The organism is Paracoccus rhizosphaerae, from assembly GCF_026162645.1.
Taxonomy (GTDB): Bacteria; Pseudomonadota; Alphaproteobacteria; order Rhodobacterales; family Rhodobacteraceae; genus Paracoccus; species Paracoccus rhizosphaerae.
Map to the genome: position 1 here is coordinate 1 of NZ_JAOTBE010000005.1, position 55,609 is coordinate 55,609.

Here is a 55,609-nt window from a genome sequence, read left to right on the forward strand (position 1 = left end):
AACGGTCAGCTCCCGCAATCAGTGCTGAAGGGGCAAACGCCCATCGACGCGCTCAGGGACTGGCAGAAACAAAGACCGGAGATCTTCAAGAAGCGGCCCTGCAATCACGTGGGATGTGACATCTAATATCGCAGTTCATCGTCGTTTTACCCTTGCTTGAGCGGAAGGCCGATGATCCAGCAACTTCGCAATCTCATCAGGGCCGCGCCCCGTCGTAGCTCAGGCCCCGCGAGGATACCTGACCGATGAGCAATTTGTTCTAGCTGAGTGAACCGCAGACGGTGCGCCTTCGCCCTCTTTCCCAACGGCCGCGACTGCCTAAATGTTGGCGACCTGCAAATATTTAGAAAGCGGCGCGCGTTGGCCGCCGTCTTCGCCGGATAGATGCGCACGAAGACCCACCGCGTGGCACGGTCGATGGCGACGAACAGATACCGGCGGCGGTCCTCGTCTGCCATCTGCGGCAGGTATTTCACGTCGACATGGAGGTAGCCCGGCTCGTAGGCCTTGAACGGCTTGTGCGCAGGCCGCGGCACGACGGGCCTGAGTGCGCGCAGGTTACCCGCCTCATGCCGACGCAAGCAGCGGTCGAGCCCGGAGCGCGAGACGTGCGGGTTCAGGAACTCGCGCACCACCGACAGGAGGTCGTCGAGCGGCAGCAGCAGGGTCTTGCGCAGGGACACCGCCACCGCCTCCTGCGCCGGCGTCAGCGTGGTCTGCAACCGATGAGGGGTGTGGCTGCGGCCGTCGACGCGGTCCCGGCTCCGCCACTTCCAGATTGTCTGCTCGGAGATGCCGTAGCGCTCCGCCACCTTCCAGGCGGGTTCTATGCTCGCCTGGATCGCAGCCGGGATCTTCGGCGGCGTCGTCGCCTGCTTGTGAAGAGAGATCAGCATCCTTGCCTCCCGTTCCGAACCTCGCGCAGAACCGATCTTGTTATGAAGAACGAGGTCCGGCGAGGGTCAATGGGATCATCCGGGGAAGGGCAGCTAGGTCGTGTCGACAAATAGGATTTACACAGCGGTCTGATCGTAATTCAAGCTGGTATCCTTGGTGGAGATCAGCTTGACACGAGACCTCATGTCAGACGAGGAACAGGCGTTCCACGAGCGGTTCATCCTGTCGATCCGCGCCCCGAGCGGGCGCAAAGCCCCGAACCATCGCCTTGCTCTGGATGACATCTTCTGGATACCGCGGACGTGATCGCCGTGGCGGGACCTGCCGAAAGAGTTCGGCAAGTGGTCATCCGTCTATCGCCAGTTCCTCTGCTGGACACTTGCCGGTCTGTGGGAGCAGATCCTCGAGGCGCTGAACGAAGGCGGGCTGGTCTCGGACGCGCGTCAGATGATCGACGGCACCGTGGTCCGGGCCCATCATCAGGCAGCGGGCGCTAAAGGGGGACTCCGAGAGAGGGTCTCGGCCGTTCATGAGGTGGCCTCACGCCCAAGATCCACCTCCGCGTCAACGGGGCAGGCGCCCCTATGAAAACTGATATCACGCCGGGGCAGACATCGGACTATGTCGCCTTCGACTTGTTTACGGACGACAACCTGCCCAAGCCTGCCGTCCTGCTTGCAGACCATGGCTATGACCCAGTAAGGTTCGCAGCACGATGGAGGTGCGTAACGTTGTCCCGGAGATCCCGATGCGCAAGTCAAGCAAGCCGCGCGTCGGCGTGTACCGTACCCTCGACCAGCTGCGCAATCTGGTTGAACGGTGCTTCAACAAGCTCAAGAATGCCCGCTGCGTCGCTACCCGCTACGACGAGACCGCCGAAAGCTTCCCGGCCTTCATCGACATCACCTTGATCCGCCTCTGGCTCCGCCATTTGCCAACATGCCCTAAGGCCGGTCGAAATCCCCAACAGGGCCTGTAGCAATGGAAAAAGCCCCGGCGCGAGTGCGTCGGGGCCTTCAAGAGTGGATAGCAATGTCGTCAGTTCAGGCGGCGCGCCACGTCGTCGATGGCATCGTCGATGCCGGCCGAGCGTTGGCCTGCGCGAACCTGTGTGGCGAGGATCTCGGACGCGGCGGCGACGGCCGTCTGGACCGCACGGTCGCGGACGGCGCGAACGGCGTCGTTTTCGGCGCTGGAGATCTGGTCCTGCGCAGCCTGCAGACGACGCTCGATTGAACGATCAAGATCTTGACGGGCCTTGTTGGCCTGGGCCTCGGCCTCGCGCTTGGCGTTGGCGACGATCTGCTCGGCCTGGGTCTTTACCTCGCGCTGGCGACGCTCATAGCTGGCGTAGATCTCCTGCGCATCCTCGCGCAGGCGCCGGGCCTCGTCCAGGTCGTTGCGGATGCCGTCGGCGCGCTTGTCCAGCGAGCCACCCAGCATGGCCGGAACGCGGTAATAGACCAGGATTGCAATGAAGGCGATGAAGGCCAGCAGCACGATGAAGTTCGTGTTGCGCAGCGAGAAGAACGGGCCGGTCGCCGCGGCGGCAGGTCCTGCCGCCAGCAGGGTCGCGGCGGCCATTGCGGTCATGCGGTTCATTGCAAAGCCCCCTTCATCCGGCCATCGACGGCCGCACCGACGGCGGCATCGTCAGCCTTGCCGCCGAAAGCGGCAACTAGTTCGGCCGTCACGTCGCGCGCCACCTGCCGCGCGTCGGTTTCCGCCGAGGCGCGGATTTCGCGGATGCGCGTTTCGGACTCGGCCGTGCGGGCGGCGATCTCGGCGTCGGCTTTGGCGATGGCCGCGTCCAGCTGCGCCTGGATCTCGGCGCGGTTCTGGTTGACGATGGCCTGCGCCTCGTGGCGGGCATCCGCCAGCGCCTTGTCATAGGCGGCTTCGGCTTCGCGCGCCTTGTGCTTGAATTCTTCTGCGGCCATCAGATCGCCGGTGACGGCGCCCTGGCGGTCCGACAACACGGCCGCGATCCGCGGCAGAGCGACCCGGGACAGGACCAGATACAGCACGACCAGCGTGACGACCAGCCAAAAGATCTGGTTGCCGAAGGTGGCGATATCCAGCTGCGGAAGGCCCGCGGCTTCTTCGGCATGTCCGACAAGCTCGACCCCAGGGGTCGGCACGTGGGCGCCGGCGGCATGGGTCTCGTCGACGACGACGGCCACGCCTTCAGTGGTTTCGACCGCGGTGGTGGCGGCCTCTTGCAACAGGCTGAACATATCCTACCCCATGGCCTTTGAACGAACGATGGGGTGGGGGTCAGGCCCCCACCCCGCCGCAAGGATGGCGAGGGATCAGACCGCGAACATCAGCAGAAGCGCGACGAGGAACGAGAAGATCCCCAGGGCTTCCGCAAAGGCCATGCCGATGAACAGCGTGGCGGTCTGGCCGGCAGCGGCGGACGGGTTGCGCAGGGCGCCCGACAGGAAGTTGCCGGCCACGTTGCCCACGCCGAGGGCGGCGAAGCCCATGCCGAACGCGGTCAGGCCGACGCCGATGTACTGGCCCAGTTCTCCGATATTGCCTTCCATGGTATTTCTCCTTGCGGTTGGAAGATTGGCGATCTTGATGACGCGGTCCCGACTGGGGACCGCCCGGGGCGCTGGCCTTGCCGTCAGTGCGACGGGTGCAGCGCGTCCTTGAGGTAGACGCAGGTCAGGATGGTGAAGACATAGGCCTGCACGAAGGCGACCAGCACCTCGAAGGCATACATCCCGACAACCGCGATGATGGCGACAGGGGCGACGGCGGCGATGGCCGCAAAGCCCGCGAAGACCTTGATGACGGCGTGGCCCGCGATCATGTTGCCGGCCAGTCGGATGGACAGGCTCAGCGGGCGCACGAAGTAGCTGATGACCTCGATCACGGCCAGGATCGGACGCACGGCCAGCGGCGCCGAGCGGACCCAGAAGAGGTCAAGGAAATGCGCGCCGTTCTTGACGAAGCCGATGATCGTGACGCCGAAGAACACGGCCAGCGCCAGGATGCCGGTCACCGCGATGTGCGAGGTTACGGTGAAGGCCATCGGAATGAGGCCCAGAAGGTTCGCGAAGACCACGAACATGAACAGCGTCAGGATATACGGGAAATATTGCAGGCCATCCTTGCCGGCAATGTCCTCGATCATCTTGTGGACGAGGCCATAGGCCATTTCGGCCATGGACTGCGCGCGGTTCGGGACGATGGCGCGGCCACGGGTGCCCAGCACCAGCAGCGCGATCGAAGCCAGCGCCGTCAGCGCCAGCCACAGGGTGACGTTGGTCGGCGTATACCAGTGCACCTCTCCGGCGCCGAACAGCGGCGAGACCACGAACTGGTCCATCGGGTGGAATTCAAGGCCGCCGCCAGTCGCTTCCGTCGCCACGATCAATCCCTCTCGTCACTTCCCGGCGTGTCGCCGGATTTCCTGTCAAGCTCGGACGCGGTGCGCATCAAGGTCTTGATGCCGGCCGCGAGGCCGAGGAAAATGAACAGGACCATCAGGATGGGCGTCGTGCCCAGCAGATAGTCCAGCCCGTAACCGATCGCGAAGCCCAGCCCCAGCCCGGCCACCAGTTCGATCACCATGCGCCAGGCAAGGTTCGCCTGTTCGTACTTGCCCATCGGGTTCGGACCCTTGGGCTTGGGCGCCTTCTCGGCCAGTCTCGCCTCCAGCGCGCGCAGTCGGGCGTCATCCGCTGCCCTGTCCGCGTCGTCCTGGGGCCCACCGGCCATTTTCACGCCCCCGTCATCGTTGGGCGCTGTCTAGGGGCAACCGCCGGTCAAGTCAAGCAAGCGGCATCATCTTATAACCAACTGATGATAATATGATTTTTAAAACCCAGACCGAAAAGCTTGCGGGTTGCATTCGCCCTTCCCGTTCGTCATCATTCAACCGCCCGGTTGATCATCCCACCGCATGAAGGCGCTCCGATGACCCCTCCCCCCCTGTCAGTTCGGCTGGATCTGATCTTCGCGGCGCTGGCCGATCCAACCCGCCGCAGGGTCCTGACGATGCTGCTGGAAGACGACATGGCGGTCAGTGATGTCGCGCAGCCTTTTGACGTCAGCCTGGCCGCCATCTCGAAACACCTGGCGGTGCTTGCGGCCGCCGGCCTGATCCGGCAAGAGCGGCGCGGCCGGATCACCTGGTGCAAGCTCGACCCTGACGGGATGCGCGCGGCCTCGGTCTGGATGCAGGGTTTCGGGCAGTTCGACCCGGTGGACCTTGACGATTTCGAACGGTTCCTGCGGACCGAACTGAGGGAAAGCGATGACCAGGACGCCTGACGTGCTCTGTATCGGGGCAATGCTGTGGGACGTGATCGGCCGCGCGCCGCGTCGCATGGCGCCGGGGGCCGACGTGCCCGGCCGCATCAGGCACCTGCCCGGCGGGGTGGCCCTGAACGTGGCCGTCGCGCTGGCGCGTTGGGGCCTGGCGCCAGCGGTCCTGTCGGCGGTCGGTCGCGACCCCGAGGGCGAGGCCCTGGTCGCCGAGGCCAATCGCCTGGGCGTCCTGACCGATCGCCTGACGCGCGATGCGGGCCTGCCGACCGACTGCTATATGGGCATCGAGGACAGCGAGGGACTGATCGCGGCCATCGCCGATGCGCACAGCCTGGAGCAGGCCGGCGCCGCCATCCTGTCCCCGCTGGACGTGCTCGACTGGACCGGCCCGGTCGTCCTCGACGGCAACCTGACGCAGGACCTGCTGGACGCGATCGCCCGCGACCGCCGCCTGGCGCGCGCCGACCTGCGAGTCGTGCCCGCCAGCCCCGGCAAGGCCGAGCGGCTGGAGCCGCTGATCGCCGCCCGTCGCGGCTGCTTCTACCTCAACCGCCTCGAGGCCGAGATCCTGGCCGGCCGCGCCTGTCCCGACGCAGCCTCGGCCGCCGAGGCTGTCGTCGCGCGCGGTGCTGCCCGTGTCCTCGTGACCGACGGGCCGAATCCTGCGGCCGAAGCCATGGCCGGCGGCGTTACCCTGACCCACTGCCCGCCTTCTGTCACCGTCGCGCGCGTGACCGGCGCGGGCGACTGCTTCCTGGCTGCACATCTGTCGGCCGAACTCAACAACTTGCCGCGCGATGCGGCCCTGACCCGCGCCGTCGAGGCGTCGGCCGCCCATGTCTCCGGAAAGGACGTCCCTTGACCCACAGCGCCCCCCTTGCCTTTGCCCCCGAAGTCGCCGACGCACTGGACCGCGGCCTGCCCGTCGTCGCGCTGGAATCGACGATCATCACCCACGGGATGCCCTGGCCGCAAAACCTCGAGATGGCCGAGAAGGTTGAGGCCGTGATCCGCGACAACGGCGCGGTCCCGGCAACCATCGCCGTGATGGACGGGCTGATCCACATCGGCCTGACCCGTGACGCGCTGCGCAAGCTGGCGCAGACCCCCCCGGCCGAGGCCATGAAGCTGAGCCGCGCCGACCTGGCCGTGTGCCTGGCCAATGGGCGCACCGGGGCCACGACCGTCGCAGCGACGATGATCTGCGCACACCTGGCCGGGATCCGCGTCTTCGCGACGGGCGGCATCGGCGGCGTGCATCGCGGGGCCGAAACCACGTTCGACCTGTCCGCCGACCTTCAGGAACTGGCGCAGACCCCGGTAACGGTGGTGGCCGCCGGCGCCAAGGCGATCCTTGATCTGCCGAAAACGTGGGAGGTGCTGGAAACCCTGGGCGTCCCGGTCATCGCTTTCGGCCAGGACGAGCTTCCGGCCTTCTGGTCGCGAAGCTCTGGCATTAAGGCGCCGCTGCGGATGGACCGCCCCGAGGAGATCGCCGCCGCCGCCGACATGCGCGCCCGGCTTGGCCTGCGCGGCGGCCAACTGATCGCCAACCCGATCCCAGAGGCCGCCGAGATCCCGCAGGGCCAAATCACCCCGGTCATCGAACAGGCGCTGGCGGAGGCAGAGGCGCAGCGCATCGCCGCCAAGGAAGTCACGCCTTTCCTTCTGTCGCGCATCTTCGAGCTGACCGAAGGCCGCTCGCTCGAGTCGAACATCGAACTGGTCCTGAACAACGCCCGGCTGGCCGCGAATATCGCCGCAGCCATGACGCACTAGGTCGGCCGCATCGCCGGGAACAGCGCCGTCAGGTCAAAACTGTCGGCGGTGTTCAGCTTGTCGGCGTGATCCTCGATGAAGCGGTCGGCAGCCACCTGCCCTGCCGCCTTCATCGACGCCAGCAGCCCCGGCCCCGGCATCAGCTTGGACCGCGCCGTCAAGTCCGTCATCAACGCATCGTCGTCGATCAGGTGGACCAGCACGTTCTTCATGGTGCCGTCGTCCAGCTTGCCCTGCGCGAACAACCGCTTGACGAAGTTGATGGCGCGAAGCTGGCTCATGAGCGAGCTGTTGAAGCTGACCTCGTTCACGCGGTCCGCAATCTCGACCGGGCTGCGCGGCAGCGTCTCGCGCATCAGCGGGTTGATCGCGATGATCAGGATGTCGCGCGGCAGGCTGGAGCGATAGAGCGGGAACAGCGCCGGGTTGCCCGTGAAGCCGCCGTCCCAGAAGGCCTCGATCCTGCCGGTGTCAGGGTCGAAGATCTCGACCGCGCGGAACAGCGTCGGAAGACAGGCCGAGGCCATGATGGCCTCGGGTGTGGCCCCCGTGCCGGAAAAGACCTTGATCCGCCCGGTGCGGACATTGGTGGCGGCCACATAGAGGCTGGGGCCGGTGGCGCAGGCGAAGTCGGGGTAAGGCAATCCGCGCAGCAGCCCGTCCAGCGGGTTCACGTAGAACGGGCCATAGTCATAGGGGCTGAAGAGCCGCGTGAGGTTGTCCAGCCAGGCCGCCGGGGACAGCATCTCGGTCCAGCGGTGCAGCCCGCGCGGCATAGGCACCAGCGAATGCAGCCAGCGCACGACGCGATTGTCGCTCATCTGCCCGACCTGAGACCACATGAAGTTCAGGTTTTCCCGAGCGGCCCGGCGCCCGGCAGCACCTTTATGCGCCCCCAGCCCGGCCTTCAGCGCCGCGCCGTTCAGCGCCCCGGCCGATGTGCCGCTGATCGCCGCCAGATCCAGCCACTGTTCGTCAAGAAGCCTGTCCAGAACGCCCCAGGTAAAGGCGCCATGCGCGCCACCACCCTGCAGCGCGACGTTGATGCTCTTGTGCTTCATGGTCAGGCCCCGCGCATGATGCAGTTGCAGCATGATACGAGGTTCCGACACTAGAACAACCCCCTGCCTGTCGCTGCATCGCAGCATTAGAAGGCCTGGTCAGTCCTCGGCGGTAGCCTCCGCGCGGCTCTTGCCGGCGACGTCCAGCGCCAGCGTGGCCGCCATAAAGCGGTCGAGGTCGCCATCCAGCACGCCCTGGGTGTCGCTCGTTTCCTCGCTGGTGCGCAGGTCCTTCACCATCTGATAGGGGTGCAGGACATAGGAGCGGATCTGATTGCCCCAGCCGGCATCGCCCTTGGCAGCGTGCTGGGCATTGATCTCGGCGTTCCGGCGGTCCAATTCCATCTGGTAAAGCCGCGCTTTCAGCGCCGCCATGGCGTTGGCGCGGTTCTGGTGCTGGGACTTTTCGGAACTGGTCACGACAATGTTCGTCGGCAGGTGGGTGATCCGCACCGCCGAGTCCGTCGTGTTGACGTGCTGGCCGCCCGCCCCCGAGGACCGATAGGTGTCGATGCGGATGTCGCGGTCGGGGATGTCGATCTCGATGTTCTCGTCCACCACCGGATAGACCCAGACGCTGCTGAAAGACGTATGCCGCCGGGCGGCGCTGTCATAAGGGCTGATCCGGACCAGCCGGTGCACACCCGATTCCGACTTTAGCCAGCCATAGGCGTTATGGCCGGTGATCTTGTAGGCGGCGCTGCGGATCCCCGCCTCGTCGCCGCCGGTCTCGGACAGCAGTTCGACCTCGTAGCCCTTCTTCTCGGCCCACCGAACATACATCCGCGCCAGCATGGCAGCCCAGTCGCAGCTTTCCGTCCCGCCGGCCCCGGCGTTGATCTCGAGAAACGTATCGTTGGCGTCGGCCTCGCCGTTCAGCAGCGCCTCAAGCTCCTTCTGCGCGGCAAGATCGGCCAGCGCCTTCAGGTTGGCCTCGGCCTCTGCGACCAATTCGGCGTCGCCCTCCTCCTCGGCCAACTCGACCATCTCGGCATTGGCGGCCAGGTCGCCCTCGATCCGGCGATAGGTGTCGATCGCGTCGGACAGCGACTGCCGCTCGCGCATCAGCTTCTGCGCGCGCGCGGGATCGGACCAAAGATCACCGTCCTCGATCATCGCGTTCATCTCTTCCAGCCGGTGGGGCGCCGTCGTCCAGTCCAGCCGCTGCCCCAGCAGCGACAGCGAGCGGCGGATGGCCTCGATGGCAGAGAGCGTCTCGGCGCGCATGGACAGGCTCCTTCGGTCTGGCGTCAGGTCCGGTGTGATAACGCGCCCCGCCACCTTGGGCAAGGGCGGCGCGGTCGCAACCGGCGGGCGCCGTGCCGCGTTCCCCCCAGAAACGGAGTTACCATGCCAGAGCTTGTGTCCCAGACTTTCGAGTCCCTCAATTCGATGAGCCTGTCAGTCGCCACCACCCGGATGGTCCTTGCGCTGATCCTTGGCGCGCTGATCGGCTGGGAACGGGAAAGTTCGGATCACGAGGCGGGGCTGCGGACGCACATGATGATCTCGATGGCGGCGGCGCTTTTCACCATCATCGCGATGGAGCTGACGCATATGCGCGCCGACAACGACGCCGAGCTGCAGATCGATCCGCTGCGCCTGATCGAAGCCGTTACCTCGGGTGTGGCCTTCCTGGCGGCGGGATCAATCATCATCACCAGGGGGTCGGTGCGGGGCCTGACGACCGGGGCATCGATGTGGCTGGCCGGCGCCATCGGGCTGTCCTGCGGCACTGGCAAGGGGATGCTCGCCATCATTGCCGCTGCGTTCGGCCTGCTGGTCCTGCGCCTGCTGCGCCACGTCGCGCGGCAAAAGGAGACGCGGTCGAAGCATGGCGGCTGACAGCCGGACCAGAGCACCCTGCGGGGGGTGCGGGGGGCAGCAAGCCCCCCGCCGTCGCGGGACGCAACCCGCGTCAGTAGAGGCCGCCGGACGACATCGTGCCGAAGTCCGTCCGTTTCGGGATCACCCGCCTTTCACCCGTCGAAGTCGTGATCGCCTGGGCCGCGCTCTCGCCAGCCTCCCAAGGCAGGATGACCGTCTCGTCGCCAAAGCCCGACACGACATAGGGCGCCAGCCAGTTGGGGTCCGTTCCGTCGCGGAAATATTCGCGGATGACGTTCGGCCCGGTCGCGTCGTCGGGCAGGCGCTGGCCCGTGATCCGGTCGATCTTCACCCAATAGCCGCCTTCGGGCACCTTGAACTCGGTGCCGCCGAACTTGGCCACGGCCTCGCGCATGAAGTCGTTGAAGACCGGCACGCACAGCGTCCCGCCATAGGCGCGCGCCCCCAGCGACCGCGGCTGATCATAGCCGAGATAGCAGCCCGCCACGATGTTGCTGGAGTAGCCGATGAACCACACGTCCTTGGCGTCGTTCGTCGTGCCCGTCTTGCCGGCGATCGGCACCGGCAGGTCGACGCCGGACCCGGACCCGCGCTCGACCGCCCCCTCCAGCATCGAGGTCAGCTGATAGGCCGTCACCGCATCCATCACCCGCTCGCGGTTGGTGTCGATGACGGGCGCCTGTCCCGCCGGCATCGCCTGCAGGGCGCAGGTCTCGCAGACGCGCTGATCGTGACGATAGATCGTGCGACCGCGCCGGTCCTGGACACGGTCGACCAGCGTCGGCTCGACCCTCTCGCCGCCATTGGCGAACATCGCATAGGCGGCGACCATCTTGAACAGCGTCGTCTCCTGTGCGCCCAGGGCGTTGGCCAGGAACGGCTTCAGGTCGTCATAGACGCCGAAATCCTCGGCGTAACGCGCCACCTGGTCCATGCCGATGTCATCGGCGATCCGGATCGTCATCAGGTTCCGGGACTGCTCGATCCCCGTGCGCAGCGGCGTCGGCCCGTAATGGCGGCCTGAGGAATTTTTCGGCTCCCACAGGCCTTGGGGCGTGTTGATGCGGATCGGTTCATCCACCACGATCGTCGCGGGGGTATAGTTGTTGTCCAGCGCCGCGGCATAAACGAACGGCTTGAAGCTGGACCCCGGCTGGCGCTGTGCTTGCGTCGCCCGGTTGAAGACCGAGCTTTCATAGGAAAATCCGCCCTGCATCGCCAGAACGCGGCCAGTGTTGACGTCCATCGCCATGAAGCCGCCCTGCACCTGCGGCACCTGCCGCAGCGTCCAGCGGATGAAGCTGCCGTCGCTGTCGCTGGTCATCGCGCGCACCAGCACCACGTCGCCCACGTCCAGAAGGTCGTCGGCCACCTGCGCCTGCGCCCCCACCTGGCCCGTGTCGCGGTCCAGCGGCCGGGCCCATTGCACGTCGGCGGCGGGGATCCAGTGGCCGTCAGCGTCCTCTTCGATTCCCTCAATTCCAATGCGGGCGTCGCTTTCGCCCATCTCCAGCACGACGGCGGGATGCCAACCCGGGATGTCGCGCGGCAGGCGCAGGTCCCACAGCGCGCCGCGCCAGGCGGCTTCGTTGTCCAACGCCTCGGCCGGGACCGTCTCTCCGGTGCCGCGCCAGACGCCCTGGTTGCGGTCGTAATCCTCAAGCGCCTTCTGCAGCGCAGTTGCGGCCTCGGACTGCAGCTCGGGGTCGACGGTCGCGCGGATCGTCAGGCCGCCGCCGAAGAACTCCTCCTGCCCAAACTCGCGGCTCAGCTGGCGGCGGATCTCGTCGGTGAAATAGTCCCGCGGCGGCAGGGCGCGCTGGAACGACGGGAAATCGCCGTTCTGCACGGACTTGAGCGGCAGCTTGGCCTCGGCCTCGTAGGTGGCCTCGCTGATATAGCCGTTCTGCCACATCTCACGCAGGACATAATTGCGGCGTTCGGTCACCCGCTCCTTGGCGCGGACGGGGTGATAGCGGCCGGGTGCCTGCGGCATGGCGGCCAGCATCGCCGCCTCGTGCGGCTCCAGTTCGGCCAGGGACTGGTTGAAATAGGTCTGGGCGGCGGCGGCCACCCCGAAGCTGTTCTGGCCCAGGAAGATCTCGTTCAGGTACAGTTCCAGGATCTGGTCCTTGGTCAATGTGCGTTCCAGCCGCGACGCCAGAATCAGCTCCTTCACCTTGCGTTCAACGCTGCGGTCGCTGGACAGAAGGAAGTTCTTCATCACCTGCTGCGTGATCGTAGACGCGCCGCGCACATTCGATCCGCGCGAGGCCAGCGCCTGCCACGCCGCGCCGAAGATCCCGCGCAGGTCATAGCCTGGATGGCTGTAGAAGTTCTTGTCCTCGGCGCTGATGAAGGCCTGCTTGACCAGGTCCGGGATCTCGTCGATGGGCACGAACAGGCGGCGTTCCTCGGCGAATTCGTCGATCAACTGGCCTTCCGCCGAATAGATGCGGCTGATGGTCTTGGGAGAGTACTGCGCCAGGGTCTCGTGACTTGGCAGGTCGCGCGAATAGATCCAGAAGATCCCGCCGATGGTCAGCGCGGCGAAGAACGCCGCCGTCACGACCCAGGAAAAGATCGCACCGAAGAATGAGAGTATGATCCGCAGCACGGGGATTTGCCTTTCCAAGCCTTGCGCCGTCTATAGCGGCAGCGGCCTTCCCGGTCAAAGCAACTGTCGGTGTCAGCGCCGCAGCAGTGCCGCCCGCGCCTGTTCGTCGCGCCACCAGCCGGTGACGGCCTCGGCCACCGCCGTCGCCATGCGGGCGCGCCAGTCGGGATCCGTCAGGTTGAAAAGATCCGCCTCGTCGGTGATGAAGCCCAGCTCTAGCAGGACCGAGGCGATGTCGGGCGACTTCAGGACCGAGAACGCCGCCCCCTGCACCGGCCGGCCGTGCAACCCGATTCCCCGCAGCGCCATGCGCGAGGTCAGGTGTCGCGCGAATGCCTCGGATCGGGGCTGGGTGTCGGTGCGGGCAAAATCCATCAGCGCAACCGCAAGGCCGTCGTCCTGTCCCGTCAGGTCCTGACCCAGCAGCAGGTCGTCACGCTGGTGGCGCATCACCAGCTGCCGGCTGGCGCGTTCGTCCGCGGACGAGGACCAGACATAGATCGTGGCCCCCGCCGCCTGCCCCTGCGGCAGCGCATCGGCATGCAGCGACATCAATAGATGCGCCCCCGCTTGCCGGGCCGTGGTCATCCGCGCCTCGAGAGGGACATACACGTCATCGTCGCGGGTCATCGCCACGGTGACGCCCCGCGCCTCCAGCTCGGCTCGCAATTCCTGCGCGAACCTCAGCACAAGATCGGCTTCGGTCTCCCCTCCGGCCTGCGCGCCGGGATCGAACCCGCCGTGGCCCGGATCCAGCGCGACCACCAGCCCCTCGGCCAACGGTGGCGCCGGCACGTCGGCAGGGTCGGGCAGGTTGCGAAGCGCCGCCGCGGCCGAGGGCCGGGGCGCGAACTCGCCCTCCCGCACGGGGTCCAGCGCGATGCGCAATGTCGCATCAAGCCCCCCGGTCGACATGCCCGCGCTGGCGACGCGGAACGGGCGCGGAAGCTCCATCACGATCCGGCTCCAGCCTTGGCGGAAGCTGCCCCATCGGATCGCGGGCATCAGGTCCTGCCCGAACAGCTGCGAAGGGTTGCGCCCCGACAGGTCCGTGTCCTTCAGGTCGATGACCAGCCGCGCAGGCTCTCCGACAAGAAAGGCGCGCCAGGGGACCGGTCGGTCCAAGGTCAGGCGCACCTCCAGCGGCATTGGCCCGAAGATCGACTGCCACCACCCGGTCGCAGCCTCGGTCACCGAGGACGCGCCAAGACGCAGTCTGGCAGGGTCCTGCGCCAGCGCCTGCAAGGGCAGCAGCAGCGCAAGGACCAGGACGACCGCCCTCATCTGGACGCCATGAACGCGGTCAGCCGCCTCAGGCCCTCGGCAATGTCGGCGGTGGCGCGGGCATAGGAAAAGCGCAGCGTCCCGCGGCCCCGCTCGGGGTCGAAGTCCAGCCCCGGTGTAACCGCCACGCCCGCGTTTTCAAGGATTTCCGCCGCGAACTTCACCGAATCGTCGGTGATGTGCGACACGTCGGCATAGATGTAGAACGCGCCTTCGGGCGGCGCGATGCGGTCGAAGCCGGCACGCGGCAGACCCTCCAGCATCAGGCGGCGGTTCTCGGCATAGACGGCCAGATTGGCCTCGGCCTCGGGAATGCAATCCAGCGCGGCCAGGGCAGCCACCTGGCTGGCATGGGGCGGGCAAATGAACAGGTTCTGGGCCAGCCGCTCGATCGTGCGGACCATGTCGGGAGGCACCACCATCCAGCCGACACGCCAGCCCGTCATCGAGAAATACTTGCTGAACGAATTGATGACGACGACCTCATCCGTCACCTCCAGCGCGGAATGGCAGCGGTCGCCATAGCCCAGGCCGTGATAGATCTCGTCCGAGATGACGGCCATGCCCCGCGCCCGCGCCGCATCGGTCAGCGCCCGCAGTTCCGGCACCGTCAGCACAGTTCCCGAGGGGTTGCCGGGCGATGCCAGGATCAGCCCCGCCGCATCCGGCAGATCATTGGGCCGCGGCTGATAGCGATCCTCGGGGCGCGTCGGAATGCCTACGGCTTCCAGCGACATGGCACGCAGGATCTGGCGATAGCTGGGATAGCCCGGAAACCCCATCGCCACCCGATCGCCCGCGTCGAACAGCGCCGAGAACGCCAGAATGAACGCGCCGCTGCTGCCAGACGTCACCACGACCCGCGCGGGGTCCAGGTCGACCCCGTACCAGCGGCGGTACAGATCGGCGATGCCCTGCCGCAGTGCCGGCAGACCGAGGGCGACGGTATAGCCCAAGGGCTGCGCCAGCGCCTCGGCCAGCGCACGCCGCGCGCCTTCGGGAGCGGGCGTACCGGGCTGGCCCACCTCCATGTGGATAATATGGCGCCCTGCCGCCTCGGCGCGGCTGGCAGCTTCCATCACGTCCATCACGATGAACGGGTCAACCTGTCCGCGCAGGGAAGATCGCATGGCTCGGCCTCTTGTTTTTTGGCATGGTGATAACGCGGGACGCGCGGCTGCTCCAGTCATTTGGACGGACAACTTGATCGATCGCGGTCACGCGCCTGTGTCGCCCGTCTTCTTGCCATCGCAGGCGCCACAGTCCAAGCTGCCGCGCGACATGAACCGAGAGGGTCCCTTGCCATGAACCGCCTGTCCGCCGCGCTGCTGATCAGTGCCGCACTCGCCTCACCTGCGACGGCTTTCGACATCAAGGCCATGTCCGAGGAAGAAAAGGCCGCATTCGGCGCGGCCGTGCGCGAATACCTGATGGAAAATCCGCAGGTTCTGATCGAATCCATCAACGTGCTGGAAACCCGGCAGGCCGAGCAGAGCGCGCAGAACGATCTGGAACTGGTCGCGGCAAACAGCGAGGCGATCTTCAACGACGGCCACAGCTGGGTCGGCGGCAATCCCGACGGCGACCTGACGATGGTCGAATTCCTCGACTATCGCTGCGGCGTCTGCCGCCAGTTCAACCAGGAGATCTTTGACGCCGTCAAGGAAGATGGAAATATCCGGCTGATCTTGAAGGAATTTCCTATTCTGGGCGAAGAGAGTGAGCTGTCCAGCCGCTTTGCCATTTCGGTCCATCAGATCGCGGGGGACGAGGCCTACAAGGCGGCACATGACGCGCTGATCACCCTGCGTGGTCCCGCCACCATCGAATCCCTTCGCAAGATCGCTGACGACATCGAGGTCGACGCGGACAGCATCGTCCAGCACATGAATACCAAGGCCGTGACCAAGGTGCTGCGCGACAACCGCCAGCTGGCCGAGGTCATGGCGATCCAGGGCACCCCGACCTTTGTCATCGGCGACCAGCTGCTGCGCGGCGTCCCACGCGTGGGGGTGGCCGAGACCATCGCCCAGATCCGCGAGACGATGTAGCGCCCTTTTTACCGCCAGCACCCGCGTTGCAATAACCCGGCTCCGCCACCCGGCGGTTCGGGTCTGACCGCCTCCGTCGAGGAACTGAACCCCAGCCAGGCGGAAGAATTTCCGCAAGGCATGCGCCCGCGCAGATGTGGGTTCCTGAAGCACGCCGCGCCCCGTGTGGGGCGGCGGTCAGGATCGGTCTTCAGTCGGCGGAACTGCGGGAATAGACATCCTCATAGCGGATGATGTCGTCTTCACCCAGATAGCTGCCGGTCTGTACCTCGATCAGGACCATCGGAACCTTACCCGGATTTTCCATCCGGTGAACCGCGCCCAGTGGCACATAGATTGACTGGTTCTCGGTCACCAGGGTGACGCGATCATCGACGGTGACCCGCGCGGTGCCCGACACGACGACCCAATGCTCCGACCGGTGGACATGGCTTTGCAGCGACAGGGCCGCACCCGGCTTGACGACGATGCGCTTCACCTGGAAGCGGTCGGCCAGGGCCAGCGTCTCGAACCAGCCCCAGGGGCGGTGGTCGCGCGGGAAGCTTTCTGCCTGCTTCGCGCGCTTGGCCTTCAGCGCGCTGACCGCCTGACGGACGTCCTGGGCACGCGAACGGTCGGCGACAAGGACGGCGTCGGCGGTGGCCACGACCATCAGGTCCGACAGGCCGATGCCGACGACCTCCAGATCCTCGCTGTCGGACCTCAGCAGCACGTCGTGGCAGTCGATCGCCGTCGACCGCGCGTCCGTCACCACGCCGGTATCCGAGGGCGCCTGTCCCAGCGCCTCTCTCCACACCGCGTCCCAACCGCCAAGGTCAGACCACCGCCCCGAGAACCGCACGACCGAAAGATTGTCGGCCTTCTCCATCACCGCATAGTCGATCGAGTTGTCCTCGGCTTCGGCCCAAGGCTCTCGCGCAAGGCGGAGGAAACCGAGGTCGGTCTTCGCCTCGTCCAGCGCCGCCTGGACCGGCTGCAGATAGGCGGGTGCGTGAGTGCGGAAGGCATCGATCATCGTCCGGGCGCTGAAGAGAAAGATCCCCGCGTTCCAGAGGAAGTTGCCGGCGGCCACCATGTCAGCTGCCGTCGCCGCATCGGGTTTTTCGACGAAGCGACCCAGGGGCTGCGGCCCCCCTCCAGTCGAGGCCAGCTGCAAATAGCCATAGCCGGTCTCGGGCCGATCGGGCGTGATCCCGAAGGTGACGATGCGCCCCTGCGCTGCGGCACCGGCCCCCTCGGCCACGGCGGCGGCAAAAGCCTCCGCATCGGGAATGACGTGATCCGAGGGCGCGACCAGCACCAGCCGGTCGAGGTCCTCCGCCGCGACCATCAGGGCGGCGGCCAGGATCGCGGGAGCGGTGTTGCGCCCGGCAGGCTCGATGACAATGGCGCCGGGGGCGATGCCCGCCTGCTCCAGCTGCTCGGCCACAATGAAGCGGAAGTCGGAATTGGTCATCACGACGGGCGCGCCAAAGAGCGGCCCCGACAGCCGCCGGGCCGAGGCCTGGAACAGCGTCTCGTCACCGACAAGTGCCGCGAATTGCTTGGGAAAGCTTTTGCGAGAAACGGGCCACAGCCGCGTCCCTGATCCGCCAGCCATCAGAACCGGGGTTATTTTTCCCATCGCCACACCTTTCACGCATTGGCTGTCTACCGTGCCGGCACAAGCCGGACCGACGCCGCCACTCAAGGGCCTGGGCGCCTGCCCGTCAACTGCTGCCGATCGCTGCCGGCCCAATAGCGCAGTTTTATGCGCAGGCTGTTGCGGACAGAAGACGGGGCCGGATCGTGCAAGGCTGTCAGCACTGGCCCCTGCAGGAGCCAGTGCTCAATTTCGCCTATTGGCGCAGGAATTGCTGCCAGAGGCCTCAGCGCTTGCTTTCAGGCGTGGTGCTGACGGGCTTCCAGGTCAAGTTCGGTTTTGGGCCTTGGCGGCATCGGCCTGTTGTCAGGCTCGGTCGTGAAGTTCAGCCGTCGTCCCCCCGCGGACCCTCCTCTTGGAAGATGCCGCCGTGACTGCCGGAAGACTGACGGGGTTTTTTTTTCCACCCATAGTGGCATTCCTTCTCTTATCCACGAGCTGGCCCGATTGTCAGGGATAAGTTTGTGAAAAGTCAGCTATTGGACCTGCGACTGTGAACTGGTGCCGTATACCGGCCACAAATGGTCGGCGGGTATACCTCGAAAGCGCCTTATCCCATGCATGGCAGCCGGGGCGCGAAACTGGGCCTTTCGCGCCCCAACCCAATCTCTCAGCTGCAGCCGCTGGTGCCGCCGCAGGTGTTGCACTTCATGCAGGTGCCGTTCCGGACCAGCGTATAATTACCGCATTCGCCGCAGGGATCGCCTTCATATCCCTGCATCCGGGCCTGGGTGCGCAAATCGAGACCGACCTCTGCCATGCCGGTGGCCACGGCGGCGGTCGCGGTGCCCGCCTGTAGCACCATCAGGTCATGCGGCAGGCGCTTGCGCAGATAGCCGGCGCTGCTGATCTGCTTCAGCATCGTCAGGGACTTCAACTCGGACTGCTCGGTCACAGGCGCATGGCGGCCTTCACCTTCGCCGCCCCCCATTTCGTCAAAACGCGCGCCTTCGGGTGCCACATGCGCCAGATCGGTGCGGTCCAGATAGCTGACAGCAAGTTCGCGGAACACATAGTCGATGATCGAGGTCGCGTTCTTGATGCTGTCGTTGCCCTGCACCATCCCCGCCGGCTCGAACCGGGTGAAGGTGAAGGCGTCCACGAACTCCTCCAGCGGCACGCCGTATTGCAGGCCGACCGATACGGCGATGGCAAAGTTGTTCATCATCGCCCGGAAGCCCGCGCCTTCCTTGTGCATGTCGATGAAGATCTCGCCCAGCTTGCCGTCGTCGTATTCGCCGGTGCGCAGATAGACCTTGTGACCGCCGACGATGGCCTTCTGGGTATAACCCTTGCGCCGCTGCGGCAGCTTTTCGCGGTTCGACCGAACGATCTCCTTGACGATCACGCGCTCGACGATCTTCTCGGCCAGGACGGCGGCCTTGGCGTGCTGGGTGCCGGTGGCCAGGATCTCCTCGGCTTCGTCGTCATCCTCGACCAGGGCGCTGGCCAGCGGCTGCGACAGCTTCGATCCGTCCCGATAAAGCGCGTTGGCTTTGATGCCCAGGCTGTGCGACAGCTCGTACGCCGCCAGCGCGTCTTCGATCGTGGCGCTGTTGGGCATGTTGATCGTCTTGCTGATCGCGCCCGAGATGAAGCTCTGCGCCGCGGCCATGATGCGGATGTGGCTTTCGACAGAAAGATAGCGTTTGCCGGTCTTGCCGCAGGCATTGGCGCAGTCGAAGACCGGCAGATGTTCGGCCCGCAGGTGCGGCGCACCCTCCAGCGTCATCGTCCCGCAGACATGGTCGTTCGCGGCTTCGATCTGCGCGCGGCTGAAGCCCAGGTGGCGCAGCAAGTCGAAGGTCGGGTCGGCCAGCTTGTCGGCCGGGATGCCCAGCGTACCGCGGCAGAAATCCTCGCCTAGGGTCCATTGGTTGAAGACGAAGCGGATGTCGAAGGCACTGCCCAGGGCGGCCTCGATTTTGGCGATTTCGGCCGCGCCGAAGCCGTGTCCGGCCAGCGAGGCGTGGTTGATCGCCGGGCAGTTGCCAAGCGTCGCGTGCCCCACGGCGTGGCCGACGATCTCCTCGATCTGGACGCTGGAGTAGCCCAGCACCTCCAGCGCGGCCGGAACCGACTGGTTGATGATCTTGAAATAGCCGCCGCCGGCCAGCTTCTTGAACTTGACTAACGCGAAATCGGGCTCGATCCCAGTGGTGTCGCAGTCCATGACAAGACCGATGGTGCCGGTGGGCGCGATGACGGTGGTCTGGGCGTTGCGGAAGCCGTGCGCCTCGCCCAGGGCCAGCGCCTCGTCCCAGGCCGCCCGCGCCAGCCCAGCCAGCGACGGGTCGGGGCAGTTCGCCGCGTCCAGCGCGACGGGGGCAACGTTAACGCCTTCGCAGTCCGTCCCGTGCGCGGCGGCACGATGATTGCGGATCACCCGCAGCATGTGGTCGCGGTTTCGGGCATAGCCGGGGAAGGCGCCCAGCTCGGCCGCCATCTCGGCGCTGGTGGCATAGGCGACGCCGGTCATGATCGCCGTCAGGGCACCGCACAGCGCGCGTCCGGCCTCGCTGTCATAGCCCAGCCCCATGTTCATCAGCAGACCGCCGATATTCGCATAACCCAAACCAAGGGTGCGGAAGTCGAAGCTGCGCTGCGCGATTTCGCGGCTGGGGAATTGTGCCATCAGCACGCTGATCTCCAGCGTCAGGGTCCAGAGCCGGGTGGCGTGGACATAGCCATCCGCATCGAAGCGCCCGTCATGCCAGAAGGTCAGCAGGTTCATCGACGCCAGGTTGCAGGCGGTGTCGTCCAGGAACATGTATTCGCTGCACGGGTTCGACCCGCGGATCGGCCCGTCCTCGGGGCAGGTGTGCCAGGCGTTGACGGTGTCGTGGAACTGGATGCCCGGATCGGCGCAGGCCCAGGCCGCGTGGCCGACCTGATCCCACAGTTCGCGGGCGCTGACGACCTTGGCAGGCCTGCCGTCGGTGCGGCGGATCAGCTCCCACGGTTGGTCGTCGCGCACCGCCCGCAGGAAGGCATCCGTCACCCGGACCGAGTTGTTCGAGTTCTGGCCCGAAACGCTGACATAGGCCTCGGAGTCCCAGTCCGTGTCATAGGTCGGAAACTCGATGCTGTCGAAGCCCTGGCGCGCGTATTGCAGCACCCGGTTCACATAGGTCTCGGGGATCATCGCGCGTTTGGCGGATCTAATGGCTGACTTCAGCGCATCGTTGCGGGCCGGATCGGTCTCTCCCCCACCGGCGCGGATTGCGGCAAAGATCGCGTTCAGTTCGCGCTCGTGGATCTTCGATCCGGCGACCAGGCTGGCGACCTTCTGCTCCTCGATGACCTTCCAGTTGATGAAGGCCTCGATGTCGGGGTGGTCCATGTCGCAGATGACCATCTTGGCCGCCCGCCGAGTGGTGCCACCCGACTTGATCGCGCCCGCCGCCCGGTCGCCGATCTTCAAAAAACCCATCAGGCCGCTGGACTTGCCGCCGCCGGACAGCTTCTCGCCCTCGCCGCGCAGGCTGCTGAAATTGGTGCCCGTGCCGCTGCCGTACTTGAAGAGCCGCGCCTCCCGGACCCAAAGGTCCATGATGCCGCCGTCGTTCACCAGATCGTCGCTGACCGACTGGATGAAGCAGGCATGCGGCTGCGGATGCTCATAGGCGCTGGTCGAGGCGGTCAACCTGCCGGTCTTGTGGTCGACATAAAAATGCCCCTGCCCCGGTCCGTCGATGCCATAGGCCCAATGCAGGCCAGTATTGAACCATTGGGGGCTGTTCGGCGCCGCCATCTGGCGGGCCAGCATGTGCCGCATCTCGTCCAGATAAGCGCGCGCGTCTTCTTCTTTTGAAAAATACCCACCTTTCCAACCCCAGTAGGTCCAGGCCCCGGCCAGCCGGTCGAAGACCTGCGCGGCGCTCGTTTCGCCCACGAAGCGCTGGTCCGCGGGCAGTTCGGTCAAGGCGGCCTCGTCTGCGGTGCTGCGCCACAGGAACTCGGGCACGCCCTTCTCGCGCACGCGCTTCAGGCGGGCGGGGACGCCGGCCTTGCGGAAGTACTTCTGGGCAATGACGTCGCTTGCGACCTGGCTCCAGCCCTGGGGGACCTCGACCCGGTCGTTTCGGAACACGACCGAGCCGTCCGGGTTGCGGATCTCGCTGACGGTGGTGGTGAACCCGATCCCGCCATAGGCTCCGCCGGTTTCCGTGGTGAATCGCCGTTCGATCTGCATGCCAACCCCCTGTTGCTGTCCGACGCAGCCACAGCACCCGCGGTCACAGGATCCCCGCCTCCGGCAACCGCCAAAGGGCTTTAACGGGGCAGGCCCCGCCGCAAGGATCGGTTCGGATCGCGCTTGTATCAGAACCGTCAGGTTCCACTACATCTGGTGCCATTCTGGCCTCTTGCCACAAGGTGACGGTGTCTTGGCAACAGTTCAACAGGTATTTTTACTCTCGCGCAGGCGCTTCCTCGTTGACATCAGGCTATGCCGCAGCGCCGCAGATTCGCGCACAGACCGCCACGCGGTTTTCATGCCAGACCCAGCTGCAACGGCATTTCTTCTGCGAATGCAGGCCGATGCATCAGCCAGTTCAGCGACTTTCCACAGGCTTATCCCGCCCTCATCCGCAGGTTGCGCACAGCGGTTGCAAATCCGCCACATTCCTGCGTCTTCAGCGAAATTCTCGCACCCCGCGGTCCGTCACGATCATGTCCAGCGGCTGATCGAACGGCTCTGCCGGAATCATGGGCAGTTCCTGGCAGGCATAGGCCAGGCCGATGGCCGCCGCCGGTCCTGATTCGCGCAGCACCTCCAGCGTTCGGTCATAGAAGCCGCCGCCATATCCCAGCCGGTTGCCATCTGCGTCGAAGCCCGCCAGCGGCACGATCAGCACGTCGGGGCGCATCTGCGGCGCGTCTTCAGGCGGGTGAGAGGTGCCGAAGGATCCGGGCACCAGATCGCGCCCGTCCCACAGCCTGAACAGCAGCGGCTGCGCGTGGCCCGGCACGACCGGAAGGACCACGGGACCTTCATGCGCCCGCATGGCAGGGCGGGGGTCCGCCTCGCCGCGCATCGGCCAGTATCCGGCCAGCACCATGCCGGCAAATGGTGCCAGCGCCGCCTGCAGGTGGCGGTCCAGCGCCGCATCGTCGCCGCCCTGCGCGCGCGCGACCAACGCCTGCGCGCGCAACTCCTGCTTCGTCGTCGTCATAGCAGCACCGCCGTCGCAAGACCCAGAAATGCCAGAAAGCCGATCACGTCGGTCATCATCGTCACGAACGTCCCTGACGCCAGCGCCGGGTCTGCCCCAAGCTTGTTCAGCGCCAGCGGGATGAGGATCCCGGCCAGCGCCGCCACCAACAGGTTCACGATCATCGCCAGGCCGATGACCGTCGCCAGACCCGGATCCCCGAACCAGAGCATGGTGATTCCGGCCATCACCACGCCGAAGATCGCCCCGTTGATCAGCCCGACTGTCACCTCGCGGCGCACGACGCGGACGGCGTTCGACCGCGACAGGTCACGGGTCGCCAAGCCCCGCACCGCCACCGTCAGCGTTTGCGTCCCGGCATTGCCACCCATCGAGGCGACGATCGGCATCAGGACGGCCAGGGCGACCAGTTGGGCGATCGCACTTTCGAAGATCGCTATGACGCTGGCGGCCGCCAGGGCGGTCACGATGTTGGCGCCCAGCCAGGGCACGCGCTGCCCGACAGTCTGCAGCACGGTGTCGTTGATCGTGGATTCGTCGCCGACGCCCGCCAGCCTCAGGATGTCCTCCTCGTGCTCTTCGTCCAGGATCGCCATGGCGTCGTCGATGGTGATCACGCCGACCAGACGGTCGTGACGGTCCACCACCGGGGCCGAGATGAGGTGATACTGGTTGAAGACATAGGCGACGTCGCCTTCCTCGGCATAGGCGCTGATGGTGCGGAAGCTGTCCTCGGCCAGGTCGCGCAGCATCGTGTCATGGCGCGACGCCAGCAGCCGCCCCAAGGTCACATAGCCTGTGGCGTGGCGGCGCGGGTCCACCAGGATCACGTGATAGAACTGCTCGGGCAGCCATTCCTCGGACTGCAGGAACCTGATCGTCTGGCCGACGGTCCAATGCTCTGGCGCCGTCACCACCTCGGATTGCATCAGCCGGCCGGCGGAGTATTCGGGATAGGCCAGCGACTGCTGGACCGCCGCCCGGTCGCCCGCATCCAGCGCGGCCAAGATTTGGTCACGGTCCGACTGATCCAGGTCCTCGACCAGGTCGACGACGTCGTCGCTGTCCATCTCTCGGACCGCTTCGGCCAGGACCTCTCGCGGCATCTGCTCGATCACGTCCTCGCGGATCGACTCGTCGATCTCGGACAGGATCTCGCCGTCGATCTGCCGGGCATAAAGCTCCAGGAACGTTCGCCGACGCGGCGCCGCCAGCCGCTCGATCAGGTCGGCGATGTCGGCCGCATGCATCGGCTCCAGCGAGGCGTTCAGCGCGTCACTGTCACCGGCGTCGATGGCCGCATCGATCTGGGCCAGCAACTCTGCGTTGGGGCCGAAATCATCCTCGTCCTGTTCGAACTGAGCTTCGTTGCGCTGGCTGTCGTCGGCCATCATGCCCCCGTCGCTTGAATTTCAGACATCGGGCCTAGCCCGCCAGAAGCGCCAGCGCCTGTTCGTGCAGGTGCGCCGAGGCGGCGGCGACCACCTGGCCACCCTCGGCCGCGGGCCCGCCCTGCCAATTGGTGACGATGCCGCCGGCCGCTTCGACCACGGCCAGGGGACCAGCGATGTCGTAGGGCTGCAGCCCGGCCTCGATCACAAGATCGATCTGCCCCAAGGCCAGCAGCGCATAGGCATAGCAGTCCAGCCCGTAACGCGTCAGCCGCACGCGGTCGGCGACGCGCCGGAAGGCGGCATGTTCGGCCGCATCGCCGACTTCGGGGAACGTCGTCATCAGGACCGCGGCGTCCAGCCCGACACCACCCCGCACCCTCAGATCGCGGTCACCCATCGGAGCAGTCATCCGCGCGCGCCCAAGCCCGCCTTCGAAGCGCTCGCCCGTATAGGGCTGGTCGATCATGCCGTATCTGATGGCCTGCCCGTCCGACAGGCCGATCAGGACGCCCCAGCTGGGCGCACCGCACAGGAAGGCCCGCGTACCGTCGATGGGGTCAAGGATCCATGTCAGCCCGGTGGTGCCGGTGCTGCCCCCGAATTCCTCGCCCAGAATGGCATCGTCGGGGCGCTGACGGGCCAGCACGTCGCGCATTGCCGTCTCGGCAGCGCGGTCGGCCTGCGTCACCGGGTCGAAATCCGCGGGACGCTTGTTGTTGGTGATCAGGTCAGCGCTGCGGAACAGCGGCAGGATGGCGGCACGGGCTGCATCGGCCATGTCGTGGGCGGTGCGGATGATCTGTGCTGCGTCCTTCATGCTGGCCCCCTGACGTTTCAGACGGGGTGTAACCCGTCACGCCAGCGGGGGCCAGCAGGCTTTCGAAATTGTCGTCCGACGGTCACGCATCGCCGGACGACTGCGCGGTCACCCGCCTTCTGGCGGTTCCGGCCTCTATGCCGCGACCGAAAGGACGCGCGCCAGCTCGAAGATCTGGCGGCGCTGCGCCTCGGGCATGGTATAGTAGGCGCGGACCAGCTGCAGCGCCTCCTTGTCGGCGAAGATATCGCCTTCGACCATGCCGGGCACGTCGCCCTCGTGCAGCCCTTCGAAGAAGAAGCTGACCGGAACGTCGACCGCCTGCGCGATATCCCACAGACGCGAGGCCGAAACCCGGTTCATGCCGGTTTCGTACTTCTGGATCTGCTGGAACTTGATGCCAACCTTGTCGGCCAGCTGTTGTTGGGTCATTCCAATCATCCAACGGCGATGGCGGATACGCTTACCAACATGAACATCTACACTGTGCTTCATTGCCGCAACCCCTTGCAATCTAAAAGAGCGGTAGCGCAGGGTCGCACACTTATCGAGTGTCAACATAGTTAATCACCTCCATTCTGCCCAAAAGGACAGGTCCAAGCCGGGCCTTTGGCGCAATCCGGGCGCGGCGTTTGACTTCATCGGCCAACTGACCAAGCTTCGGTGGCGGCCTTTCGGAGGGAATATGACAGAAATGATTCGGGTGGCGCGGGTCGAAGCGTTGGGAACCGACCCGGTCGTGGTCCGGGGGGAACCGCCCGCTGCGGGCAGTGACCGGGTGCTGGTCAGGATGGCTGCGGCGGCGCTGAATTTCGCGGATCTGCTGAAAGCCCAGGGGCAATACCAAGAAGCGGCCGATCCTCCGTTCATTCCCGGCCTGGAAGGTGCGGGCACCGTCCTCAGTGCCCCCGGGGACAGCGGGCTGGCCCAAGGCACCCGCGTGGCCGTCTCCGCCCCTGGCACCTTGGCCGAGGTCGTGGCCGTGCCCGCCAGCGCCGTCCAGCCGATCCCGGACGGGATGAGCTTCGAACAGGCGGCGGGTTTCCAGGTGGCTTATGGGACAAGTCATCTGGCGCTGGTCGGCCGCGGCGATCTGCAACCCGGCCAGACGCTTGTCGTGACGGGTGCCGCCGGAGGCGTGGGCCTGACCGCGGTCGAGATCGGGCATGCCATCGGCGCCCGTGTCATCGGCATCGCGCGCGGTGCCGACAGGTTGCGCACCGTGGCAAAGGCCGGCGCGGACGAGGTCATCGACAGCGCTGACTGCCCCGACCTGCGGGCCGCCTTGCGCGAACTGGGCGGGGCCGATGTCGTCTATGACGCCGTGGGCGACACGACAGGAGAGGCGGCTTTCCGCGCGCTGCGCCCCGGCGGGCGCTTCCTGGTCATCGGTTTTGCCGGCGGCAGGCCACCGGCCCTGCCCCTGAACCACGCGCTGGTCAAGAATATCGCGATCCACGGCTTCTACTGGGGCGGATACAGCAGGCTGGACCCGGACGCCCTGCGGCGCAGCATGTCAGAGCTGTTCGGCATGTTCGACCAGGGGCACCTGAACCCCGTCGCCGGCGCCGTCCTGCCGCTTGGACGGCTGGCCGAGGGCTACGCCCTCCTGCGAGAGCGCAAGAGCGTCGGAAAAGTTGTCATCACCTTGTGATAATGGACGATTTGACGCAGCCGAGGCATTGAATTGGCGTCTTATTGGTCCAATATTCTGCTCAGGCCGGGCGGGAACCGGCGTGCCTTTCAGGGGAGAGTTCGATGGCAGATTACAACACTTACCGCACCGCGCAGGGCGTCGGCGCCCGCAGGGCGGTCGTCGACGAGGGCCTGCGGGCCTACATGAACAAGGTTTATGGGCTGATGGCGGTCGGGATGGGTGTGACCGCCGTCGCAGCTTATGGCATCGCAGCCGGCGCGGTGACACCGGAAGGACAGCTGACCGCACTGGGCGCTGCAATCTATACGTCGCCGCTCCGCTGGGTGATCATGTTCGCCCCGCTGCTGATGGTCTTCGCCTTCGGCGCCGCGCTGAACCGCCTGTCGGTCTCGGCCGCCACCTTCATGTTCTATGGCTTCGCCGCGCTGATGGGCCTGTCGATCAGCTCGATCTTCCTGGTCTATACCGGCGTGTCGATCGTCCAGACCTTCCTGGTGACCGCGATTGCCTTCGCGGGCCTGTCGCTCTGGGGCTATACGACCAAGAAGGATATTTCGGGTTGGGGCAGCTTCCTGATCATGGGCCTGATCGGCCTGATCGTGGCGTCGATCGTGAACATCTTCATGCAGTCGCCAGCGATGCAGTTCGCGATCTCGGTCATCGGCGTGCTGATCTTCGCCGGCCTGACCGCCTATGATACGCAGAACATCAAGAACACCTACCTCCAGATGGCAAGTTCGGATTCCGACTTCATCGGCAAGAGCGCGATCATGGGCGCCCTTCGCCTGTACCTCGACTTCCTGAACCTGTTCATGTTCCTGCTGCAGTTCATGGGCAACCGCGAGTAACCCCCCGGGCAGAGCAGATCTTCCAAACCCGCCAGCCTCAGCTGGCGGGTTTTTGTTTGGCCGTCCGATGCGTTGTGGCACCTGTGGTCACTGCCATGGAAAGCGCCCGAGAACCCGAGCTGAGCGTGCCACCCGACGAAACAGAAGATGCCCTTGGCACCCGGCGAGACGGGCGTCCGGATCACGTTGCCGGGTCGGGGCGGGCGCGGGACATCTGGCGGATCGTGGCGAAGATCACGTCGATGCCGCGGGCGAGTTGAGCGAAATCCGTCCACTCCTCGGGCGCATGAGAGATGCCGCCTCGGCTGGGGACGAAGACCAACCCGGTGGGGGCGAAGCGCGCCATGATCATGGCATCATGCCCCGCACCGCTGACCATCTCGCGCTGCGACAGCCCCAGAGCTTCGGCCTGCGCGGACAGCGCGGCATGGATCTGTGCCGACATCGGCGTCGGCGGGGCATACAGCTGCTGCTCCACGTCGCAGGTCAGGCCGTTCCCGGCTGCCCGTGCGGCGGCTGCGCGCGTCATCTCGATCAGGCGCATGACATCGTCCTCCTGCGGGGCGCGCAGATCGACGGTGAAGCTGACCAGATCCGGGATCACGTTGGCGCCGCCCGGCAGCACCTCCAGCTTGCCGACCGTCAGGACGGAGCCGCGACCCACCTGCCGCGCCAGATCGGGCAGCTGCGACAGGATCGCCACCGCGCCGGTCAGCGCGTCCTGCCGTGCATCCATGGGCGTTGTGCCGGCGTGACCGGCCTTGCCGCGGACCGTCACCTTCAGCTGGGCCAGCCCGACGATCCGGTCGACGATGGCGACGTCCTTGCGCTCGGCCTCGAGCACGGGACCCTGCTCGATATGCAGTTCCAAGAAGGCGTGGACCGAGCCGGGCTGAAGCACCGCCTGCCCCGCCTGCAACGGGTCGAGGCCGAAGGCAGTCATCGCCTCGGCCGCCGAAACGCCATCGTCGTCGCGCAGGTCGTGAAGGCTGGCTGCGTCAAGCTGGCCGGTCAGCAGCCGCGACCCCATCAGGCCGCCACCGAAACGGGAGCCCTCCTCCTCGATCAGGGCGATCACCTCGATAGGACGTTCCGGAACAAGACCCAGGTCGCGGAACAGGAACGCGGTCTCCAGCCCCGCGACGACGCCTGCGGGGCCGTCGAAGCGCCCCCCGTTCGGAACCGAATCCAGGTGCGAGCCGACAAGGATCGGCGCCAAGTCGGGCTGCGACCCCTCGATCCGGCCGAAGACATTGCCGACCGCATCCTGGCGCACCGAGAGGCCCCCCTGCAGCATCTGGTCGATGACGTAATCACGCGCGCCCGCATATTCCGGGCTATAGGTCAGGCGCGTCGTGCCCTGCCCCGGCGTCGCGTTGAACTGGTCGATCCCCTGGATCATCGCCTCGACGCGCGCGACATCTGCATAACCGGTCATGCGATCAACCCCACGAAGATACCCGCCAGGACGACCGAGACCATCGTCACGGTCACGAAACCCGCCACCAGCATCGGTGGCAGCAGATGCGCGGTCAACACCTCGCGCTCGGACGCGTCGTCGGTCAGCGTGTCGATCACGTCCTTGGTGATGATGTAGTCCGCCGGAAACCCGTAAAGCGCGGTCAGCGAACAGGCAAAGGCCATCGCCGGCGTCGCACCCAGGATCCGCCCCACGATGAACGAGGCGACATACATGCCGACCAGACCGATGCCGATGATTGCGACCAGCGGGACGGCCAGGTCCAGCAGCATCTCGGGGGTAGCGCGCTTCAAGCCGTCGAAGATGAAGACCATCAGGATCAGGATGGTGAAGCCGAAGGCGTTGGACTTGCGCAGCGGCTCACGCTCGAGCAGCCCGACCGACGTGGCGATGACGCCGAAGATCAGACACAGCACGAAGGGGCTGACCGCGAAGGCGGGCTTGACCAGTTCCGACACACCCCAGGCAGCCAAGGCGACGGCACCGAGGCGCAGCAGCTTGAAATAGACGGTGTCATAGGCCACCGGCATGGCGCCGAACAGGCGCGGCGGGCGCGGGACTTCGGTCGTTTCGGCCTGCGGTGCCTTGGCGCTCCAGCGGCCTTCGCGGTGCAGCGACAGGACGCGCCGCCCCTCTCGCTTGAGCATGATGGCTGTCAGCGGATAGCCTGCGAAGCCCTGCATGACATAGATCAGGATGGCCAGCACCGACAGCGCCTGCAGCCCCGCATCGGCGGCCGCCTGCGACATGATCAGCGACGCGACGACCCCGCCCACCAGCGGCGGCGTGCCCACGACGACGGTCTGCCAGTCCAGCACCAGAAGCCCGGCCGTGAACAGCAGCGCCACGATCCCGGCGATGCCCGACAGCGCGATGACCACCGTCCGCCACTGCCGCCCCAGTTCCTTCACCGACAGCAGCGTGCCCATGTTGGTGATCAGCAGGTACATCGCCAGGAAGACGATCGGCGTCTGGAAGCCGGCGGTCTGAACAATGTCCTCGGGGAAGAAGGTCCAGTAGCCTGCGAGGAACAGGATCGCGCAGACGAAGACCGACGGAAGCCATGACCGGGTCCGGGTCGAGACGACGTCGCCGATCCACAGGATCAGCGAAAGAAGCGAGAAGGCCAGCAATTGCGGCATGGGTCCAAGCCTTTCGGGTCAGATTATTTCAAGACGCGCGGCGGCAGGACGCCATGAAGCGTGGCTGCGCCAGCCGTCGTGGCAACATTGATCCATCTGGATATAGTTCGCAATGCGCAATTGTGACGCCCTGCCGAAAGCGCCAGAGTGGGGCCGTGCAAGGGGACGACGATGCCTGACAGGATGCTTGACGAACTGCTGGGATCTGACCTGCAGGAACTGATGTCGGTCAGCTATATCGTGCTGGCGAACAACCAGGTCACGAACCGGCACATCGAACGGCGCTATCGGATGCCCGTGCAGTGCTGGTCGGCGCTCTATGTAATCGACCGGTTTCCGGGACTTCTGGCGCGGGACGTGCAGCGGTTGCTGCCGCGCCCGCAGAATACCATCAGCCGCGCGGTGTCGCTGCTGCAGTCGCGCGAACTGATCCGGATCGAGGACGACCCCCATGACGGGCGCGCCAAGCGCCTCCACCCGACCGCCGAGGGCACCGCGCTGCTGGCGGAGATCCTGGCCACGGCGCGGGCCCGCCAGGCCGAGGTCTTCGGTGTCCTGACGGAGGATGAGCGGCGCCAGTTCGTGGCGCTTTGCCACAAGATCGCCGCCGGGCCGCTTCTGACGCGGTCCGAAGCGATGCCGGATTAGGCAAGACGCACCGGGATGCCCTTGGACGCGGGCGTCTTCGACAGCAGGTCGTGGCGGGACAGCGGCGACAGCGGGTTCAGTTCGGGGAAATACCCGGCGATGCAGCCTCGCGGCAGGTCGTAGGCCACGATCCGCAGCCCGTCCACGCGGCGCGGCACCCCGTCATCGGCGGCTCCCGTCAGGGCGATGCGCTGGCCCGGCCGCAGGCCCTCGGCCTCGATGTCGTCGGGCGACATCATCACCAGCATGCGGTCGCCCTCGATCCCGCGCAGGCGATCCGACATGCCATAGATCGTCGTGTTGAACTGGTCGTTCGACCGCAGCGTCATCAGCCGGTACACGCCGTCGCCGTCAGCCAGGCCGGTAGCGTCCAGATCGGCGGGCACGGTGAACTGCGCCTTGCCGGTCTCGGTCTTCCAGACTCGCTCGCGCGCGGGGTTGCCGCGATAGAAGCCGCCGGGCTGGTTCATCCGGGCCTCGAAATCGTGGAATTCGTCAGGATAGGTCGCCTCGATCAGCGACCGGACCTGGACGTAATCCCCCGACCAGTCGTCCCAGGCCAGCCGCGGGTTCGCCTGGACGGTCGCGGCGGCCAGCCCTGCAACGATCGCGACCTCTGACTTCAGATGCGGGCTGGCGGGCTCGCGCTTGCCGATCGAGCCATAGATGTGGCTGAAGCTGTCTTCCATGGTGATCTGCTGGCTGGTGCCGTTCTGAAGGTCCTCCTCGGACCGTACGAGGCAGGGCAGCAGCCATGCGGACCGGCCCGGCATCAGGTGCGTCCGGTTCAGGCGCGTGGCGATGTGGACGGTCAGCGGCATTCGGCCCCAGACCTCGGTCACCCGGTCCTGATCGGGCACCGCCCGCGCCAAGTTGCCGCCCAAGCCAACATAGCCCTGCGCCTGGCCCGCCAGCAGCGCCTCGACGAATTCGACGGTATTCCAGCCGGGCTCCTCGGGCGGCTCGATCCCGAACATCTCGCGCAGCTTGTCGTTCGGGACAAGCTTGGGCTTTTCAGTGATGCCGACAGTGCGCTGACCCTGGACGTTGGAATGACCGCGCACCGGCGAACATCCCGCGCCTTTCCGCCCGATGTTCCCGCGCAGCAGCAGCAGGTTCACCAGCGCGCCGATCGCGTCCGAGCCGTGGACATGCTGCGTGACGCCCATGCCATAGATGCCGATGACGGCCTTGGAGCGGGCATAGAGGGTGCCGACGCCTTCCATCTCGGCACGTGAAAGGCCGCTGACGGCCTCCAGCCGACCCCAGGGCGTCGCGCGGACCCAGTCCATCCACTCGTCCAGCCCGGCGCAATGTTCGGCCAGGAAGGCGTGGTCTAGGACGCCACCATCGGTATCCTCCAGCGCAAGAACGTGCTTGGCGATGCCGGTCAGGGCCGCGATATCCCCGCCCGTCCGCACCTGCAGGTAGCGGTCCGAAATCTCGGTCGGCGCTCCCAGGCTCATCTGCCAGGGGTTCTGCGGGTTCGCGAACTCCAGCAGCCCCTTCTCGCGCAGCGGGTTGATCGCGACGATGTGGCATCCCCGCTCGGCCGCCTTCTGGAACGGGTGCAGGATGCGGGGGCTGTTGGTGCCGGGATTCTGGCCAACATGGATGATCATGTCGCAATGTTCCAGATCGTCCAGCACACAGGTCCCGACGGGCGATCCAATCACCTTCTTCAGCCCGACCGAGGTGGTCTCGTGGCACATGTTCGAACTGTCGGGCAGGTTCGTGTGCCCGTAGGCGCGGGCGAACAGCCCATAGAGATAGGACGCCTCGAGCCCCGCCTTGCCCGAGACGTAGAACGTCACCTTCTTGGGGTCCAGCCGCCGCAACTCGGCGCCGATGGCGGCGAAAGCCTCGTCCCAGCTCGTTTCGACATAGCGGTCGCTGGCGGCGTCATAGCGCATGGGATGCGTCAGGCGGCCCTGACGCTCCAGGTCGTGCTCCTCCCATGTGACCAGGTCGGACACCTTGTGATCGCGGAAGAAGTCCGGCCCGCAGCGGGCGGTTGTCAGGTCCCACAGCGTGGCCTTCGCACCGTTCTCGCAGAACTCGGCCACGTGCGGGTTTGGCGGCTTGGCCCATGCGCAAGAGCAGCACATGTAGCCGCCGGGCTTGTTCTGCCTCTTCAGCGTCTGAAGCGCGCCGGGGCTGCTGCGCGCCGTCTTGGCGACCTTCGCCATGCCCTCGGCCGAACCCCAGCCGCCCACCGGCCCGTCATAACCTGCGACGGGAATGTCGGCGGCTGCATCTTCCTCGGATAGGTCCTTGGCCATCGGGGTCACCTTCGGCTGTGGGCAAGCGGGTTGCCGTTTCAGGTCGGGCCGGCGAAGGGATCGGGCAGATCCGCCAGCAGCTTGTCGGGGGTCATCGGAAAGTCCCGCAGCCGGACGCCACAGGCGTTGTAGATGGCATTGGCCACCGCGCCTGCCGCGCCGCAAATGCCCAGCTCTCCCACACCCTTGGCCTGCAGGGGCGAGGCCGCGGCATCGCGTTCCTCGATCAGCAGGACCTCCATTTCGGGTATGTCGCGGTGGACGGGGACGTGATATTCGGCCAGGTCGTGGTTGGTCAGGTGGCCGTCGCGGTGGTCGAATTGCAACTCCTCGGTCAGGGCCATGCCGATACCCCAGACCATGCCGCCCAGGCACTGCGACCGGGCGGTCTTGGCGTTCAGCACGCGGCCGAAGCCGAAGGCGCCGGTCATGCGGCGGACCCGCGTCTCTCCGGTGAAGGCATTGACCGCGACCTCGCAGAAGAAGGCGCCATAGGTGGCCTGCTTGACCTTCTCCATCAGCTCACCGGGCTCGATCCGCCCGATCCTGGCGATGTCGCCGTCCATCAAGTCGGTCACAGGACGCGGCTCGGTTCCCTCGACCCAGGCCATGCCGTCGCGCAACTGCAGGTCGTCCGGCGCACAGTTCAGGCCGCGGGCCAGTTCCGCCCGGATCGCCTCGCAGGCCCGGAAGACGGCGGACCCGGTCGAGCTTGCGGCCCAGCTGCCGCCGGACCCGGCGCCCTGCGGGAACAGGCTGTCGCCCAAATGGACGCTCGTGCGCTCGATGGGCTGGCCCAGCATCTCGGCCGCGATCTGGCCAAGGATGGCATAGCTGCCGGTGCCGATGTCAGTCTGGTCGGTCTCCACCAGAACCGTGCCGTCGCCGCGAAGGGTCACGCGCGCCTCGGCCTTCGCCAGGATGTTGACGCGGGCGGCCGAGGCCATGCCCATGCCGATCCACCATTCGCCTTCGCGCTGCTGGCACGGCAAAGGCCTGCGACGGTCCCACCCGAAGGCGCGGGCGCCGGCGTCCAGCGCCTCGACAAGCTTGCGCGAAGAATAGGGGGTGCCCTCGCCCGGCACCTGATCCGGCACATTGCGCTTGCGCAGCTCGACCGGGTCCAGATGAAGCGCGACGGCCAGCTCGTCCATGGCGGATTCCAGTGCCGGCATGCCCACGGCTTCACCCGGTGCCCGCACCGATCCGGCGGTCAGCCGGTTGATGCGCGAGATGTTCAGTGTCAGCCGCCTGTTTTCTCCGCCATAGAGGAACTGCGTCGCCTGCAAAACGGGCTCCGAAAACGACTCCTCGGGCAGGTTCGACACGAAGGCCTCGTGGCCCAAGGCGGTCAGGCGACCGTCGGAGTCAGCGCCAAGGCGGATGCGCTGCACGGTCTCGGACCGCCGCATGACCGCCTGGAAGACCTGCTGACGGGTCATCACGACCCGTACCGGGCGGCCCAGCTGCCGCGACGCGATGGTCGCCGCCACCGCCTCGTGAGAGATGCCAAGTTTCGACCCGAACCCCCCGCCGACATAGGCCGACACGATCCGCACCCTGTCTGACGGGATGCCGACGCTGTCGGCCAGTTCGTCGACGTTGTACTTGACCATCTGCAGGCTGCCATGCAGCGTCAGGCTGTCGCCGTCCCACTCCGCGATGGCGGCATGCGGCTCCATCGCGGCGCTGGCGTGGCCGGGCGTGGTGTAAGTCACGTCCACCACATGGGCCGCATCCTTCAGCGCCCCCTCCAGATCGCCGTTCTCGGTCGGGTCCTTGGCCGGTTCGGCCCGGCCGGGCGAGGGCACCAGGACCGCCTTCGACGACTGGTCGTCATATTCGACGACAAGGGCCTTCGCAGCATGGGTCGCCTGTTCGAACGTCTCGGCCACCACCAGCGCGATGGGCTGCAGCGGGAACTCCACCTGCCGCACGTCCTGCATGGGCGCCTCTCCGGCGCCGCCCTGCGCGGCACGGCGCAGCATCTCGGGGGCCGAAAACACCGCCAGAACGCCCGGCATGCCCAGAACTGCGTCACGGTTGATCGCCTTCACGCGGCCCTTGGTGATTGTCGCGCCGACAAGGACGCCTTCGGCGCAATCGGGGCGGTCGTATTCAGCGGCATAGGGCGCCTGCCCGGCCACCTTCAGGCGCCCTTCTGGACGGTCCAGCGGCTGTCCGATCACACCCTGACGGGTCTGATCCAGCAGGTTGCGATCGTCGGGGCTGTCATAGCTGTCCTTCATGGTCACTCCGCAGTGGCTTCGGCCAGCACGGCAGCCAAGGTGCGGCGCGCCAGCGGGATCTTGAAGTCGTTGCCGCCCTGACCCTCTGCGCCTTCCAGCAGCAGGTCGGCGGCCTTGTCGAACAGCGCCTTCGAGGGTGTCTCGCCCACCAGCAGGCTGTCGACGCGCGGGTCGATCCAGGGCTTGTGCGCGACGCCGCCGAAGGCCAGCTTCGCCTGCGCGATGGCACCGTCCTGCATGCGCAGGACCGCCGCCACGGACACCAGCGCGAAGGCATAGGATGCCCTGTCCCGGACCTTGCGGTAGATCTGCCGCGCCTCGACCGGCGCCGGCAGCAGGACGGCAGTGATGACCTCTCCGACCTCCAGCACGTTGTCGCGTGAGGGATCTTCGCCGGGCAGGCGGTGGAAGTCGGCTACCGGAATGTGGCGGGTGCCGCCCGGACCTTCGATCTCGACCTGGGCGCCGAGGGCGGCCAGCGCCACGGCCATGTCGCCGGGATAGGTGGCGATGCAGGCGTCCGACGTACCCAGGATCGCATGGTTGCGGTTGATCCCGCCGATGGCCGCGCACCCGGACCCCGGCTGCCGCTTGTTACAGGCAGAGCGGTTGTCCATGAAATAGCTGCACCGTGTGCGCTGGCAGAGGTTCCCCGCCGTAGTGGCTTTGTTGCGCAATTGCGGGCTGGCTCCCGCCAGAATCGCCCGTGACAAGAGCGGCCAGCCGCGCCGCACGGCAGGATCGGCGGCACAGGCGGCATTGGTGACCAGCGCTCCGATGCGCAGGCCGTCGCCTTCGGGTACAATCTCGTTCAGGCCGATCCGCGTGATGTCCACCAATGCCGAAGGCGTCTCGACCTCCAGCTTCATCAGGTCCAGCAGGTTCGTCCCGCCGGCAATAAGGCAGCCCGATGCGCCTATGGCATCCGACAGGTCGGTGGCGCGGGCATAGTCGAAGGCCTTCATGGCTTGGCCCCGCTTTCCATGACTTCCTTGATCGCGGTCAGGATGTTGGCATAGGCCCCGCAGCGGCAGAGGTTGCCGCTCATCCGTTCGCGGATCTCCTCGTCGTCCAGATGCACCCTGCCCGCCACATCTTCCGAAGCAAAGCTGGGCCAGCCCTCGCGGATCTCCTCCATCATGGCGGCGGCGGAACAGATCTGGCCGGGGGTGCAATAGCCGCACTGGAAGCCGTCGTGCGACACGAAGGCCTTTTGCAGCGCCGACAGATTGTCCGCCGCGCCCAGGCCCTCGATGGTGGTGACCTCGTCTCCGTCATGCATCACGGCGAGGCTAAGGCAGGAATTGATCCGGCGTCCGTTCACCATCACGGTGCAGGCGCCGCATTGGCCGTGGTCGCAGCCCTTCTTGGTGCCAGTCAGGCCAAGGTCGCGGCGCAGGAAGTCCAGAAGGCTGCGCCGGACATCGCCGTCGAATTCATAGGTGACGCCGTTGACGGCAATCCTGGCTGCGGGGCTTTGCGCCATCGGCTGCTCCATGGTCCGCTTGCTGGGTACCCGAAGCAACGTGTCGCAAAGGAGGGCGGTTCCATCCGCCTCCGTTCACGATACCAGCGCCTCGCCCTCAGCCCGCCGGGCGCTGTGCTGGGCGATCATCGCGCAGATCAGCAGCTGCGCCATGTGGAAGATCAGCACCGGCAGCACCGTGGCCCCCACTGTCGCCGCCGGAAACAGCGCCGAGGCGATGGGCAGGCCGGACGCAAGGCTCTTGGTCGAACCGCAGAAGAACAGCACGGTCCGGTCCTCGGCCGGCATCCGCGACAGGCGGCCGATCAGCGCAATGGCGCCGAAGACCGCTGCCAGCATGATGAGCGCGACCGCGATCAGCGCGACCAGGCTGGCGGGCGGGATCTGCGACCAGAGGCCCGACACCGTGCCCGCGCTGAAGGCGGAATAGACGATCAGCAGGATCGCGCCCCGGTCCACGACCAGGGTCAGCATGCGGTGCCGTTTCACGAAACCTCCGACCCAGGGACGCAGGATCTGGCCGATCACGAAGGGCAGCAGGATCTGCGTCCCCACGCGTATCACCGCGTCCAGATCGACACCGCCGTCGCCCGCTTGCAGCAGCAGCGCCACCAGCATTGGGGTCAGCACGACGCCCACGAGGTTCGACAGCGAGGCCGCGCAGATTGCCGCCGGGACATTGCCGCCGGCGATCGACACGAAAGCGATCGAGCTTTGGATCGTCGAGGGCAGAACGCCCAGGAACAAGAGCCCTAGCGTCACCTGCGGGCCCAGAAGGCCGCCGAACACCGCCGCAAAGCCGACCGCAAGAACCGGGAACAGCAGGTAGGTAGACGCGAAGGTCAGCCCCTGCAGCCGCCAGTTCAGCATGCCCGCCTTGACCGAGGCCGGGTCCAGCTTGGCGCCATAGAGAAAGAACAGCAGCGCCACCGCGGCATAGGTCACCTGCCCCAGAGCCTCGGCCGCGATGCCCCGCGCCGGCAGGGCCAAGCCCAGAAGCACCGTGCCCAGCAGCATCAGCATATAGGTGTCGATCCCGATCCGTTTGAGGAAACTCATCCGTCTGCTCCTTCAGAACCCAAGGGCCATGCCGTCCTTGCGGCTGTCCGACCCGCCCTCCAGCAACCCAGTCGTCGCGTCGATGCGGATCGCCTGGGCGCCGCCCATCGGGCCGGTCAGCCGCTTGATCTGGTGGCCGCGCGCCGCCAGATCGGCGCAGATGTCCTCGGGCAGCGTCGATTCGACCTGCAGGACGCCGTCGGTGGCGAAGGTGCGCGGCTCGTCCATGGCCTGCTGCAGGCCCAGCCCCCGGTCGATCACCGCCGAGAGGAAGGCGGCGTGGCCCGCCGCCTGATACTGACCGCCCATCACGCCGAAGGGCATGACGGTGCGCCCCGCCTGCGTCACCATGCCCGGAATGATCGTGTGCATCGGGCGCTTGCGCGGCCCGATCGCGTTGGGGTGCCCCGGGATCAGCCGGAAGGACGCCCCGCGGCTTTGGAAAAGGACGCCAGTCGCGGGGTCCAGCCGGCACGACCCGAACCCGTGGAAGATCGAGTTGATGAACGAGATCGCGTTCCCCTGCGCGTCCACGACGCACAGATAGATGGTGTCACGATGTTCGGGCTCATCCCACAACGCGGGCGGCATCGCGCGGTCCATGTCGATGCGGGCGCGCAGCGCCGCGACGGCTCGATCCGAAAGCAGCGTCTGGTCCAAGTCTCGGCAATGGTCGGGATCGCCCAGCAGCGCATCGCGGTGGTGATAGGCCAGCTTCGACGCCTCGGCCTGCACATGCAGGCGGTCCGCTGCGGACAGCGCAGCCATGTCGAAGCCTTCGATGATCTTCAAGATCAGCAGCGCCGCAAGCCCCTGCCCGTTCGGTGGGCATTCGTGGATCTCGAACCCGCGATAGCTGGCGCTGATCGGCGCGACCCACTCGGCCCCGTCGGTCGCCTCGGCAAAGTCCTCGGTCGTGTGCAGCCCGCCCAGCCCACGCAGATAGGCGATCATGCTGTCCGCCGTGGCGCCCCGGTAGAATGCGGCCGCCCCTCCGGCCGCAATCTCCTCGAACCTCTCGGCCAGTTTGGGCTGTGCGTGGCGCACCCCGGCCATGGGCACAGGCAGAAAAACCTCGGCGGCGTGCGGATCGGCGCCGATGTCGGCCGCAGCCTCGGCCCAGTCCCGCGCCACGCGCGGCGTGACCGGATAGCCTTCGCGGGCATAGCGGATCGCGTCACGGAACAGGCGTTCCAGCGGCAGCGACCCAACGTCGGCGTGCAGCCGACACCAAGCAGAGACCGCGCCCGGCACCGTCACCGCATGCGGGCTGGTCTGCGGGATCTCGGTCGTCAGGCCGGCGGCCTGCAACGCCTCGACAGTGGCTGCGGCGGGCGCGCGCCCCGACCCGTTCAGCGCCCGCACGCCCCCCCCGGCGGGCGCATAGAGCGCGAAGCAGTCACCGCCGATCCCCGTCATCAGCGGATCGGCCACCGCCTGCACCGCACTGGCGGCAATGGCGGCGTCCACGGCGTTTCCACCCTCGGCCAAAATCGTCAGTGCCGTCGCCGTCGCCAGCGGATGCGACGTCGCCACCATCGCCCGCCCCGCCAGGGTCGACGGGCGACGGCCCGACAGGAAATCGAATGCGGTCATGGCGTCCCCCTTGCCGTGAATCACTTGGCGATGACTGTGCGATATGTATACATGTTGTGTTGAAGAGAATACAATCATCGGATCTCTGCCATGACTGCCCCGCGTTCCGCCGAACAGGTTCACGCCGCACTGGCCGCGCAGATCGTTCAGGGTCGGCTGGCCCCCGGCGCGCCTCTGGCCGAAACCGCGCTGGCCGAGCAGTTCGGCCTGTCGCGCACCCCGGTGCGCGAGGCGCTGCAGAAGCTGGCCGGAGAGGGGCTGGTCGAACGCGGCCCGCGCCGCGCCTTCGTGGTGCGCCGCATGTCAGCAGACGCGCTGCGTCACCTGTTCGAGGCTTTGGGGGAACTGGAGGCGCTCTGCGCTGGAATGGCGGCGCGGCGCATGAGCGCGGCCGAAATCGCGATGCTGAACCGCATCCTGCACGGCGACGGGCCGGGGGTCGACTATGCCGATGTGAACATCCGCTTTCACGATGCGCTGCGGCAGGGGGCGCAGAACCAGGTGCTGGCCGGTCTGCTGGAGGATCTGAACCGCCGCAGCCTGCCCTGGCGCAACGCGCAGTTCACGCAGCGCGCCGAACGGATCGACACGTCGCGCGCTGAACACCGCGCCATCCTGGAGGCGGTCACCGCCCGCGACGCCGACCGCGCTGCGGCGCTGATGCGCGCGCATATGGGCGCGGCGCTCGGCACCGTGCTGGAGTTGATCGCGACGCGGTGAACGTCACTCGGCTGGCTGCGCCTCGGGGCGGGGCTGCCGGCGCAGGTTCTCGATCAGGACATAGATCACCGGCGTCAGGAACAGCGTCAGCACGAAGGCCAGTGACAGACCGCCCACGATCACCGCGCCGATTGCCCGGCGGCTTTCGGCCCCCGCCCCCGTCGCCGTGGCCAGCGGCACCGCCCCCAGGACCGTCGCGATCGTGGTCATCATTACCGGCCGCAGCCGCGTCACCGCCCCTTCCCGCGCCGCCGACACCAGATCGCGCCCCTCGTCGCGCAGCTGGTTGGCGAACTCGACGATCAGGATGCCGTTCTTGGCCATGATTCCGATCAGCAGGATCATTCCGACCTGCGAGAAGATGTTGACCGATGCGCCGGTGAACATCAGCGTCGCCACCGCCCCCGAAAGGCCAAGCGGCACCGTCAACATGATCGTCATGGGCGTGCGAAAGCTTTCGAACTGCGCGGCCAGGACCAGGAAGACGATGGCCAGCGCCATGACGAAGACGGTCGCGACACCGCCCTGGTTCTCCTGAAAATCCTCGGCCTGGCCCCGCCATGCCAGTAGCGCGCCTGCGGGAAGGTCGGCGGCGGCGGATTCCACCACGGCCATGGCGCGGGCGAGGTCGGTGCCCTCCACCAGGTCGGCCTCGGTCTCGACCGAGATCAGGCGGTCATAGCGGTCGATTTCCGGAACCGTGGCGCCGGTGGCGATGTCGGCAAAGGCCGACAGCGGGATCAGGTCGCCGCGCTGGTTGCGGATCATCACCGACAGCATGTCCTGCACGCTGTCGCGATCCTCTGGCAGCGCCTGCAGGATCACCGGATACTGCCGCCCGTCATCGGCATATTCACCGACCGTGCGCGACGCGAACAGCACCTGCAGCGTCTGCGCCACCGTTTCGCTGTCCAGCCCCAGGTCCTGCGCCCGCGTCCGGTCGATGGAGAGCGACGCGCCGGGCTGGTTGGCGGCATAGTCGACCTCGACCCCCGCCAGCCCCGGGGCGCCCTGCAGTTCCGCCGCCAGATCATTCGCCCAGGTCGCCGCGCGCGCCAGATCCGGCCCGCCGATCATCCAGCGGATGCTGCCGCTGCCGCTGCCGATCCCCAGCCCGCCAGAGGGCTGCAGCCAAGACGAAACCTCGGTCAGCGCCGAGATCTGCGGCCGCAGTTCCGAAATGACCTCGTCCACGGTGACCTCTCGCTGTTCCCAAGGCACCAGGTTCACGAAGACCCAGGCGCGCCGGGGCTCACCCCAGATGCCAACGACGGTAGTCAGGTTCTCGACGACGCCCTGCTCGCGCAGCGGCGCGATGATCGCCTCGACCTTGCGGGCGGCGGCGTCGGTATAGGCCAGGTTCGACCCCTGCGGCGCCGTCAGCATGATGCGGAAGGCGCCGCGGTCCTCGTCCGGGGTCAGCTGGCGGGGCAGCGCCTGATAGACTGACACCGAGGCCGCGACCAGGAACGCCGTTCCCGCCAGAATCGCCACCGGCCGCGCGATCAGACGGGCCAGGACGGCATCATAGCCGCGTTCCAACCAGCCGATGGCGCGGTTGACGCTGCGGGTCAGCCAGTTCGGCCTGTCCTCTCGCGGCATCACGCGGGCGGCCAGCACCGGCGACAGCGTCAACGCGACGAAGCCGGACACCGCCACGGCAATTGCCATGACGATGCCAAATTCCGCGAACAGCTGCCCCAGTTCGCCCTCCATGAAGCTGACCGGCAGGAAGACCGAGATCAGGACGGCGGTCGTCGCGATCACGGCGAAGCTGACCTGCCCCGCACCACGGCGCGCGGCCTCAGCGCGGCTGGCGCCCATGGCGCGGTGTCGCTGGATGTTCTCAAGCACCACAATGGCGTCGTCCACGACCAGGCCGATGGCCAGGATCAGCGCGAAGAGCGTCAGGATGTTGATCGAGAACCCCAAGGCCAGCATCCCCAGCCCCGCCCCCAGGGCCGAGATGGGGATCGTCACCACCGGCACCAGCGACAGCCGCATCGAGCCAAGGAACAGGAAGATCACCGCCGTCACCAGCGCCACCGCCTCGGCAAAGACCTTCAGGACCTGCGCCAGAGAGCTTTCGATGAACACCGCCTCGTCCGAGGTCACGCGCAGCGACATCCCCTCCGGCAGGGTCGGGCGGATGCGCTCGATCTCGGCCCGGATGGCGTTCGAGATGGCAACCGTGTTCGACTGCGCTTGCGGCAGAACGCCCATGCCAAGCGCCACCACGCCGTTCGAGCGGAACAGCGTCTCGGTCTCTTCGGCGCCCTGTTCGATCCGGGCGATGTCGCCAAGGCGCAGGGGCCGCGTACCGTCGTCGCGCAGGACCACCTGGCGGAAGGCATCGGCCGAGGCGAAGCGCGTTTCGGCCAGCACCTGAAGCTGCCTCGCATCGGTCTCGATCTCGCCCGCCGGCAGCTCGACGTTGTTCGCCTGCAGCGCGGTGATGACGTCGCCGGTGGTCAGGCCGTATCCGGCCATCCGCGACTGGTCCAGCCAGATGCGCATCGACGGCGCGCGTTCGCCATAGATCGAAGTGTTGGCCACGTCCGGCAGCCGCGCCAGACGGTCGATGATGAAGCGGTCGGCATAGTCGGAGAGCTGCAGCGGCGACATCGACGGGCTGGACAGCGACAGCCGCATGACCGGATCGCCCTCGTCGTCGTTCTTCTCCACCCGCGGCGTGCCCGCCCCTTCCGGCAGGTCGTTCAGCACCCGGTCCACGGCCGCGCGAACGTCGTTGGCGGCGCTGTCGATGTCGCGCGATGGATCGAAGGTCAGGACGCTGCGCATGCCGCCCCGGTCCGAATTCGTGCGCATGGCCGTCACACCGCTGACGCCCGCCAGCGCGCCTTCGATGACCGTGGCCAGCTGGTTGTCGACAACCTCAGGACTGGCGCCGGTGTAATCGACACGGACGCTGACTTCGGCGACGTCGACCTGCGGCAATTCCCTGACCGGCAGCCGCGTCATCGCGACGGCGCCGATCAGCACGATCAGCAGGTTCATCACGGTCGCCAGCACAGGGCGGCGCAGGGCGAGGTCAGGCAGGCTCATCCCCCGGCCTCGGCGCTGGCCGACTGCGTCCGCGGCGTGGCGCTGATGGCGGTGCCGGGGCTGACGCGGTGCAGGTTCGATACGATGATCGGCGTGCCGGCGCCCAAGCCTGCCAGAACCTCGACGAGGCCGTCGATCTGCTGGCCGACCTCGATCTCGGCGTGCTGTGCCTTCCCGTCGAGCGCGATCAGGACAAGGTGGCGGTCGCCGTCCACGGTCAGCGCGGTTTCAGGGACCGCCGGCGCCTGGCGTTCGTCCAGCACCAGTTCGGCCTGCAGGAACATGCCGCCCGTCAGCGCGCGGTCGGCGTTGTCCATCTGGGCGCGCAGCGCGATGGAGCGGGTGGCCGGATCGACCCGCGTGTCGATCCGCGCGATCTGGGCGGGAAAGACGCGGCCTGGCCATGCGGCCGAGCGCAGCTGCACCGCCTGCCCCACGGCCAGCCGCGGCAGAAGCGTCTCCGACACGGCGAAATCGACTTCGATCGCCGAGAGGTCGTCCAGCGTCGTGATCGGCGTCGCGCTGTCCAGAAGCTGCCCCTCGACCAGGTCGGTCAGGCCGGTCACGCCGTCGAAGGGCGCCGTCACGCGCCGATCCTCCAGCGCCAGCTGGGCGCGGTCGCGTTCGGCCTCAGCCCGCAGCAGCGCCGCCCGCGCGGTCTGGAACGCCGCATCCGAGGCGCTGCCGCTGCGGTTCAACTGCTCTTGCCGGGCGAAGGCGGCCTGGGTTTCGGCCAGCGTCGCCTCGGCTGCCATCAGGTCGGCCTGTTCCGCCCGGTCGTCCAGCGCCAGAAGCAGGTCGCCCTGCGCGACCTCGGCGCCGGGGGTAAAGGCGATGCGCATGATGCGACCGCTGGCCTCGGCCGTGACCTCGACCGCGCGACGGGCGCGGGCGGTGCCGACGGCGCGGACGCTGTCGGTGAAGCGGGCGGTCATGACCGGCACGGTCTCCACCGGCACGGCCTCTGGTACGGCCCGCGCCTGAACCTGCGGGTCGGGCGCCGCCAGAAGCCGGTCCGACAGGTGCAGCCCGGCAGCCGCCGCCCCCGCGACAACCACCGTGCCGATTATCGCCCTGAGGATCCGCATCGTCAGCCTTTCATTCGCGCGCAGCGGCAGAGTGCCCCATCCGGTCCCCGCCGCAAACCAAATCATGTGTGATCTTCCGGGGCGGCGTTGACAGCCGCTGCCCCGGCGGGCATCCGCAGGGCAACCGAGACAGAAGGGCCTACGCCATGAGCACCATCGACGACCTGACGCTGGCCTGCAACGCAGCCCGGGCCGCCGGTGCCTTCCTCCGCGACCAATGGGCCGCGCGGGATCAACTGACGATCACCGCGAAGGGGGCCGGCGACTATGTGTCGCAGGCCGATCACGGGGCCGAGTCGCTGCTGCGGCGCCACCTTCTGGATGCCCACCCCGGCGACGGCTGGCTGGGCGAAGAGACCGGGGACCTGCCCGGCCGCCGCCGCTGGATCGTCGATCCGCTGGACGGCACGACGAACTTCCTGCGCGGGATCGCCCACTGGGCCGTGTCGGTCGCTTTGGAAGAGGATGGCCGGCTGGTGCTGGGCGTCGTTCACGACCCTCTGAAGGACGAGACCTTCAGCGCCCGCATCGGCGACGGGCTGCGGCTGAACGACGCGGCCCTGACGCCCGCCGCGCCGCCGGGTTTCGATGCGGCCCTGTTCGGCACGGGACTGCCGTTCGGCGACATGCCGGCAATTCCCGACCATGCCGCCGACCTGATCCGCGTGCTGCCGCATTCGGCGGGGGTGCGGCGGATGGGGGCGGCCTCGCTGGATCTGGCTTATGTCGCGGCGGGACGGCTGGACGGATTCTGGGAACGCCGCCTGCGCCCCTGGGACATCGCCGCGGGACTGGTGCTGCTGCGCGAGGCCGGCTGCCGCGTCGAGGGTTGGAGCCCCGAAGACCGCCCCGAGGACAGCGGCAACGTGATCGCCGCCCCTGCGGCGATCTTTGATCGCTTCGCCGCCACCATCCGCCAGCCCGCCTAGACCGCCCGCGCATAAAGGTCGCCGGACCGCCCATCGCGCGGCAGGCCGCGCAGCCAGGACCGCGCCGCGTCCGCATCGCGCCAGTCCGGCCACAGGAAGCGGGCATCTTCTCCGGCCACGGGGTTGAAGCAGTAGTTACCCAGTTCTTCCAGCCGGTCAATGACCGCCAAGGTCCGGTCGGGCAGGCCCGGCAGGTATTCCACCGACACCAGCGGCAGGGGCTGGCTCAGCCCGGCCAGGACGTCCAGCTCAAACCCCTCGACGTCGATCTTGACCAGATCGGGCATCCCGTGATCGGCGATCAGGCGGTCCAGCGTCGTGACCTGCACCTGCTGGCGGCGGTCCCACCGCACATGGCCGAAACCCGGTGCCTCGGCCGCATCGGCCGCGAAGCTCGCGCTGAGCGAGGACACCGTCGGGTGCAGCGACGAGACCGACATCTGCGCCATCGTCTCGGTCGGGCCGACGGCCTTGCGGACCAGGACGATGTCGCTCGGCAGGCTGCGCTGCAGGAAGCTTACGAAGGGTTCCTGCGGTTCGCAGGCGACGACGCGGGCGCCTGCACGACGCATCGCCCGCGCACGGCTGCCGACATGGGCGCCGATGTCGAAGGCCAGCTGCCCCGGCGACAAAAGGTCCCTATAGAAGCGTACCAGCTGTCGCTGCCGCACGGGATTGTAGTAGATCGCAAGCGAACGGATCAATCCAATCCAGGTGCGCAGCTGCATCGTATCCCCCAATGAAAGCCTCAGCCTAGGGCGGTGCGCCGGGCGCGTCCAGAAAGTGCGCTGCCGCCCTGGATGTTCCCTGAAATCGCCGGTCCTGCCCGCGACATTCCGCCACGCAGTGAAACCAGCTCCGGAACCTCTACGTGTATCAGGCTGTTAGATTGAAACATCTTCTTGTTCCCAAGGGCTGAAGGTCGATCCATGCGCGTCTCTCCTCTGCTTCCCGGTGCCGCCACGCCTGTCGATCCCTTCGCCCCGGGACATGCCGAACGCGTCGCGCGCATGGTGGCCGACCTGCGCCTGGGCCTGCCGGTCGCGCTGCTGAGCACGTCCGAAGCCGCGCTGGTCCTGCCGGTCGAGACCCTGTCTGCCGAAAGGTTCGCGGCCATTGATGCGCCGCATCAACTGGTCGTCACCTCACGGCGGGCCGAGGCGCTGCGGCATCGCCCACATGAAGGCGAGGTTGCCCTTCTGCCCGTCCCTGCAGATGCGCGGCTGGACTGGGTACGGTCGCTTGCCGACCCGTCGCGTCGGATGCCTGCCTCTGACGCGGTGCCGCAGGCGCCGCAGCAGCAGCCGACCGCCCTGCACCGCGCCGCCATCCGTCTGGTCAAGGCGGCCGAGCTTCTGCCCGCCGCGCTGGTGGTTACCGGTCCCGATGTCATGCAGACCGCGATGCGCAACGGATTGGGCATCCTCGGCGCGGACGAGGTGCTGGCGCAACTGCTGGCGCCGCGCGATCCGCGTCCGGTCTCGGATGCGCGGGTGCCGATGCTGGCGGCGCGCAACGGGCGCCTGCATGTCTTTCGTGCCAGCGACGGCGGTGCCGAGCATTACGCGGTTGAAGTCGGTCAGCCGGATCGGTCGAAGCCGGTCCTTGTGCGCCTTCATTCGGCCTGCTTCACCGGCGATGTGCTTGGCAGCCTGAAATGCGACTGCGGCTCGCAGCTCCGCGCCGCGCTGGCGGCGATGGAGGCCGAGGGGTCCGGCGTGCTTCTCTATCTCAACCAGGAGGGACGCGGCATCGGGCTGGCCAACAAGATGCGTGCCTATGCGCTGCAGGACCAGGGCCTGGATACGGTCGAGGCGAATCACCGCCTAGGGTTCGAGGATGACGAGCGCGACTTCCGAACCGGCGCGGCGCTCTTGCGCCAGATGGGGATCGGACGTGTGCGGTTGATGACGAACAACCCTGCAAAGATCGCGCGGCTGGACGGCGAAGGCATCCAGGTGGTCGAACGCGTGGCCCTGCAGGTCGGTCGCGGTCCCGACAACACCAGCTATCTTGACACCAAGGCACGCAAGTCCGGGCACCTGCTGGCATGACCGCCCAGGCGCTATGGTGCGTGGGCGAAGGTCGGGCCGAGATCCGCGACGGTGCGTTAGGTCAGGGTGTTCTTGTCCAGACAATGTTCACGGGCATCAGCCGCGGCACGGAACGGCTGGTCCTGTCCGGCGGCGTCCCTCCGTCCGAGCAGGACCGCATGCGCGCGCCCTTTCAGGAGGGGGATTTTCCCTTTCCGGTCAAATACGGCTATGCCGCCGTCGGCCGCGCGGCCGAGGGGGATATGGCCGGACGCACCGTCTTCGCCCTCTTTCCCCACCAGTCGCAGTTCCGTCTGCCGTCAGATGCGCTGATCCCGGTGCCGGACGCGGTGCCGCCGGAACGTACGGTCCTGGCCGCCAACATGGAAACCGCGCTGAACATCCTGTGGGACAGTCAGGCAGGTGCCGGCGACCGGGTCGCGGTGGTGGGCGGCGGGTTGGTCGGGCTGCTTGTGGCGTCACTCGCCGCGCGCCTGCCGGGGGCCGAGGTCACGGTCATCGACCCGCTGGCCGCCCGCGAACCGCTGGCCCGTGGGCTTGGCTGCGACTTCGCGGCGTCAGGCGGCGGCCTGCCGGACCAGGACGTGGTGATCCACGCCAGCGCCACCCAGGCCGGGCTGGTGGCGGCGCTGGATCTGGCTGGACCCCAAGGCACCGTGGTCGAGGCCAGTTGGCATGGTCAGTCGCAAGTCGCACTGCCGCTTGGCGGCGCGTTCCACAGCCGCCGCCTGCGGATCGTCAGCTCTCAGGTCGGGGCCATCCCGCCCGACCGCGCGCCGCGCTGGACCTATCGCCGACGCCTGACCAAGGCGCTGGCGCTGCTGGCAGACGCTCGGTTGGACGCGCTGATCTCTGGTCAGACAGACTTCGCTGACCTGCCCGCCGCCTATCCGGGGATCCTGTCAGACCCCGGCACGTTATGTCATCGCGTCAAATTCTGACCACTTGCAGGAGCGCAAATGTTCGCAGTCGAAGTCCGGGACCATATCATGATCGCCCATTCCCTGCCGTCGCCCACCTTCGGGCCCGCACAGGGGATGCACGGCGCGACCTTCACCGTCGACGCCGCCTTCTTCGCCGAGGAGATGGATGACGAAAGCCTGGTTGTCGACATGGGCCTGGCAACCGAGGCGCTGTCGGATGCCCTTGCGCCGCTGCGCTACAAGAACCTGGACGAGATCGAGGCCTTCGGCGGCAAGTTCACCACGACCGAGTTCCTCTGCAAGCACATCTTCGACCAGTTGGCCGACAAGGCGCGGACGGGCGATCTGGGCGATCCGGCGCGGCTGAAGCGGCTGCGCGTGACGCTGCAGGAAAGCCACATGGCGCGCGCCTGGTTCGAGGGGGATCTCTGATCATGGGGTTCTCGGCACAGTGGCTGGCGCTGCGCGAACCCGCCGACCAAAAGGCGCGGGACCCGGCCCTGCTGACCCGTGCCGTCGCGGCCGCAGGACCAGCACCGGTGATCCTGGACTTGGGCTGCGGCACGGGATCGACCGTCCGGGCCCTGGCGCCGCACCTGCCCGAGACCGCCCGCTGGCATCTGGTCGACAACGATCCGCTGCTGCTGGACCAGGCCAGCGCCGAGGCCCCCGGTCGCGTGCAGGTGCATGAACTGGATTTGGCGCAACTGGACGCCCTGCCGCTGGAGGGGGTGACGCTGGTCACCGCCTCGGCCCTCCTGGACCTGATGCCGGCCGCCTGGATCGAGGATCTGGCCGCCATACTGGCGGCGGCGGGGCTGCCCTTCTATGCCGCACTGTCCTATGATGGCATCATGTCGTGGGAGCCAGCCCTGCCCAAGGACCACGACGTGACCCGCGCCTTCAACGACCACCAGCGCAGCGACAAGGGCTTGGGGCCGGCCCTGGGACCCGATGCTGGAACCGTGGCCGCGACCATCTTCCGCGCCGCGGGATTCAACGTGCAGCAGGCGATCAGCCCGTGGCGGATCGCGGCAGAGGCCGTACCCCTGCACCGGGCGCTGGTGGAGGGAATTGCGGACGCGGCCGGCCAGGCGGGCCAGCCGATGGCCGCCGAATGGGGCCGGGCCCGCGCCGGAATGGCCTCTGAGAGTCGCTGCCTGATCGGTCATCTGGACCTTCTGGCGCTGCCGCCCCGCACTGCCTGACCCTTATCCGAAGGAGACGAACACCATGCAGGCCGTCGACGTCACCCCCCGGGTCTGGGACCGCATCCTGGCGGTGCGCAGCGGCCAGGCATGTGCCTGCTGCGGCCGTTTTTCCGCCGGAGAACGGGCGGCGCTGGACCTTTACGGCCCCGTGGCGCGACGCGACCTGGGGCCGGTCACGGTGGCGCAGATCGGACAGTCGCTGGACGGGCGCATCGCCACGATGTCTGGCGACGCGCGCGACGTCTCTGGACCCGACGGGCTGGCGCATCTTCACCGCCTGCGGGCGCTGGTCGACGGTGTGGTGATCGGGGTGGGAACCGCGCTGCACGACCATCCGCGCCTGACGGTGCGGCTGTGCAGCGGCCACGACCCGGCCCGCATCGTCATTGACCCGCGCGGGCGCCTGCCCGATGATGCACCGATGCTGGCCGCGACCGGTGCGCGGCGCATCGTCGTGCAGGGCGTCGACCGCCCCCGCCCCCGCGGAGTCGAGATCCTGCGCCTGCCCCTGCATGACAGGCAGCTGGACCCGTCGCAGATCCTGGACGGGCTGCGAACGGTGGGTCTTGGCTCGCTGCTGATCGAGGGCGGCGGGACGACCATCACCGGGTTCCTCGAAGCCGGGCTGCTGGACCGTCTGCAGGTCTCAATCGCGCCCCTGATCATCGGCGCCGGCCCGCAGGGCCTGACCAGCCGGACGCCAGTCGATCGGCTGAAGGACGCGCTGCGCCCCGACACGCGCGTTTTCGGCTTGGGCAGCGACATCGTCTTCGACTGCGGGCTGGGCGATCTGGCCGCCAGATGCATGCTGCCGGTCCACTCGAAGCACCCACTGAGGCAAGTCCCGGCGGCGGGCTAGAAGCTCCAGCGCCCCTCGCCAAGCGCCGGGGCCGCGCCTTCGGCCACGGTCGCGCTGCGCGACAGGGTGATCGGCGTGCGCAAGCCCGCGATCCCCTCGGGGCCGATGACCATGCCTCGTGCCTGTGACTGCGGGTCCGACAGCGCCTCGGACACGCGATTGATCGGACCGGCGGGCACGCCGACTGCGGTCAGCGCGGCGATAAGATCCGCCCGGTCGCGCTGCGACGTCGCCTGCGCCAGCCGCGCGCAAAGGGCTTCCCGTCGCGCCACGCGCTGCGCGTTGGTGGCCAGTTCGGGATCCTCGGCCAGGTCTGGCAGGTTCAATGCCAGGCACAGCGCGCGGAATTGCCGGTCGTTGCCGCAGGCGATGATCAGGTGACCATCGCGCGCCGGAAAAACCTGGTAGGGCACGATATTGGGATGCGCGTTTCCCAGCCGCGTCGGCTCGGTCCCGCCCAGCAGGTGGTTCGCGGCCTGATTGGCCAGCACCCCCAGCGCGCAGTCGAAGAGTGCCAGATCGACCTGCTGCCCCTGCCCTGACCGCGCCCGCTCGGCCAGGGCCGCCTGGATACCAATGACGCCGTAAAGGCCGGTGAAGATGTCGATCCAGGCAACGCCGACCTTCTGCGGCTCGCCCTCGGGGTCGCCGGTCAGGTCCATGATCCCGCTCATGCCCTGGATCAGGAAATCATAGCCGGGCTGACCGGCGCGTGGTCCTGTCTGCCCGAACCCGGTGACCGAGGCATATACCAGCCCCGGATTGCGCGCCGACAGGCTGGCATAGTCCAGACCGAAACGCGTCAGGCCACCATACTTGAAGTTCTCGATGACGACGTCGGCCTGGTCGATCAGGCCGCGCAGCCGTGCCAAGTCGTCCGCGTCGTTGAAATCGCAGGTGACGCTGGTCTTGCCGCGGTTGGCAGCGTGGAAATAGGCGGCCACCCTTTCGGTTGATCCGTCGGCGCGGGGACGGTCGATGAAGGGCGGCCCCCAGCGGCGGGTATCGTCGCCGTCGGGTGATTCCACCTTGATGACTGTTGCCCCCAGGTCGGCGAGGGTCTGGCCGATCCACGGACCGGCCAGGATGCGCGCAAGCTCGACGACCTTCAGGCCGCACAGCGGACCTTCAGGCAAAGGCCTGCAGCCCCGTCTGGGCCCGGCCCAGGATCAGCGCATGGACGTCATGCGTGCCTTCGTAGGTGTTCACTGTTTCCAGGTTCTGGGCATGGCGCATGACGTGGTATTCGATCTGGATGCCGTTGCCGCCATGCATGTCGCGGGCGACGCGGGCGATGTCCAGCGCCTTGCCGCAGTTGTTGCGCTTGATGAGAGAGATCATCTCGGGCGCGAAGCGGCCCTGGTCCATCAGGCGCCCGACGCGCAGGCTGGCCTGCAGGCCCAAGGCGATCTCGGTCTGCATGTCAGCCAGCTTCTTCTGGTAAAGCTGCGTCGCGGCCAGCGGGCGGTTGAACTGCTTTCGGTCCATGCCATAGCGGTGGGCGCGGAACCAGCAATCCTCGGCCGCGCCCATGACGCCCCAGCTGATGCCATAGCGCGCACGGTTCAGGCAGCCGAACGGCCCCGACATGCCGCTGACATTGGGCAGCAGCGCGTCTTCGCCGACCTCGACATCCTCCATCACGATCTCTCCGGTGATGGAAGCGCGCAGCGACAGCTTGCCGCCGATCTTGGGTGCCGACAGGCCCTTCATGCCCTTTTCCAGAACGAAACCGCGGATCTTGCCGTCATGGGCGTCGGACTTGGCCCAGACCACGAAAACATCCGCGATGGGCGCGTTCGAGATCCACATCTTCGACCCATTCAGACGATAGCCGCCATCGGTCTTGACGGCGCGGGTCTTCATGCCGGCGGGGTCCGACCCGGCATCGGGTTCGGTCAGGCCGAAACAGCCGATCCATTCGCCGCTGGCCAGCTTCGGCAGGTATTTCCGGCGCTGCTCCTCGGACCCGTAGGCGTGGATCGGGAACATCACCAGGCTGCTCTGCACCGACATCATCGACCGATAGCCGCTGTCGATCCGCTCGACCTCTCGGGCGACGAGACCGTAGGCGACATAGGAGGCGCCAACTCCGCCATACTCCTCGGGGATGGTGACGCCCAAAAGGCCGCTGGCGCCCATTTCGCGAAAGATCTCGGGATCGGTGTGTTCGGTCAGATAGGCCTCCTGCACGCGGGGGGCCAGCTTGTCGGCGGCGAAGGAGGCGGCCGTGTCGCGGATCATCCGCTCGTCTTCCTCAAGCTGGTCGTTCAGCAGGAACGGGTCTTCCCAGGTGAAGGTGCCGCCCTTGTGGTCAACGGTGGTCTTGTCCAGCATGATCTGCCTTCCTGCATCGAATGACTGTTTGCCATGGTGTATCGCATCGGCCACCAAGACAGAAACAGTATTTCCACATGAGAACATTCATCCTATGAATGTTCGATGCGCCAACGCCGCTTTCTTCCCAGCCTGTCACAGTTGATCGCTTTCGAGGCGGTGATCCGCCACCGCTCGGTCACGGCGGCGGCGGATGAGCTGCACCTGACGCAAAGCACGGTCAGCCGGCTGATCGCGTCGCTGGAACGCCAGCTGGGCAAGCCGCTGTTCGCGCGCGACCGCAAGCGGCTGACGCCCACGCCCGAGGCGCAGGTCTATGCCGCCAGCGTGACGCAGGGGCTGGACCTGATCCAGCGGGCCAGCATGGGGTTGATCGCGAACCCCGGCGGAGGTGCGCTGTCGCTGTCTGTGCTGCCGACCTTTGCGACGCGGTGGCTGGCGCCGCGGATCGGGCAGTTCCTGGCGGACAATCCGGGCATCTCGATCAACCTCTCGACCAAGATCCAGCGCTTCAGCTTCGCGACCGAGACGTTCGACGCTGCAATCTACTTCGGCGCCGACGACTGGCCCGACGCGCATCACATGAAGCTGTTCGACGAACGGCTGACGGCCTGCGCCTCGCCCCTGTTCCTGGACAGCCACCCGATCACCGGACCGGTTGACCTGGCCGGGCTGCCGGTGCTGCAACTGGAGACGCGCCCGCACGGCTGGCAAGCGTGGTTCAACGCGCAGGGCGGCGGCGGGGGCGTCGTGTCGGGCATGGTCATGGACCAGTTCTCGATGATGATCCAGGCAGCGATCAGCGGACTGGGCGTGGCGCTGCTGCCAAGCTACCTGGCCCATCCCGAAATCGCCGAGGGTCGCCTGGTGCCGATCCTGCAACCCGCGGTTCCCGGCGACGGGGCCTATTGGCTGGCGTGGCCCGAACGGGGCGACGGCAACCCAGCGCTGGCGCGTTTTCGTCAATGGGTCGCGGCGACGGTCACGTTGGACCTGCTGTCAAGCCAGGAAGCAGGTGAAGACCCCGCCGCAGGCTGACGCCGAAATCAGTTTCATAACAGTAAATTAGACGCCCACCGGCCATTTCCTGCCGAAATTCAGGAACACATCGGCGATCCAACTGTTGCTGGTGTCCAAATCCGAAACACAGGAGACGACGATGAAACAGCGTCTGACACACATTCTGGCCGCCTCGCTGCTCTGCTCGACCGCAGCGCCAGCGCTGGCCCAGGAGGCCGCAGATGGCATGGGACAAGACACCGGCTCCGACTATTGTACCCAGCTTGAACGGATCGCCGACGAATACAACGACAGGCTGCAACAGGAATGGCTGGACCAGGCGCGCCCGGTCATCGAAGCTGGCGACGATGCTGCCTGCGAACCCTATGTGGTGCAGGTCAATGCCGCGCTCGACCAGGGCGACCAGGCCGAGATGATCGAGGGCCGCATCGTGGTCACGCAGCCTGATCCAACCGTCACCGTCGAACAGCCCGCCCCCGAGGTCAGCGTGACGCAGCCCGAGCCGCAGGTCGACGTGACCGTCCCGCGCCCGCAGATCATCGTGCGTCAGGCTCCGCCGACGGTGACGATCGACATGCCCCAGCCGACCGTGACCATCGACCAGCCAGACCCCGAGATCATCGTGCAAATGCCTGACCCGCAGGTTGACGTCACGACGCCCGAGCCGCAGGTTGATGTCGACATGGCCGAGCCGGTTGTTGAGGTCGAACAGGGCGAAGCCCAGGTCGATGTCGCATTGGAAGATGCGCAGGACACCGGCGGGGCCGACGTTCAGGTTGAGCAGGGAACCCCGCAGGTTCAGCTGGTCGATCAGGGCGAGGCCGAGGTAGCTCTGGAACAGATGCAGCCTGAGGTGATCTTTGAACCTGCCGAACCGATCATCCAGTTCACCCAGCAGGAAGAGCCGCAGGTCGACATCAACGCAGCCGGCGAGGCGAATGTCAGCGTCGAGGATCAGGCCGCGGATGCGACCGCCGAGCAAGAGATGCCGCAGCAGGACATGCAGCAGCAGGATGACGCTGCCATGAACGCCGAATGGCGTCAGGGCCGCGAGGCGATGATGGCGCCCGAGGTCGAGCTTACCGGTTATGTGGCGGTCGACCAGAACACGATTTCGGTCGAAGAGTTGAATGGCGCCGAGGTCTATGGCCAGGACGAAGCGAACATCGGCAACGTCGAGGATGTGCGCCTGTCGGAAGATGGCGTGGTTGAGTTCTTCATCGTCGACGTTGGCGGCTTCCTGGGGATCGGTGCGCACACCGTGGCGCTTGGTCTTGACGAGGTGACCGTGCTGCGCAGCGAAGCCGGCGACGAGATCCGCATCTATGTCGACGCATCGCGCGAGCAGCTTGAACAGATGCCCGCCTACGAAGGGTGACCGGCGAAGCGGAGCGCTCCGGCGCTCCGCCCTTTTCTTCCTTACGAGTTGCACACATGAATATGGCGGCAGCCCTGGGTGGACTGCCGCCAGTCTTATTAAAGCCATCGCTTCAGCGGGGGCAATTATTCCTCATTGGGGGGGTCGATCGCGTTCCGAAGGATCGCCCGCGCTCGAGAGATCCGGCTTTTGACCGTCCCGATGTCGCAGTCCAGGATCTCGGCCGCATTGAGATAGCTCTCGCCGATGACGCCCACCAGCACGATCGCCTCTCGGTAATGCGTCGGCATCTGGTCAAGCGCTTGCCACAGCTCGTTGTTGCGCAGGTGCCATTCCTGCGTAGGCTGGGTGCTGGGGCCGATCGATACGCAGTCGGCCGACCCCGTCGGTTCCCTGGCAGCCTTCTTGCGGTTGGTGTAGAACCGGTTGCGCATGATCGTGAACAGCCACGCCCGCATGTAGGTGCCGGGCCGATAGCTGTCAGCATGTTCGATGGCACGTACCAGCGTTTCCTGAACCAGATCTTCCGCCTCGGTCGGGTTGCCACACAGCGACTGGCCGTACGCGTGCAGCGCGCGGACGTGGTCGAGTAAGTCGTCTGACATGCGTTGCCTTCCGTCAGCCTGTCCGTCTTCTGAAATCGTCCGGGTAAGACTTTTCCCACATGTGCAAATGCTCGTGAACGGTGTTGGGTTCCGCCGTCGCTTTGGCTGGTGCGTCCCCGAA

The 55,609-nt window shown here is 66.9% G+C and carries 47 protein-coding genes and 2 pseudogenes; 18 read left to right on the plus strand and 31 right to left on the minus strand.

What is annotated here, in order from left to right; genetic code table 11:
* Positions 1–344: 344 nt before the first annotated feature.
* Positions 345–896, minus strand: a pseudogene (locus OC184_RS03450) (IS481 family transposase); the annotation flags it as partial.
* A gap of 163 nt (positions 897–1,059) precedes the next feature.
* Between OC184_RS03450 and OC184_RS03455 the strand changes: the two are divergent.
* Positions 1,060–1,876, plus strand: a pseudogene (locus tag OC184_RS03455) (IS5 family transposase).
* A gap of 59 nt (positions 1,877–1,935) precedes the next feature.
* Here the strand turns inward: OC184_RS03455 and OC184_RS03460 are convergent.
* The 5 genes from OC184_RS03460 to OC184_RS03480 all read right to left on the minus strand — a co-directional run bounded on the left by OC184_RS03460 (position 1,936) and on the right by OC184_RS03480 (position 4,629).
* Positions 1,936–2,499 (minus strand): F0F1 ATP synthase subunit B, encoded by a 564-nt coding sequence (locus OC184_RS03460; protein ID WP_265505799.1) that lies wholly within the window; start codon positions 2,497–2,499, stop codon positions 1,936–1,938.
* On the minus strand, positions 2,496–3,134 hold the full coding sequence (locus OC184_RS03465) for a F0F1 ATP synthase subunit B' (protein ID WP_265505800.1): 639 nt from the start codon (positions 3,132–3,134) through the stop codon (positions 2,496–2,498). The genes OC184_RS03460 and OC184_RS03465 overlap by 4 nt, the downstream gene beginning before the upstream one ends.
* Positions 3,135–3,209: 75 nt before the next feature.
* Complete coding sequence (locus tag OC184_RS03470) at positions 3,210–3,446, minus strand: F0F1 ATP synthase subunit C (RefSeq protein ID WP_167621732.1); 237 nt, start codon at positions 3,444–3,446, stop codon at positions 3,210–3,212.
* An 83-nt stretch (positions 3,447–3,529) separates the two neighbouring features.
* Entirely contained in the window at positions 3,530–4,279 is a 750-nt protein-coding gene (locus OC184_RS03475; protein ID WP_265505801.1) for a F0F1 ATP synthase subunit A, read from the minus strand.
* 2 nt (positions 4,280–4,281) lie between these two features.
* Positions 4,282–4,629, minus strand: a complete 348-nt coding sequence (locus OC184_RS03480; RefSeq protein ID WP_265505802.1) for an AtpZ/AtpI family protein — start codon at positions 4,627–4,629, stop codon at positions 4,282–4,284.
* Between the two features lie 198 nt (positions 4,630–4,827).
* On the opposite strand from OC184_RS03480, the gene OC184_RS03485 reads away from it, so the two are divergent.
* Genes OC184_RS03485 through OC184_RS03495 form a run of 3 tightly spaced genes read left to right on the plus strand, consistent with a single transcriptional unit; the run spans position 4,828 to position 6,960 of the window.
* Positions 4,828–5,184: an ArsR/SmtB family transcription factor gene (locus tag OC184_RS03485; protein ID WP_265505803.1), complete on the plus strand. Its 357-nt coding sequence runs from the start codon at positions 4,828–4,830 to the stop codon at positions 5,182–5,184.
* Entirely contained in the window at positions 5,168–6,043 is an 876-nt protein-coding gene (locus OC184_RS03490) for a PfkB family carbohydrate kinase (RefSeq protein ID WP_265505804.1), read from the plus strand. The genes OC184_RS03485 and OC184_RS03490 overlap by 17 nt, the downstream gene beginning before the upstream one ends.
* On the plus strand, positions 6,040–6,960 hold the full coding sequence (locus OC184_RS03495; protein ID WP_265505805.1) for a pseudouridine-5'-phosphate glycosidase: 921 nt from the start codon (positions 6,040–6,042) through the stop codon (positions 6,958–6,960). The genes OC184_RS03490 and OC184_RS03495 overlap by 4 nt, the downstream gene beginning before the upstream one ends.
* On the opposite strand, the gene OC184_RS03500 is transcribed toward OC184_RS03495, so the two are convergent.
* Complete coding sequence (locus OC184_RS03500; RefSeq protein ID WP_265505806.1) at positions 6,957–8,021, minus strand: patatin-like phospholipase family protein; 1,065 nt, start codon at positions 8,019–8,021, stop codon at positions 6,957–6,959. The two genes, OC184_RS03495 and OC184_RS03500, sit on opposite strands and share 4 nt — an antisense overlap.
* A gap of 99 nt (positions 8,022–8,120) precedes the next feature.
* On the minus strand, positions 8,121–9,248 hold the full coding sequence (gene prfB / locus OC184_RS03505; RefSeq protein WP_265505807.1) for a peptide chain release factor 2: 1,128 nt from the start codon (positions 9,246–9,248) through the stop codon (positions 8,121–8,123).
* Positions 9,249–9,371: 123 nt separating this feature from the next.
* On the opposite strand from prfB, the gene OC184_RS03510 reads away from it, so the two are divergent.
* Entirely contained in the window at positions 9,372–9,866 is a 495-nt protein-coding gene (locus tag OC184_RS03510) for an MgtC/SapB family protein (protein ID WP_265505808.1), read from the plus strand.
* A gap of 73 nt (positions 9,867–9,939) precedes the next feature.
* Here the strand turns inward: OC184_RS03510 and OC184_RS03515 are convergent, their stop codons facing one another.
* The 3 genes from OC184_RS03515 to OC184_RS03525 all read right to left on the minus strand — a co-directional run bounded on the left by OC184_RS03515 (position 9,940) and on the right by OC184_RS03525 (position 14,900).
* Positions 9,940–12,486 (minus strand): penicillin-binding protein 1A, encoded by a 2,547-nt coding sequence (locus tag OC184_RS03515; RefSeq protein ID WP_265505809.1) that lies wholly within the window; start codon positions 12,484–12,486, stop codon positions 9,940–9,942.
* 72 nt (positions 12,487–12,558) lie between these two features.
* The gene (locus OC184_RS03520) at positions 12,559–13,770 is read right to left on the minus strand and encodes an N-acetylmuramoyl-L-alanine amidase (protein ID WP_265505810.1); all 1,212 of its coding nucleotides are present in this window, start codon (positions 13,768–13,770) and stop codon (positions 12,559–12,561) included.
* Entirely contained in the window at positions 13,767–14,900 is a 1,134-nt protein-coding gene (locus OC184_RS03525; protein ID WP_265505811.1) for a pyridoxal phosphate-dependent aminotransferase, read from the minus strand. The genes OC184_RS03520 and OC184_RS03525 overlap by 4 nt, the downstream gene beginning before the upstream one ends.
* Positions 14,901–15,074: 174 nt before the next feature.
* Here OC184_RS03525 and OC184_RS03530 point away from each other — a divergent pair, with 174 nt between their 5' ends.
* Complete coding sequence (locus OC184_RS03530; protein ID WP_265505812.1) at positions 15,075–15,821, plus strand: DsbA family protein; 747 nt, start codon at positions 15,075–15,077, stop codon at positions 15,819–15,821.
* Between the two features lie 190 nt (positions 15,822–16,011).
* Here the strand turns inward: OC184_RS03530 and OC184_RS03535 are convergent, their stop codons facing one another.
* From OC184_RS03535 to OC184_RS03560, 6 genes are all read right to left on the minus strand, one after another.
* The gene (locus OC184_RS03535; RefSeq protein ID WP_265505813.1) at positions 16,012–17,445 is read right to left on the minus strand and encodes a mannose-1-phosphate guanylyltransferase/mannose-6-phosphate isomerase; all 1,434 of its coding nucleotides are present in this window, start codon (positions 17,443–17,445) and stop codon (positions 16,012–16,014) included.
* A 628-nt stretch (positions 17,446–18,073) separates the two neighbouring features.
* Positions 18,074–21,658, minus strand: a complete 3,585-nt coding sequence (locus OC184_RS03540; RefSeq protein ID WP_265505814.1) for a vitamin B12-dependent ribonucleotide reductase — start codon at positions 21,656–21,658, stop codon at positions 18,074–18,076.
* Between the two features lie 442 nt (positions 21,659–22,100).
* Positions 22,101–22,640, minus strand: a complete 540-nt coding sequence (locus OC184_RS03545; protein ID WP_265505815.1) for a 5-formyltetrahydrofolate cyclo-ligase — start codon at positions 22,638–22,640, stop codon at positions 22,101–22,103.
* Entirely contained in the window at positions 22,637–24,031 is a 1,395-nt protein-coding gene (mgtE, locus tag OC184_RS03550; RefSeq protein ID WP_265505816.1) for a magnesium transporter, read from the minus strand. The genes OC184_RS03545 and mgtE overlap by 4 nt, the downstream gene beginning before the upstream one ends.
* Positions 24,032–24,065: 34 nt before the next feature.
* Complete coding sequence (hisN, locus tag OC184_RS03555; RefSeq protein ID WP_265505817.1) at positions 24,066–24,851, minus strand: histidinol-phosphatase; 786 nt, start codon at positions 24,849–24,851, stop codon at positions 24,066–24,068.
* A gap of 135 nt (positions 24,852–24,986) precedes the next feature.
* Positions 24,987–25,346, minus strand: a complete 360-nt coding sequence (locus tag OC184_RS03560; protein WP_265505818.1) for a helix-turn-helix domain-containing protein — start codon at positions 25,344–25,346, stop codon at positions 24,987–24,989.
* Between the two features lie 190 nt (positions 25,347–25,536).
* On the opposite strand from OC184_RS03560, the gene OC184_RS03565 reads away from it, so the two are divergent.
* Together OC184_RS03565 and OC184_RS03570 are read left to right on the plus strand one after the other, a co-directional pair.
* Complete coding sequence (locus tag OC184_RS03565) at positions 25,537–26,505, plus strand: NADPH:quinone oxidoreductase family protein (protein WP_265505819.1); 969 nt, start codon at positions 25,537–25,539, stop codon at positions 26,503–26,505.
* Between the two features lie 104 nt (positions 26,506–26,609).
* Positions 26,610–27,356, plus strand: coding sequence for a Bax inhibitor-1/YccA family protein (locus tag OC184_RS03570; RefSeq protein WP_265505820.1), 747 nt, complete (start codon positions 26,610–26,612; stop codon positions 27,354–27,356).
* Positions 27,357–27,537: 181 nt separating this feature from the next.
* Here OC184_RS03570 and OC184_RS03575 read toward each other — a convergent pair whose 3' ends face one another.
* Positions 27,538–28,794: a Zn-dependent hydrolase gene (locus OC184_RS03575; protein WP_265505821.1), complete on the minus strand. Its 1,257-nt coding sequence runs from the start codon at positions 28,792–28,794 to the stop codon at positions 27,538–27,540.
* The gene (locus tag OC184_RS03580; protein ID WP_265505822.1) at positions 28,791–29,978 is read right to left on the minus strand and encodes a hypothetical protein; all 1,188 of its coding nucleotides are present in this window, start codon (positions 29,976–29,978) and stop codon (positions 28,791–28,793) included. Before OC184_RS03580 ends, OC184_RS03575 begins: the two co-directional genes overlap by 4 nt.
* Before the next feature lie 171 nt (positions 29,979–30,149).
* Here OC184_RS03580 and OC184_RS03585 point away from each other — a divergent pair, with 171 nt between their 5' ends.
* Positions 30,150–30,626: a MarR family winged helix-turn-helix transcriptional regulator gene (locus OC184_RS03585; protein WP_265505823.1), complete on the plus strand. Its 477-nt coding sequence runs from the start codon at positions 30,150–30,152 to the stop codon at positions 30,624–30,626.
* Here the strand turns inward: OC184_RS03585 and OC184_RS03590 are convergent.
* The 6 genes from OC184_RS03590 to OC184_RS03615 all read right to left on the minus strand — a co-directional run bounded on the left by OC184_RS03590 (position 30,623) and on the right by OC184_RS03615 (position 39,298).
* Positions 30,623–32,908 (minus strand): FdhF/YdeP family oxidoreductase, encoded by a 2,286-nt coding sequence (locus OC184_RS03590; RefSeq protein WP_265505824.1) that lies wholly within the window; start codon positions 32,906–32,908, stop codon positions 30,623–30,625. The genes OC184_RS03585 and OC184_RS03590 overlap by 4 nt on opposite strands.
* Before the next feature lie 38 nt (positions 32,909–32,946).
* Entirely contained in the window at positions 32,947–35,157 is a 2,211-nt protein-coding gene (locus OC184_RS03595) for a xanthine dehydrogenase family protein molybdopterin-binding subunit (RefSeq protein WP_265505825.1), read from the minus strand.
* Between the two features lie 2 nt (positions 35,158–35,159).
* Positions 35,160–36,122, minus strand: a complete 963-nt coding sequence (locus OC184_RS03600; RefSeq protein WP_265505826.1) for an FAD binding domain-containing protein — start codon at positions 36,120–36,122, stop codon at positions 35,160–35,162.
* Positions 36,119–36,643: a 2Fe-2S iron-sulfur cluster-binding protein gene (locus OC184_RS03605; RefSeq protein WP_265505827.1), complete on the minus strand. Its 525-nt coding sequence runs from the start codon at positions 36,641–36,643 to the stop codon at positions 36,119–36,121. Before OC184_RS03605 ends, OC184_RS03600 begins: the two co-directional genes overlap by 4 nt.
* Positions 36,644–36,718: 75 nt before the next feature.
* Positions 36,719–37,702: a bile acid:sodium symporter family protein gene (locus tag OC184_RS03610; protein WP_265505828.1), complete on the minus strand. Its 984-nt coding sequence runs from the start codon at positions 37,700–37,702 to the stop codon at positions 36,719–36,721.
* Between the two features lie 12 nt (positions 37,703–37,714).
* Positions 37,715–39,298 carry a gamma-glutamyltransferase family protein gene (locus OC184_RS03615; protein WP_265505829.1) on the minus strand — a complete coding sequence of 528 codons (1,584 nt, stop codon included), beginning with the start codon at positions 39,296–39,298 and terminating at the stop codon, positions 37,715–37,717.
* 90 nt (positions 39,299–39,388) lie between these two features.
* Between OC184_RS03615 and OC184_RS03620 the strand changes: the two genes are divergently transcribed.
* The gene (locus tag OC184_RS03620) at positions 39,389–40,018 is read left to right on the plus strand and encodes a GntR family transcriptional regulator (protein ID WP_265505830.1); all 630 of its coding nucleotides are present in this window, start codon (positions 39,389–39,391) and stop codon (positions 40,016–40,018) included.
* Between the two features lie 3 nt (positions 40,019–40,021).
* On the opposite strand, the gene OC184_RS03625 is transcribed toward OC184_RS03620, so the two are convergent.
* Positions 40,022–43,084, minus strand: a complete 3,063-nt coding sequence (locus OC184_RS03625) for an efflux RND transporter permease subunit (protein WP_265505831.1) — start codon at positions 43,082–43,084, stop codon at positions 40,022–40,024.
* Positions 43,081–44,238 (minus strand): efflux RND transporter periplasmic adaptor subunit, encoded by a 1,158-nt coding sequence (locus OC184_RS03630; protein WP_265505832.1) that lies wholly within the window; start codon positions 44,236–44,238, stop codon positions 43,081–43,083. Before OC184_RS03630 ends, OC184_RS03625 begins: the two co-directional genes overlap by 4 nt.
* 80 nt (positions 44,239–44,318) lie before the next feature.
* On the opposite strand from OC184_RS03630, the gene OC184_RS03635 reads away from it, so the two are divergent.
* Complete coding sequence (locus OC184_RS03635) at positions 44,319–45,101, plus strand: inositol monophosphatase family protein (protein ID WP_265505833.1); 783 nt, start codon at positions 44,319–44,321, stop codon at positions 45,099–45,101.
* On the opposite strand, the gene OC184_RS03640 is transcribed toward OC184_RS03635, so the two are convergent.
* The gene (locus OC184_RS03640; protein ID WP_265505834.1) at positions 45,098–45,829 is read right to left on the minus strand and encodes an FkbM family methyltransferase; all 732 of its coding nucleotides are present in this window, start codon (positions 45,827–45,829) and stop codon (positions 45,098–45,100) included. The two genes, OC184_RS03635 and OC184_RS03640, sit on opposite strands and share 4 nt — an antisense overlap.
* A gap of 201 nt (positions 45,830–46,030) precedes the next feature.
* Between OC184_RS03640 and ribA the strand changes: the two genes are divergently transcribed.
* Genes ribA through OC184_RS03665 form a run of 5 tightly spaced genes read left to right on the plus strand, consistent with a single transcriptional unit; the run spans position 46,031 to position 50,148 of the window.
* Complete coding sequence (gene ribA, locus OC184_RS03645) at positions 46,031–47,155, plus strand: GTP cyclohydrolase II (protein ID WP_265505835.1); 1,125 nt, start codon at positions 46,031–46,033, stop codon at positions 47,153–47,155.
* A complete protein-coding gene (locus OC184_RS03650) occupies positions 47,152–48,096 on the plus strand; it encodes a zinc-dependent alcohol dehydrogenase (protein WP_265505836.1) in 945 nt (314 codons plus the stop codon). The genes ribA and OC184_RS03650 overlap by 4 nt, the downstream gene beginning before the upstream one ends.
* An 18-nt stretch (positions 48,097–48,114) precedes the next feature.
* Positions 48,115–48,510 (plus strand): 6-pyruvoyl trahydropterin synthase family protein, encoded by a 396-nt coding sequence (locus tag OC184_RS03655; RefSeq protein WP_265505837.1) that lies wholly within the window; start codon positions 48,115–48,117, stop codon positions 48,508–48,510.
* A 2-nt stretch (positions 48,511–48,512) separates the two neighbouring features.
* Positions 48,513–49,286 carry a class I SAM-dependent methyltransferase gene (locus OC184_RS03660; RefSeq protein WP_265505838.1) on the plus strand — a complete coding sequence of 258 codons (774 nt, stop codon included), beginning with the start codon at positions 48,513–48,515 and terminating at the stop codon, positions 49,284–49,286.
* A 25-nt stretch (positions 49,287–49,311) separates the two neighbouring features.
* Positions 49,312–50,148 carry a RibD family protein gene (locus OC184_RS03665; RefSeq protein WP_265505839.1) on the plus strand — a complete coding sequence of 279 codons (837 nt, stop codon included), beginning with the start codon at positions 49,312–49,314 and terminating at the stop codon, positions 50,146–50,148.
* On the opposite strand, the gene OC184_RS03670 is transcribed toward OC184_RS03665, so the two are convergent.
* On the minus strand, positions 50,145–51,284 hold the full coding sequence (locus OC184_RS03670) for a CaiB/BaiF CoA transferase family protein (protein ID WP_265505840.1): 1,140 nt from the start codon (positions 51,282–51,284) through the stop codon (positions 50,145–50,147). The two genes, OC184_RS03665 and OC184_RS03670, sit on opposite strands and share 4 nt — an antisense overlap.
* On the minus strand, positions 51,277–52,485 hold the full coding sequence (locus OC184_RS03675; protein WP_265505841.1) for an acyl-CoA dehydrogenase: 1,209 nt from the start codon (positions 52,483–52,485) through the stop codon (positions 51,277–51,279). Before OC184_RS03675 ends, OC184_RS03670 begins: the two co-directional genes overlap by 8 nt.
* A gap of 105 nt (positions 52,486–52,590) precedes the next feature.
* Here OC184_RS03675 and OC184_RS03680 point away from each other — a divergent pair, with 105 nt between their 5' ends.
* Entirely contained in the window at positions 52,591–53,523 is a 933-nt protein-coding gene (locus OC184_RS03680) for a LysR substrate-binding domain-containing protein (protein WP_265505842.1), read from the plus strand.
* A 121-nt stretch (positions 53,524–53,644) separates the two neighbouring features.
* Positions 53,645–54,883: a PRC-barrel domain-containing protein gene (locus OC184_RS03685; RefSeq protein WP_265505843.1), complete on the plus strand. Its 1,239-nt coding sequence runs from the start codon at positions 53,645–53,647 to the stop codon at positions 54,881–54,883.
* Between the two features lie 125 nt (positions 54,884–55,008).
* Here the strand turns inward: OC184_RS03685 and OC184_RS03690 are convergent, their stop codons facing one another.
* Positions 55,009–55,488 (minus strand): sigma-70 family RNA polymerase sigma factor, encoded by a 480-nt coding sequence (locus OC184_RS03690; protein WP_265505844.1) that lies wholly within the window; start codon positions 55,486–55,488, stop codon positions 55,009–55,011.
* Positions 55,489–55,609: the final 121 nt, after the last annotated feature.

What these genes read in the sequence shown, in the direction of transcription:
- OC184_RS03620 (WP_265505830.1), top strand. Translation starts at nt 39,389, where the DNA reads ATGACTGCCCCGCGTTCCGCCGAACAGGTTCACGCCGCACTGGCCGCG.
- prfB (WP_265505807.1), bottom strand. Translation starts at nt 9,248, where the DNA reads ATGCGCGCCGAGACGCTCTCTGCCATCGAGGCCATCCGCCGCTCGCTG.
- OC184_RS03470 (WP_167621732.1), bottom strand. Translation starts at nt 3,446, where the DNA reads ATGGAAGGCAATATCGGAGAACTGGGCCAGTACATCGGCGTCGGCCTG.
- OC184_RS03490 (WP_265505804.1), top strand. Translation starts at nt 5,168, where the DNA reads ATGACCAGGACGCCTGACGTGCTCTGTATCGGGGCAATGCTGTGGGAC.
- OC184_RS03465 (WP_265505800.1), bottom strand. Translation starts at nt 3,134, where the DNA reads ATGTTCAGCCTGTTGCAAGAGGCCGCCACCACCGCGGTCGAAACCACT.
- OC184_RS03655 (WP_265505837.1), top strand. Translation starts at nt 48,115, where the DNA reads ATGTTCGCAGTCGAAGTCCGGGACCATATCATGATCGCCCATTCCCTG.
- OC184_RS03540 (WP_265505814.1), bottom strand. Translation starts at nt 21,658, where the DNA reads ATGCAGATCGAACGGCGATTCACCACGGAAACCGGCGGAGCCTATGGC.
- ribA (WP_265505835.1), top strand. Translation starts at nt 46,031, where the DNA reads ATGCGCGTCTCTCCTCTGCTTCCCGGTGCCGCCACGCCTGTCGATCCC.
- OC184_RS03685 (WP_265505843.1), top strand. Translation starts at nt 53,645, where the DNA reads ATGAAACAGCGTCTGACACACATTCTGGCCGCCTCGCTGCTCTGCTCG.
- OC184_RS03665 (WP_265505839.1), top strand. Translation starts at nt 49,312, where the DNA reads ATGCAGGCCGTCGACGTCACCCCCCGGGTCTGGGACCGCATCCTGGCG.
- OC184_RS03565 (WP_265505819.1), top strand. Translation starts at nt 25,537, where the DNA reads ATGACAGAAATGATTCGGGTGGCGCGGGTCGAAGCGTTGGGAACCGAC.
- hisN (WP_265505817.1), bottom strand. Translation starts at nt 24,851, where the DNA reads ATGAAGGACGCAGCACAGATCATCCGCACCGCCCACGACATGGCCGAT.
- OC184_RS03545 (WP_265505815.1), bottom strand. Translation starts at nt 22,640, where the DNA reads ATGACGACGACGAAGCAGGAGTTGCGCGCGCAGGCGTTGGTCGCGCGC.
- OC184_RS03590 (WP_265505824.1), bottom strand. Translation starts at nt 32,908, where the DNA reads ATGGCCAAGGACCTATCCGAGGAAGATGCAGCCGCCGACATTCCCGTC.
- OC184_RS03480 (WP_265505802.1), bottom strand. Translation starts at nt 4,629, where the DNA reads ATGGCCGGTGGGCCCCAGGACGACGCGGACAGGGCAGCGGATGACGCC.
- OC184_RS03605 (WP_265505827.1), bottom strand. Translation starts at nt 36,643, where the DNA reads ATGGCGCAAAGCCCCGCAGCCAGGATTGCCGTCAACGGCGTCACCTAT.
- OC184_RS03570 (WP_265505820.1), top strand. Translation starts at nt 26,610, where the DNA reads ATGGCAGATTACAACACTTACCGCACCGCGCAGGGCGTCGGCGCCCGC.
- mgtE (WP_265505816.1), bottom strand. Translation starts at nt 24,031, where the DNA reads ATGGCCGACGACAGCCAGCGCAACGAAGCTCAGTTCGAACAGGACGAG.
- OC184_RS03500 (WP_265505806.1), bottom strand. Translation starts at nt 8,021, where the DNA reads ATGAAGCACAAGAGCATCAACGTCGCGCTGCAGGGTGGTGGCGCGCAT.
- OC184_RS03660 (WP_265505838.1), top strand. Translation starts at nt 48,513, where the DNA reads ATGGGGTTCTCGGCACAGTGGCTGGCGCTGCGCGAACCCGCCGACCAA.
- OC184_RS03640 (WP_265505834.1), bottom strand. Translation starts at nt 45,829, where the DNA reads ATGCAGCTGCGCACCTGGATTGGATTGATCCGTTCGCTTGCGATCTAC.
- OC184_RS03580 (WP_265505822.1), bottom strand. Translation starts at nt 29,978, where the DNA reads ATGCCGCAATTGCTGGCCTTCTCGCTTCTTTCGCTGATCCTGTGGATC.
- OC184_RS03625 (WP_265505831.1), bottom strand. Translation starts at nt 43,084, where the DNA reads ATGAGCCTGCCTGACCTCGCCCTGCGCCGCCCTGTGCTGGCGACCGTG.
- OC184_RS03635 (WP_265505833.1), top strand. Translation starts at nt 44,319, where the DNA reads ATGAGCACCATCGACGACCTGACGCTGGCCTGCAACGCAGCCCGGGCC.
- OC184_RS03510 (WP_265505808.1), top strand. Translation starts at nt 9,372, where the DNA reads ATGCCAGAGCTTGTGTCCCAGACTTTCGAGTCCCTCAATTCGATGAGC.
- OC184_RS03675 (WP_265505841.1), bottom strand. Translation starts at nt 52,485, where the DNA reads ATGCTGGACAAGACCACCGTTGACCACAAGGGCGGCACCTTCACCTGG.
- OC184_RS03460 (WP_265505799.1), bottom strand. Translation starts at nt 2,499, where the DNA reads ATGAACCGCATGACCGCAATGGCCGCCGCGACCCTGCTGGCGGCAGGA.
- OC184_RS03535 (WP_265505813.1), bottom strand. Translation starts at nt 17,445, where the DNA reads ATGGGAAAAATAACCCCGGTTCTGATGGCTGGCGGATCAGGGACGCGG.
- OC184_RS03690 (WP_265505844.1), bottom strand. Translation starts at nt 55,488, where the DNA reads ATGTCAGACGACTTACTCGACCACGTCCGCGCGCTGCACGCGTACGGC.
- OC184_RS03485 (WP_265505803.1), top strand. Translation starts at nt 4,828, where the DNA reads ATGACCCCTCCCCCCCTGTCAGTTCGGCTGGATCTGATCTTCGCGGCG.
- OC184_RS03530 (WP_265505812.1), top strand. Translation starts at nt 15,075, where the DNA reads ATGAACCGCCTGTCCGCCGCGCTGCTGATCAGTGCCGCACTCGCCTCA.
- OC184_RS03650 (WP_265505836.1), top strand. Translation starts at nt 47,152, where the DNA reads ATGACCGCCCAGGCGCTATGGTGCGTGGGCGAAGGTCGGGCCGAGATC.
- OC184_RS03680 (WP_265505842.1), top strand. Translation starts at nt 52,591, where the DNA reads ATGCGCCAACGCCGCTTTCTTCCCAGCCTGTCACAGTTGATCGCTTTC.
- OC184_RS03610 (WP_265505828.1), bottom strand. Translation starts at nt 37,702, where the DNA reads ATGAGTTTCCTCAAACGGATCGGGATCGACACCTATATGCTGATGCTG.
- OC184_RS03630 (WP_265505832.1), bottom strand. Translation starts at nt 44,238, where the DNA reads ATGATTTGGTTTGCGGCGGGGACCGGATGGGGCACTCTGCCGCTGCGC.
- OC184_RS03600 (WP_265505826.1), bottom strand. Translation starts at nt 36,122, where the DNA reads ATGAAGGCCTTCGACTATGCCCGCGCCACCGACCTGTCGGATGCCATA.
- OC184_RS03615 (WP_265505829.1), bottom strand. Translation starts at nt 39,298, where the DNA reads ATGACCGCATTCGATTTCCTGTCGGGCCGTCGCCCGTCGACCCTGGCG.
- OC184_RS03575 (WP_265505821.1), bottom strand. Translation starts at nt 28,794, where the DNA reads ATGACCGGTTATGCAGATGTCGCGCGCGTCGAGGCGATGATCCAGGGG.
- OC184_RS03595 (WP_265505825.1), bottom strand. Translation starts at nt 35,157, where the DNA reads ATGAAGGACAGCTATGACAGCCCCGACGATCGCAACCTGCTGGATCAG.
- OC184_RS03520 (WP_265505810.1), bottom strand. Translation starts at nt 13,770, where the DNA reads ATGAGGGCGGTCGTCCTGGTCCTTGCGCTGCTGCTGCCCTTGCAGGCG.
- OC184_RS03525 (WP_265505811.1), bottom strand. Translation starts at nt 14,900, where the DNA reads ATGCGATCTTCCCTGCGCGGACAGGTTGACCCGTTCATCGTGATGGAC.
- OC184_RS03585 (WP_265505823.1), top strand. Translation starts at nt 30,150, where the DNA reads ATGCCTGACAGGATGCTTGACGAACTGCTGGGATCTGACCTGCAGGAA.
- OC184_RS03560 (WP_265505818.1), bottom strand. Translation starts at nt 25,346, where the DNA reads ATGAAGCACAGTGTAGATGTTCATGTTGGTAAGCGTATCCGCCATCGC.